Below are 55,367 nucleotides of genomic sequence, written 5' to 3'. Positions count from 1 at the left end.
TACGGCAGTCCCTGACGATGGAGTTCGTCTCCAACGAGGTGGCGCTGGACCCGGCGGACGGTCCGGTGGAGGTCCTGGGGCGGATCCAGGGGCTGACGGCCGCGAAGGGCGAGTGACGGCGGGCCCGGTCCGGGAGGTGCGGGACGCGCGGTCGCGGGGTCAGTGCCGCAGGGGCCAGGCGGCTTCGGCGGGGCCGGTGTGCTCGCCGGCGTACCGGGCGCAGGCGTCCGTGAGGTACTCCAGCAGGCTGAGCGGGTCGGGGAGCGGATGCTCGGGGCCGCGTACCCAGTGCACCGACGGGTCGTCGTCGCCGGGCAGGCGGGCCGGCGGCACCAGGACGTAGGAGCCGCGGCAGTGCCAGCGCAGTCCGGGATGCTCGTCCATGGTCTCCGGGTGGCAGTCCAGCTCGCAGGGCCACCACTCGTCCTCGTCCTCGGGGGTACCGCGGGTGAGGGTGAAGAACAGCATGCGGCCGTCGTCGCTCTCGGCGACCGGGCCGACCTCGACCCCGGCCTCCACCAGCCGGCCGAGGGCCTCGCGGCCCGCGTCGAGGGGGACGTCCAGGACGTCGTGCACCATGCCGGTGGCGGTGATGAAGTTGGCCTGCGGCTGGTGGCGGGCCCAGCGCTCGATCTGGCCGCGGTCGGTGGTGGACTGCGTCTGCCAGGCGAACGACACCGGGTGCCGGGCGGGGGTGGGACAGCCCACGCGGTCGCAGGAACAGCGGTATCCGGAAGGGTGCGCGGCGGGCGCGAGCGGCAGTCCCGCCTCGGCGGCGGCGAGCAGCAGGGCCTCACGGTCACCGTCGGCCGGGACCTGCTTCGGGCGGCGTCCGCGCAGCCACTGGGAGAGTTTGCCCTGCCGGCCGCTCCGGCCGCCGAACTCCGCGCTCATCTATCTCCTCGCCTCGCCGTCGTGCGCTCCAGCATGCCCCATGGTCCCACGTTCCTGCGCATCGGGGGGCCGGAGCCCACAATCGGCGCAGGTGGGACGAGGGTGACCCGTCGGGGCGAGAGATGACCGGTGGGGCGAACAGGACATGCGCGCGCCGGGACGAACCGGGCACCCGGGCGGCCGGACGGACGGGGTGTCATTGCACGCTCTGCCGGGACCGGTGCACCTACCGTGGCGGCATGGTCACGTGGATCGCGTCGACGGCACCGGCCGCGCTGGTGTCCCTGGTGTCCCTGGCCGCGCTGACGCTCACGGGGCACGGCGGTCCGCCCCCGCTGGAGTGGGGCGAGGGCCCGCTCACGGTGGACTCGCTGCCCCGGGTGACGTACGTCGCCCACCGGGGCGGGGCGCGGGGGGTACCGGAGAACAGCATGTCGGGGCTGATGGCGGCGTACCGGCGCGGTACGGCGCAGGTGCTGGACTTCGACACCCGGGTGCTGCGGGACGGCACCCCGGTGGTCTTCCACGACGAGACGCTGAACCGCACCACCTTCCTGGGTGGCGAGGTGCGCGGGCTGGATGCCGAGGAGTGGAAGGGCGTACGGCTGCGTCCGCGCGACCGGCTGCCGGGGAGCTGGCGGCCGGAGCGGCCGCCGACGGTCGAGGAGGTGCTGGACCGGCTGGGCGGGCGGATCGTGCTGATGCTGGAGCTGAAGGACCCGGGCGGGCTCGACCGGGTGGCGGGGATGCTCCGGGCGCGCGGTCTGACCCGCTCGGTGTTCGTCAACACCAACGACCCGGCGGTCGCGGAGCGGGTGCACCGCGCGGGTCTGCTGACGCAGCTGTGGCGCTCGGCCGACCAGATGCGCGGCGACCGCCCCGAGCGCTGGCGCTCCTGGGTCGACCTGCTCGACGTCGACATCCGGGCGCGGGACGACGACCTGCGGCGCGCGGTGCGCTCGGGCGTCCCGCGGGTGTGGGCGCACACCGTCGTCACCCCGGCCCAGCGCGACCGGGCCCTGGCCCTCGGCTGCGACGGCGTCCTCACGGACGCGCCGGGACGGCTGGCCCGGTACCGGGGGCGGGTGCCGGGACCGGTGAGCGCGGTGACGGGGCGCTGAGGCGAGCCGGGCTCTTCCATGAGCCGGATCAGCGTTCCCGGAGCCGGATCAGCGTTCCCGGAGCCGGATCAGCGGGGGGCGAGGCCGTTGAGGGCGTAGTCGACGAGGGTGTCGGAGTAGTGGTGGCTGATCGGGCCGGTGTGCTGCAGCCAGCGCTGGGCGAGGGGCGAGACGAAGAGTTCGAGCGCGATGCGCGGGTCGACGTCGGCGCGGACGTCCCCGGCGTCCTGGGCGGCCCGTAGCCGGTCGACGTAGAGCTGGAGCTGCGGTTCGAGCAGCTTGGCGACGAAGCGCCGGCCGAGTTCCTCGTTGACGAGGCCCTCGGCGGCCAGGGCGCGGGAGGGGGCCTCGAAGGCGGGGTCGCGCAGCTCGTCGACGGTGGCCCGCAAAACGTTCTTGAGGTCGGCGGCGAGGTCGCCGGTGTCCGGGATGGCGTACGGCGCCTGCCCGGCAGCCTCGGCGGCCTGGTCGCTCAGGTCCAGGAACGCCTCGAGCAGCACGTCCGCCTTCGACGGCCACCAGCGGTAGATGGTCTGCTTGCCGACACCGGCGCGGGAGGCGATGCCCTCGATGGTGGTCTTCGGGTATCCCACCTCGGCGACGAGGGCGAGGGCGGCGTCGTAGATCGCGCGCCGGGAGCGCTCGCTGCGGCGCGTGGTGTCGGGGGCGGACTGGTTCTGGGCCATGACGCGAATTTATCAGCCTGACAAGACGCCACGTCTCGCCGGAGGGGGCGGCGTCGGCTGGTCCTGGGCGGACGGTGACGGCGCCGGGGGCCAGGGGTCGCCCCAGTCGGTGTCGCGGGCCGCCCGGTAGAGGTCGCCGTGGCGTTTGGTGACCGTGGTGCGGCGCAGGGACGGGTCCGTCTCGCACAGGTCGAGGAGGACCTGGCCCTTGCGGATCTGCGGCTTGCGGACGACGCGGGAGAGGGCCGGGGCGACCGGGTCCCGGGTCGCCGCGACGTAGCTGAACTTCTCGTCCTCGTAAGGGAGGGTGCCGCCCTTGATCTGGCGGTGCAGCGAGGAGCGGCTGACCCGGGCCGAGAAGTGGCACCAGTCGGTGCCGGGCACGATGGGGCAGGCGGCGCTGTGCGGGCAGGGCGCGGCCACGTGGAACCCGGCGGCGACCAGGCGGTCGCGGGCCTCGATCATCCGGCCGTAGCCGTCCGGGGTGCCGGGCTCGACGATCACCACGGCCCGCGCGGCAGCGGCGGCGGCGTCGACCAGGGCGGCCCGGTCGGGCGCGGTGAGCTCGTTGAGCACGTAGGAGACGGTCACGAGGTCGGTCGGCCCGAGGGTGAGCGCCGGTCCGATCCGGGCGCGCTCCCAGCGGGCGCCGTGCAGGGTGCGGTGTCCCGCGGCCAGTTCACGGCCGAGGTCGAGCGCGGGCCCGGCCCAGTCGAGCACGGTCACGGGGCGCTCCCCGTCCCAGGTCGCCCCCACCGCCCAGGCGGCCGCGCCGGTGCCGCCGCCGATGTCGACGTGGTCCCCGGGCGTCCACCCGGGCACGGCGGCGGCGAACGCGCGCAGCGCCGACCGCACGGCCTCGAAGGTGGCGGGCATGCGGTAGGCGGCGTAGGCGGCCACGTCGGCGCGGTCGCGCAGGATGGGGGTGTCGGTGGGGGTGGCGCCCCGGTAGTGGGCGATCAGCCGCTCGACGGCCTGCGCGGCCTGCCGCGCCGGAATCCCGTCCAGCAGCCCGGCGAGGGCGGCACGCAGGGAGTCGGCGGTCTGCAGCGGTGCGGGGGCGTTCACCCGGCGATTCTACGAGGACGGGCGGGGGCGGAACACCTCGCTCCGTCACGAGCACCCGACACCCGGCATCCACCGCCCCGGCGGCCCTCCGGCGCCCCTATTCCGCCGCGTGCCTCTCCAGGGCGAGGAGCACGTGGCCCACGTCGTGCGGCATCACGGCGATCTCGACGACGCCCACGGAGGACTCGCACACGACGATCATGGCCCGAGGGTTCACCCTCAGCACCCCTTCGCGCCACGTCGGCCCCCGCGTACCGACCTGCCGCAGCGCGGTCGGCGGGTCCAGCCTGGCGCCGGCCCGCGTGCGGGATGTCCACGCGAGCGTGGACGGGCCGACCGCCATCCGCCCTCGCAGCCAGCGCCGTGCTCGGGCGGGGTGCCGCAGCATGCACGGCACCTCGATCACCTCGCCCCGGGCGGCACGCCCGTCGCGGCGCCGTATCGTCCCCCGCACCACCCAGGCCGTCAGAGCACCGGCCACCAGGACGCACACGAATCCGATCACCGGGGCATTCAAACAGCACACGGCCTGGACGCCCGGTCCCCGGCCGCCCCCTCACCTCCCCCGCAGTGCCCGCGCGACCCTGGTCGCCGCGGCTGCGCGGGGGGTGCTGTCGGGTGGGGTCGGGCGGCGGGGGTGGACCGTGTTGGCGAGGAGGACCACGAAGGTGTCCGTGGCGCGGTCCAGGACCAGGGAGGTGCCGGTGAAGCCGGAGTGCCCCGCCGCGCCGCGTCCCGCGAGGGCGCCCATGAACCAGGGCTCGTCCACGGCGAAGCCGAGGCCGGGGGCCCGGAGCATCAGGTCCACGTGGTCGGGGCCGAGGATCCGGGCGGGCCCGTAGGCCCCGCCCGCCAAAAGGGTGCGGCAGAAGACCGCCAAATCGCCCGCGGTGGAGAAGAGTCCGGCGTGACCGGCGACCCCGCCCAGCGCCCAGGCGTTCTCGTCGTGCACCTCGCCCCGCAGCATCCCCCGGTCCGCCTTGGCCCAGGGCCGGCGCTGGTCCTCGGTCGCCGCCGCGGACGGACACGGGCCGAAGCCGGTCGCGTTCATGCCGAGAGGCCGGGTGATGCCCTCGCGCACCAGGACGTCGAGGGTGCGGCCGGTGATCCGTTCCAGGACGTGCTGGAGCAGCAGCATGTTGAGGTCGGAGTAGAGGTACGTGCCGGGCACGCCGACCGGCCGCTCCGCGCGCAGCAGCGCCAGGCGTTCCGCGTCGTCGGCGCAGTCGTACAGGGGGAGTTCGGGGCGCAGCCCGGAGGTGTGGGTGAGCAGCTGGCGCACGGTGATGCCGTGCCGTGCCGCCGCCGTGAAGTCCGGCAGGTACGTGCCGACGCGGGCGTCCAGGCCCAGCGCCCCCCGCTCGATCTGCTGCACGGCGACCACCGAGGTGAACAGCTTGGTGACCGAGGCCAGGTCGAACGGGGTGTCCACGGTCATCGCCACCCGCTGCTCCGGCGGCAGCTCGACGGGCGCGCCCGCCCTCCCGTCGTAACCGGCGTGGCGCACCGCCCAGCCGGCCGCCTCCTCGACGGCGATCACCGGGCCGCGGCCGACGACCACCACCGCGCCCGCCGCCCAGGGCCGCGCACCGTCGGTGCGGGCGCGGACCTCCTGGACCAGACGCCGCAGCTCCCCGGCGTCGAGCCCGGCCCGCTGCGGGCTGCCCCGGCGCAGTCGCGGCGCGCTCAGACGCCCCCGCCCTTCTCGCTCGTCCCGTTCTTCCACGGACGGCACATTCCCAGGAAGCAGGCCGTCGCCACCAGGGCGGAGGCCAGCTGGACGACGGCCATCGGGACGGCCGTGTCCTCACCGGCGATCCCGACCAGCGGGGAGGCCATCGCGCCGATGAGGAAGGACGTCGTGCCGAGCAGCGCGGACGCGGAGCCGGCCGCCTGCCGGGCCCGCATCAGCGGCAGCGTCTGGGTGTTGGGCATGACGATGCCCATGGACGACATCAGCACGAACAGCGCCGCGGCGACCGGCACCAGGCCCACCTCGCCGAACACGCCCAGCGACATCAGCAGCAGCGCGGTGGCGGCGGCGATCACGACGGCGAGTCCGATGCCGAGCACCTTGTCCAGCCGGACCCGGCCGACCAGGATCTTCCCGTTGACCTGGCCCATGATCATCAGGCCGATCGAGTTGAGCCCGAACAGCAGGCTGAAGGCCTGCGGGGAGGCGCCGTAGATCTCCTGCATGACGAACGGCGAGGCGGAGACGTACGCGAAGAGGGACGCGAAGGCGAAGCCGCCGGCGAGCATGTAGCCGGTGAAGGCCCGGTCGGCGAGGAGCCGGCGCATCGCGCCGAGGGTCTCGCCGAAGCCGCCGCCGTGCCGGTCGGAGGGAGCCAGCGTCTCGGGCAGCCTGGTCCAGACGAGAACCGTCAGGAGCACCCCCGCGACGGTGAGGACGACGAACACGCCCCGCCAGTCCGTGAACCGCAGGACCTGGCCGCCGATGAGCGGCGCCATGATCGGGGCCATCCCGGAGATCAGCATCAGGGTCGAGAAGAAGCGGGCCAGGGCCACCCCGTCGTACAGGTCCCGGGCGACCGCCCGCGCGATGACGATGCCGGCCGCTCCCGCGAGCCCTTGGGCCAGCCGGCAGGCGACGAGGAGTTCGACGGTCGGCGCGAAGGCGCACAGCGCGGTGGCCACGACGTAGAGGGCGAGCCCGACGAGCAGGGGCCGGCGGCGGCCCCAGCGGTCGCTCATCGGCCCGACCACGAGCTGCCCCAGCGCCATGCCGGCCAGGCAGGCGGTGAGGGTGAGCTGGACGGTCGCGGCGGGTGCGTGCAGGGACCGGGTGACCTCCGGCAGAGCGGGGAGGTACATGTCCATCGCCAACGGCGTCACGGCGGTCAGGCCGCCGAGGATGAACGTGACCAGCAAGCCGGTACGCGGCACCGCGACCGCGTCGCGCCGTTCCGGCGTGGCCGCCGGCGTGCCGTGGGCGCCGGCCTCCACCACCGGGCCCCCCGATGCCCCGCTTTCGGTCGATTCGGATATGGACGCCCCACCCTCGGGCATGTGACCCCTCCCTTTCCCTGCCATCGGCTACCTATGCTCTCAGCTCGTACGCAGTGCTCGGCGTCGACGACGATGCCATGGGAGCGCTTCCACGCCACAGCCCCAGGGCGAAGCGTTGAGGGAACACACGAACAGGGTGGGACGAATGACAGAGCAGAAGGTGCGCTGGGGGATCCTGGCGACCGGCGGCATGGCGGCGACGTTCGCGGCGGACCTGGTGGACATGCCCGACGCCGAGGTCGCGGCGGTGGCGTCCCGCTCGACGGAGTCGGCCGAGGCGTTCGCCGAACGGTTCGGCATACCGCGCGCGTACGGCGACTGGGACACGCTCGCGGCCGACGACGAGCTGGACGTCGTGTACGTCGCCACGCCCCACTCCGCGCACCGCGCGGCGGCCGGGCTGATGCTGGAGGCCGGGCATCACGTGCTGTGCGAGAAGCCGTTCACGCTGAACGCCACGGAGGCCGCCGAACTGGTCGCGCTGGCGCGGGACGGCGGGCGCTTCCTGATGGAGGCCATGTGGATGTACTGCCATCCCATGGTGCGGCGCCTCAAGGCGTTGGTGGACGACGGCGCGATCGGCGAAGTGCGCCACGTGCAGGCGGACTTCGGCCTGGCGGGCCCCTTCCCGGCCACCCACCGGCTGCGCGACCCGGCGCTCGGCGGCGGCGCGCTGCTGGACCTCGGGGTGTACCCGGTGTCGTTCGCCCAGCTGCTGCTCGGGGAGCCGTCGGACCTCACGGCGCGCGCGATGCTCTCAAAGGAGGGGGTGGACCTCCAGACGGGGGCGCTGCTCTCCTGGGAGAACGGCGCCCTCGCCTCGGTGCACTGCTCCATCGTGGGCGGTACGGCCACCTCCGCGTCGATCACCGGGTCGAAGGGGCGGATCGACATCCCGGACGGCTTCTTCTTCCCGGAGCGGTTCGTGCTGCACCGGGAGGGACAGGACGCCGAGGAGTTCACGGCCGACCCGCTCCACGGCCCCCGCGCCAGCCTCAAGCACGAGGCCGCGGAGGTGATGCGGGCGCTGCGGGCCGGCGAGACGGAGTCGCCGGTGGTCCCGCTGGACGGCACCCTCGCCGTGATGCGGACGCTCGACGCGATCCGGGACCGCGTCGGCGTCCGCTACCCGGGCGAGGCGGCCGACGGCACGGTGCCCGACGGAGTGGTGCCGGCCGACGGAGTGGTGGCCGGCGGCGCGGCGGTCACGCCGGCTTGAGCCCCGGCTCCCCCGCCTCCGTGACGAAGGAGGCGGCGGTGGTGAGCGGCGCGCCCTGCGTGGTGACGTGGGAGACCGTCTTGAAGTCGGCGCGCGCCCGCTCCCGGCCGAGGGTGACGGTCGTGTAGCCGCGCAGGCCGTTGTAGAAGCGCATGTGCGGGTTGGCGGCCGTCATGGTCTCCCAGTTGGCGGGCTTCGCCGAACCGTTGCCACCGCTGGTGACCGAGGAGGTGACGATCTCGGTACCCACGGTCTTCGAGCCGGGATCGGCGAAGTCCCGCTTGATGTCGAAGCCGTAGTGGACGTGCACGTCGCCGGTGAGGACCATCAGGTTCTCGACGCCGGCGGCCCGCGCGCCGGCCAGGACGCGCTCGCGGGAGGCCGGGTAGCCGTCCCAGGAGTCCATGGAGACCTTGGCCGGCGGGGTGGGGGTGTCCAGCCGCTGGGCGAAGGTGACCTGCTGCGGTACGACGTTCCACACCGCGTCGGACCGGCGCCAGCCGTCGATCAGCCAGCGCTCCTGGGCGGCGCCGGTCAGGGTGCGCGAGGGGTCCTCGGACTCGGGCCCGGGGAACTGCCAGCCGTCGCCGTACGCCTGGTTGGAGCGGTACTGGCGGGTGTCGAGCACGTCGAACTGGGCGAGCCGGCCCCAGTGCAGCCGGCGGTACAGCTTCAGGTCGGGGCCGTCGGGGAGCTGGGGCCGGCGCAGCGGCATGTTCTCCCAGTAGGCCCGGTAGGCGGCGGCCCGGCGCAGCAGGAACTCCTCCGGCGGGACGCTGTTCTCGGGGGTGTCGTCGGCGTAGTTGTTCTCGGTCTCGTGGTCGTCCCAGGTGACGACGAAGGGGTGCGCGGCGTGCGCGGCCCTGAGGTCGGGGTCGGACTTGTAGAGGGCGTACCGCAGCCGGTAGTCCTCCAGCGTGACGGTCTCCCGGTTGAACAGGCCGGAGGGCAGGGTGCCGGCCGGGTAGGCGCGGGAGCCGCCGGCGTCGTTCACGGCGTACTCGTAGAGGTAGTCGCCGAGGTGGAAGACGACGTCCACGTCCTCTTGGGCGAGGTGCCGGTAGGCGGTGTAGTAGCCCTGGTCGTAGCGCTGGCAGGAGACGATGCCGAAGGTGAGCCCGTCGGCGCGGCTGCGGGGGGCGGGCGCGGTGCGGGTGCGGCCCGCGGGGCTGACGAAGCGGCCGGCGCGGAAGCGGTAGTGGTAGACGCGGCCGGGGGCGAGCCCGCCCACCTCGACGTGCACGGTGTGGTGGAACTCCGGGTGGGCGTCGGCCTTGCCGCGTCTGACGACGCTGCGGAAGCGGGCGTCGAGGGCGAGCTCCCACTCGACGGTGACGCGGCGCGCGGGCAGCCCGCCGTCCGCCTGGTACGGCGCGGGCGCGAGGCGGGTCCACAGCAGCACCGAGTCGGGGTGCGGGTCGCCGGAGGCGACGCCGAGCGTGAAGGGATCGTCGGTGATCCGCGCGGTGTCCAGTTCGGCGGCGGCCGCGGTGCCCGCGCCGGGCACGCCGACGGCGAAGGCCAGCGCGGCGGCGGCGCCGGTGACGGTCAGGAAGCGGCGGCGGCCGATGTGGCGTGCGGCGGCGCGGAGTTCCGGCGCGTGGGGCGGGCGGGCCTCGGGTGCCGTCGGTCCTTGTGTCATCGGTTCCTGCGTCATCGGTTCCTCCCCTGGCGGGCCTGTGGGTGCGGAAGGAATTGCAGTGGCCGGGGACGACGCGGCGTTGTCGCGTACACAGCATCCGGATGACGGTCGCATGAGGTCCGTATGGCGAACCCTCGCCTACGCTGCGGTGCCATGAACGCCAAGGAAACGGACGGACGGGCCGGGGTCGCGGTGGTCACCGGGGCCGGATCCGGCATCGGGCGCGCGGTGACGCGTGAACTGCTGGGCGCGGGCTGGTCGGTGGCGCTGGCGGGGCGCCGCGCGGAGGCACTTCAGGAGACGGCGGGGGCGTCGTCGGGCCGGGACGGCGGGCGGGCTCTGGTGGTCCCGGCGGACGTGTCACGACCCGGGGACGTGGAGGCGCTGTTCGCCGCCACGGTGGACCGGTTCGGCCGGGTGGACCTGCTGTTCAACAACGCCGGGACGTTCGGCCCGGGCGGGGTGCCGGTGGAGGAGCTGCCGTACGAGGCGTGGCGGCACGTGGTGGACACCAACCTCAACGGGGCGTTCCTGTGCGCGCAGGCGGCGTACCGGCAGATGAAGGAGCAGGCGCCGCAGGGCGGCCGGATCATCAACAACGGCTCGGTCTCGGCGCACGTCCCGCGCCCGCGGTCGGTCGCCTACACGGCCACCAAACACGCGTTGACCGGTCTGACCAAGTCCCTGTCGCTGGACGGGCGTCCGTACCGGATCGCGGTGGGCCAGATCGACATCGGCAACGCGGCGACGGACATGACGGAGCACATGGAGACGGGTGCGTTGCAGGCGAACGGGGAGGTCGCGCCGGAGCCGGTGATGGATGTGGCGGACGTGGCGCGGACGATGCGGCACATGGCGGAGCTGCCGCTGGAGGCGAACGTGCAGTTCGCGACGGTGCTGGCGACGGCGATGCCGTACGTGGGGCGGGGGTGAGCCGCTCCGCGCGGCCGGCGTGCGCTGATCCCCACAACCGGAATTAACGCATCCGCCCCATTGCGGCCGGTGGAGAACCTATGCTCAACTTCTCTGCACCAAAGCTTCACAGTTGAGGCAGCGTTCTTCCGTCAGACCACATCCAGGGGGGAGGCGGCAGCCGTTCCACACCGCCGGCTGGGGGTGGGCCCGCGCGGGACCGCGGGTGCACACCGGCGGGTGGAACGGCTGCCGCACGTCTTACGCGGCCCCTTCCGCTTGTCGTTGGAGGACGCGCTCCACCTCCGCCATCTGCTGCTCGCTCAGCGGCCCCTTGGCGAGCGCACCGGCGTTCTCCTCGGCCTGGGCGACCGACCGGAAGCCAGGGATGGGCACGGTGCGCGCGCTGCGCGCCCACAGCCAGGCCAGGGCGCCCTGGGCGAGGGTGCGGCCACCGCTGGTGAGGATCTCCCTCACCGCGTCGACGCGGGCCAGCCACTGCGGGTCGGCGCCGCTGCCGTCGCCGAAGCCGGGCAGCCAGGCGGGCGGACGGCTGCGGATGTCCCCGGCCTCCAGCGGCCGGCCGCTCCTGTGCTTGCCGGTCAGCAGACCCATGGCGAGGGGGCTGCGATTGACGGACGCGAGGTCGGTCTTCTCGCACAGCCGCAGCATCTCGGGGGCGTCCTGGAGGACGTTGAGCGCGTGCTGCACGGCGGCACAGTGCGGCCCCTCGGCGAACACCGCGGCCCGCGCGGGGTCGTCGGTGCTCCAGGCGTACGCCCGGATCAGCCCCTCCCCCACCAACTCCTCGCACGCGTCACGCAGTCGGACGGCGCGCTCGGGGTCGGCGTCGGCGATGTGCAGCTGGTAGAGGTCGACGTGGTCGGTGCCGAGCCGGCGCAGGGAGGCGGTCAGGGCCCGGCGCAGGTGTTCCGGGGAGTCGTCGGTGCCGGAGGTGGTGCGGGTGTCGGGGTCGAAGAGGTTGCCCCACTTCGTGGCGACGACGACGTCGTCCCGCCGCGAGCCGAGCGCCCGCCCGAGTACGCGCTCGCTGTGCCCGGTCCCGTAGACGTCGGCGGTGTCGAAGAAGGTGACGCCCAGGTCGAGGGCGCGGTGGATCGCCCGCACCGACTCCTCGTCGTCGACCTTCCCCCACCCGAGTGGCTGCCCGGCACCGTCCCCCCACTCTCCGCCGATGGCCCAGCACCCGAACCCGAGCGCACTCACCTCGATACCGCTACGTCCCAGTGTGCGTGTGAACTCCATACCGGGGACGGTAGGAGTTGGAGTGCGCGCGAGGGCAAGGGGGTCGTCGGGAGTGAGGGCCTCCCGGCCTTCTCACGGAGCGCGAACGTGGCGGGGCCCCGGCCATCAGACGGCAACCACGTGCACGTGCTTCGGCGCGAGGACCGCCAGGCGGGCCCGGATGTGATGCGGGTCCGTCGTGAAGATCACCGCGCTGCCGTGCCGGGCCGCCGTCAGCGCGACCCAGGCGTGCGTGCCCCGGCCGACGGCCCTGCCGGTCCCGGCCCTGGACGAGTGCCAGGCCTCCTCGACCTCCCGCCGCTCCTGCTCGGTCAGGTCCGCGGCGGCTTCGGCATCGCCTTCAGCGGTGGGAAGTCCGTCCGCTGCCTGCTCCGCCCGTGCGACGAGTGCGTCCACCTCGGCGAACAGTCCCTCGTCGGGCGGGCCCGGCGGTGGCAGGCGGCGAGCGTCGGCAGGGGCGATTTTCGGACGGTTCAGTGTTCAAGCAGATCCGGTCAACGGGCGGTCTGTCGCTGCTGACAGATGATCAATAACCTTGTGCAGTACACGAAATACGATCGCAGGGAGCCCCATGTCCACCGCCCAGCAGGTGCCCGACATCCTCTCGCCCGAGTTCGCCGCCGACCCCTACCCCGCCTACCGCGCGATGCGGGAGACCGCCCCCCTCCTCTGGCACGAGGCGACCAAGAGCTACATCGTCTCGCGGTACGAGGACGTCGAGCGGGTCTTCAAGGACAAGGCCGGTGAGTTCACCACCGACAACTACGCCTGGCAGCTCGAGCCCGTGCACGGCAAGACGATCCTGCAGCTCAGCGGCCGTGAGCACGCCGTCCGCCGGGCACTGGTCGCGCCCGCCTTCCGCGGCAGCGACCTGGAGCAGAAGTTCCTGCCGGTCATCGAGCGCAACTCCCGTGAGCTGATCGACGCCTTCCGCCACAAGGGCTCCGCCGACCTGGTCGACGACTACGCCACCCGTTTCCCGGTCAACGTCATCGCCGACATGCTGGGCCTCGACAAGGCCGACCACCCCCGCTTCCACCGCTGGTACACCGCCGTCATAGCCTTCCTCGGCAACCTGTCGGGCGACGCCGAGGTCACGGCGGCCGGCGAGCGGACCCGGGTGGAGTTCGCCGAGTACATGCTGCCGATCATCCGTGAGCGCCGGGAGAAGCCGGGCGACGACCTGTTGTCCGTGCTGTGCAGCGCCGAGGTCGACGGCGTGCGGATGAGCGACGAGGACATCAAGGCGTTCTGCAGCCTGCTGCTCGCCGCCGGCGGCGAGACCACCGACAAGGCCATCGCCGGCATCTTCGCGAACCTGCTCGCCCACCCCGACCAGCTCGCCGCCGTCCGCGCCGACCACTCGCTGATACCGCGCGCCTTCGCCGAGACCCTGCGGTTCACCCCGCCCGTGCACATGATCATGCGGCAGTCCGCGACGGAGGTGACGCTCAGCGGCGGCACCGTGCCCGCCGGCGCCACCGTCACCTGCCTGATAGGCGCGGCCAACCGCGACGAGCGCCGTTACGCCGACCCCGACCGGTTCGACATCTTCCGCGACGACCTGACCACCACCAAGGCGTTCTCGGCCGCCGCCGACCATCTGGCCTTCGCGCTCGGCCGGCACTTCTGCGTCGGCGCGCTGCTGGCGAAGGCGGAGGTGGAGATCGGCGTCGGCCAGCTCCTCGACGCCATGCCGGACGTACGGCTCGCCGAGGGGTTCCAGCCGGCCGAGCAGGGTGTGTTCACCCGCGGGCCGCAGAGCCTCCCGGTCCGGTTCACGCCGGTGGCCGGCTGACCGGTACCGGCCACGTCGTCACTGCCGTACGCGCCACCTCGCCCCGACCGGCTCCCGCACCGGCCGGGCCCGTCCAGGCCGGATCCCGTACGGGCCGAGTTCCTCTCGGCCGGGCCCACCCCGGCCGAGACCGGCCGCAACGGGCCGTCCCGACCAAGCTCCGCCGCAGCAGGCCGTCCCGGCCGAGCACCGCACCGGCTGGCCCCGTACCGGACCCGTCCGCCCCGGCCGGATCCCGCCGTACCAGGGCGTCCCGGCACAGTTCCCCCGCACCGGGTCGCCCCGGCCAGAGCCCGTACCGACCGGGTCCGCCCCGGCCGGATCCCGCGGCTCCGGGCCACCCGCGGGGCAGCGCCCCGCCGGTGTCCGCCCGCGGGGGCGGGGCAGCGCCCCCGGCTCCCGAACCCGCCCGCCGGCGGAGCCCTACTGCACCACCGGTGTGAACCGCACCGGCAGGTCCAGCAGTCCCCGCATCCAGATCGACGGCCGCCACACCAGTTCCTCCGGTTCGACGGCCAGGACCAGGTCCGGCAGGCGTTCCAGCAGCGTCTCGACCGCCGTGCGCGCCATGACGTCCGCGAGCAGCGGGGCCGGGTACGGGCAGCGGTGTTCGCCGTTGCTGAAGGACAGGTGCGCCGCGTTCTCCGCGCCCACGTGTCCCTCGGGCCAGATCTGCGGGTCGGTGTTGGCCGCCGCGAGCCCCAGCACCAGGCAGTCGCCGGCCCTTATCTGCCGCCCGCCCAGCTGGACGTCCCGTACCGCCCAGCGCCCGATGAAGTTCTGCGTCGGGGTGTCCAGCCACAGCACCTCGTTGAGCGCCTCGCCGACGCTGAGCCGGCCGCCCGAGACGTTCACGGCGAAGCGTTCGTCCGTGAGCAGCAGCCGCAGGGTGTTGCAGATCCAGTTGGCCGTCGGCTGCTGGGCCGCAGCGATCACGGAGATCAGGTCCTGGACGACCTCCTCGTCCGTCAGGCCCGCCGGGTGCGTCAGCATCCGCGAGGTGACGTCGGCGCCGGGAACGGCCCGCTTCTCCTTCACCAGCTGCCGCAGCCGTTCACCCACGCGCGCGTACGCCGCGACCGGGTCGTCGCCCTCCCCCGCGTCCAGAGAGATCCGCAGGTCGTCGACGAGCCGGCGGGTGTCCTCACCGGTGGCCGGCATCCCGCACATCTGCACGACCGTGCGCATCGGCAGGGCGTGCACGTAGTCGGCCATCAGCTCCGCCTGGCCGCTGCCCGCGAACCGGGCGATGAGGTCGTCGGCGATCAGCAGGCACTCGTGGGACAGCTCGAACTGGTCGATCCCCTCCAGCGCCTCGGTGATCACCCCGGCCCGCCGCCGGTGCTCCTCGCCCTCGGTGAACAGCACCGACGGCTGGTAGCCGACGAAGGGCAGCAGCGGCCAGTCCTGCGGGATGTGCGCCCACTGGTTCCAGCGCCGCGAGTCCCGCGCGAACAGCTCGTCGTGGCTGGTCACGTAGGTGACCTCGGTGTAGCCCAGCACCAGCCAGGCCGGGATGCCGCCGTCGAGCAGCACCGGTGCGACGGGCCCGTGTTCCCGGCGCAGGGCGCGGTACAGCTCCGACGGCGACTGCTGGTACTCCAGCCCCGCGAGCGGCACCGCGCCGGCGTGCTGCCCCGTCGGCAGCGCCGCGCCGGCGTGCGCGGGGCAGCCCGGCGGCGGCTCCTCACCGGGGCGGGCCGGGTGCGCGAAGGGATCGGCCTGATCGGTCACGGTGTCGCCTCCTTGGCGGTGGCCAGGTCGTGGAGGTGGTTCACGAGGGTGATCAGCACGTCCTTGCCGGAGGCCCGGACCCGGGCGTCGCAGTCGACCATCGGCACGTGCGCGGGGAGGGCGAGCGCCTGGCGTATCTCGTCCAGGGAGTACCGGGCGTCGTCGTCGAACCGGTTGACGGCCACCACGAACGGCGTGCCGTGGTGCTCCAGCCGGTCGATGGCGTACCAGGAGTCGTCCATCCGGCGCGTGTCCACGAGGACCACGGCGCCCAGGGTGCCGGAGAACAGCCGGTCCCACAGGAACCAGAAGCGTTCCTGCCCGGGCGCGCCGAACAGGTACAGCACCATGCGGTCGTTGAGGCTGATCCGCCCGAAGTCGAAGGCGACCGTGGTGGTGGTCTTCGCGGCCACCCCGTCGGTCTCGTCGACGCCCACACCGGCCTGCGTCATCACCTCCTCGGTGTTGAGCGGCCGGATCTCGCTCACCGAGCGGACCAGGGTCGTCTTGCCCACGCCGAACCCGCCCACGACGACGATCTTCAGACCCGTCTCCGCCGTGTCTCTCAGCGGTGTGCGGTGGGTGGGCAGCTCAGAGGTTGCGGAGTCCATGGAGAACCTCTTGGAGTAGGGCGGAATCGGGCAGGGAGGCGACGGACGCCGCCGCGCGCGGGTGACGGGCGGTGATGCGCCCGGTGTCCAGCAGGTCGCCGAGCAGGATGCGAACGACCGTGATCGGCAGCCCGAGTTCCGCGGCGATCTCGACGACGGCGACCGGGTGGGCGCACAGCTCCAGGATCCGGGCGTGCTCGGACTGCATCCCGGGCGTCGGCGCGCTCTCGCTGACGATCAGGGTGACCAGGTCGAAGGACTCGTCGGCGCGGCTGCGTCCGCCGGTGACGGTGTAGAGACGGTCCGGGTCGCCCGTGTCGACGGGTTTGCGTGGGGTCACGAGGTGCCGCTCCCCGCGGATCCGGTTCGCGGTTCGGCGCGCAGGTGCTCGCCGATCTGCTCGACCAGTTCCGTCATCTGGTGGCCGACCACGCCGGGGTCGGCGTCCTCCCCGGCGACGACGGCGAGGTGCGCCCCCTCGCCGGCCTCCACGATGAACAGCAGGCCGCCGTGGAACTCCGTCATCGACTGCCGTACGCCGCCGGTGCCGTCGCCGAACTCCATGGAGGCGCCCTGGGCGAGGGCCTGGATGCCGGAGCAGATCGCCGAGAGGTGGTCGGCCAGGTCGAGGGTCAGGTGCTCGCTCCAGCAGAGCTTGAGGCCGTCCCGGGACAGGACCAGGGCGTGGCGTGCGCCGGGGGTCCGCTCCAGGAGACCCTGCAGGAGCCAGTTGAGGCTGTTGTCGGTGGTCGTGGTCTGCATGGTGGGTGTTGGGACGGTGGTGTCCGGATGACCGGTCACCGGCCCGTTCCTCCTATCTCACGTGCTCGAGCGGGAAGGGGCGCCGTCGCCCCGGACGCCGTGCGGGGCCGGGGGCGGCGCCGTACGGGAGGGGTGGACTAGGGGGCCGTGGGCGGGCGGGATCCGGGTCGGGGGTCGATGCCGGGCGTGCCGGTCGTCCCGGGGGCACCGTCTCCGGGCGAACCTGCGGTCCCGTCGGCGGACACGCCGGTGATCCCGTCGGCGGACGCGCCGGTGATCCCGTTGCCGGACGTACCGGTGATCCCGTCGGCGGACACGCCGGTGATGCCCTTGCCGGACGTGTCGGTGCTCCCGTTCCCGGACTGACGTGCGCGGTGGAAGGCGCCGAACCGGGTGCCCGCGTCGCGCGCCCCGCGCCGCACCGACGCCGTGTCACCGGCCTGGGCGGCCGTCGACTGCCGCTGCTCCCGCTCGCGTTCGGCCTCGGCCATGGTGCGGCCGGGCGCGCGGACCGGGAGGCCGTTCGGCGTGGTGCCCTCGGGCTGCCGGTGCCGTCCCTGGCCGGGGACGGCGGTCAGGTCGGGCCGCTCGGTGCGGGCGCCGGGGCGCTCCGGGGCGGCGGGCGGCGCGGCGGCCGCCGGGCGGACGTCGGCATCGTTGTCGGCACGGGTGCCGCCAGCGGTGCCGACGGGCAGCGCGGCCGGGGCGGACGCGTCGGACGCGGCCACGGCACGCGGGGCCGGGACGGGCACGCCGCGGGCGGTGACACCCCGGGCGGGGGTCGCCTCGGTACGGCCGGCCGTCTCGTGCGGGGCCGGTTCGCGCTGCTGGGCGAGCAGGTGCAGGGGCAGCAGGACGACGACGCCGGTGCCGCCGCGGGAGGACGGCCGGTAGTTGACGCTGATGCCGTACTTGGAGGCCAGCCGGCCCACCACCGCGAGGCCGAGCCGGGTGCCCTGCAGCGAGGCGAGGTCGGTGACGCGGCCGGTCACGGCCTCCTCGGCGCGGCGCATGGCCGCGTCGGCCATCTTCAGGCCGCTGTCCTCGATGGTGACGACGATGCCGGCGCTGCGGTCCTCGACGTAGACGTGCACCTCGTCGATGGGCGGGGAGAAGTTCGCGGCGTTGTCCATCAGTTCGGCGAGCAGGTGCATGACGCCCTCGGCCGCGAAGCCGGCGACGGCGGTGCGGGTGGAGCAGTGCAGGCGCACCCGCTGGTAGGCCGCGATGCGGCCGGCGGCGCCGCGCAGGATGCTCTCCATCACGATCGGCTTGTTCCAGGCGCGGCTGGACCGGCCGCCCATGAGCAGCGCGAGGCGGTCGGTCATCAGGCCGAGCTGGGAGGTGCCGTGGTCCAGCTTCAGCAGGTCGCCGAAGACCTCCTCGCCGTGCCGTTCCTGCATCTCGCGCAGGTCGGCGAGCATCTGTACGGCCTTGGCCTGGACGCGGCTGAGCGCCTTGGCGGACGCGGCCTGGGCGGCGGCGGCGCGGCGCTCGCTGTGGGCGAGTTCACGGATGAACGATTCCGCCGGGCCGCGCAGGGCGGGGTGCTCCGGCAGATCGGTCTCGGCCAGCACGGTCTGGGCGGAACGGCCCTCGCGGAGCCGGGCGATCGCGGCGGGCATCGTCTCCCGTACGAACCGGTCGTGCTCGGCCGTGGTCCGGTCGAGTTCGCCGCGGATGGCGCGGTACTCGTCCTCCAGGGTGACCACCCGCCGTACGTCCTCCTCGACGGTGGCGGCGAAGGCGTGGGTGACGCGGGCGAGTTGCGGGTCGGACGGCGGGGGCACGCTGCCCAGTACGTCGGCGGCGCTCGCGCCGTCCCGCAGCCGCTCGGCCACGGCGGGCAGCGTCACCCCGGCCAGGTGGGAGATCTCCGCCGAGCGCCGGGCGGCCTCGGCCCTGAGGCGGCTGTTCTCCGACTCCCGCTCGGTGGCGGTGCCGCGGGCGCGCAGGACGAGGCGGTGGTCGACGAGGAGGGTGACGGCCACGCACACCCAGCCGGTCGCCACGACGGCGAGGGCCCACGTGGTGGCGCCGGACGGCGCCAGGGCGACGGCCGCACCACCGGCGGCGGCGCTCGCCACCAGCACGGCCACCCGTGCGGCGAACGAGGTGCGCGGCGCCCCCGCCGGTGGGTGCTGGCTGGGAGAAGCAGGCACTGGCATGGAGCGGTCCCTCGGTCGGTGAGAGCAGGGGAAGGGGGCGGCCGCACGACGGCGACCGCGGGCCGGGAAACGGATCAGCCAACAGGAGGGCGATCTTCCGACCACGTACGGCTCATGCTAATCACCCTGATGCGCGCGGGAGTCCCGCTTACTGAACAGCGCGTCAGCAAAATGAGTTCGTCGTGAACCCATCGCTCGTACGTTCCGCTGTGCTAGTCAGGCCGAGGCCGGACACCCCCGGCCGGAGTGCGACAACGCACCTGCCACTCGACCTGACGGAACGTCACATTCGTACCGCAGCAGGCCTCCCACCGCTCCCGTCACTCACGCGAGGCAACGATTTTCGGCCAACTGTGCTTATGCCAAAGGCTTTTGACCCTCGGCTGTCGTAATGACGGGGACATGAAGGTGAAGGAATCCCGCCACTCGTGAAGCTCCGGTGACGACGGCCCGCGCCGGTTTGCGTGAGCGAGGGCGCGCAGGGCTCCGGCGGAGGGCGACGGCGGCTCTTCCGGAGAAGAAGGGGAGCGGCAGACGAGTCGGGCTGTACGCCGGGTTCTGTTCCGGCGGGTCCTCGCGGTCCCGCCGGCGACGGCCATCCATCTAGGGCCGGTGTTGCCACCGGCCTCGTGCGGTCTACCCGCGGACTCGGGCGAGCAGCCCTCGGTCGTCCGCGCAGAAGCACCGAGGTGCTTCCTCTTGACCTTGCTCCGGGTGGGGTTTACCTAGCCGCCTGAGTCACCCCAGGCGCTGGTGGTCTCTTACACCACCGTTTCACCCTTACCCGGCGCCGAAGCGCCGGGCGGTCTGTTTTCTGTGGCACTGTCCCGCGGGTCACCCCGGGTGGCCGTTAGCCACCACCCTGCCCTGTGGAGCCCGGACGTTCCTCGGGAAGCCCCCTAAGGGGACTCCACGCGGCCGCCCGCCCGGCTCGTCTGCCGTGTCGACCATGGTACCCGCCGGCCGGCGGGCTTCCGCTCCCCCGCGTTGGCCAGCACCGATCCGGTGAGGATCAGGACGAAGGCGGCCAGCACCGTCGCGGTCAGGGCCTCGTCCAGGAACAGCGCGCCGGCCGCGACCGCGATCGCCGGATTGACGTACGTGATCACCGAGGCGCGGATCGGTCCGGCCTCCCTGATCAGCTCCATGAAGGCGACGAACGCCACCGCCGTGCAGACGACCCCGAGGGCGGCCAGCGCGGCGAGGGTCTCCGGGGTGGGGAGGGCCGCGGGGCGGCTCGCGACCGCTGCGGGGGCGTAGATCAAGGCCGCCAGGGCCAGGCAGGGCGTGATCAGGTGCAGCGTCGGCACGGCCTTGAGGTGGCGGTCGGCGATCAGCGGGGCCGTCGCGTAGCCGACGACCGTGACCAGGACCTCCGCGAGGGAGAAGGCGTTGCCGCCGGTCAGATGGGGCACGGTGAGGACGCCCACGCCGCCGAGACCGAGCGCGAGGCCCGTGATCCGGCGGGCGTCCAGCGACTCCGCCCGGCCGAAGGAGCGGGACAGCAGGACACCGACGATCGGCACGCCCGCGATGAGCAGCCCCGCCGTGGAGCTGGAGAGGTGGCGCTCGGCGTCGGTCAGCGTGTACCAGGGGCCGACGATCTCGATCACCGCGAACGCCAGCATCGGCTTCCAGTGCGTCCGCACGTTCCGGACGAGGCCGGCCTGGCGCAGGGCGAAGGGGAGCAGCAGCAGCGCGCCGACGGCGCAGCGGGCGAAGACCACCCCGGAGGGGGACACCTCGTCCACCGCCACTTTGATCATCAGGTAGGGAATGCCCCAGACCACTCCCATCAGGGAGAACAGGAACCAGCCGCGTGCAGTCATGCGAGGAGTGTCCGCCGGGTCAGCACTCCGCGTCTTGAACGCTGTTGCGGTACGCCGCCGGGGTCACCCCCAGCACCCGGCGGAACCACCGGGTGAGGTGCGCCTGGTCCGCGAAGCCGACGAGCGCGGCCGTCTCCGCGGGCCGCAGCCCGGCGTCCAGCAGGGCGCGGGCCCGGGCCACCCGGTACTGCGCGAGCCACGCGTACGGCGGCACGCCCATCGTCGTACGGAACGCCCGGAGCAGCTGGTAGCGGGACAGGCCCAGGTCGGCGGCGAGGTCGGCCAGGGAGGGCGGGGCGAGGAGCTCGTCGGCGAGGCGGTCGCGGACGCTGAGGGCGACGGACCGGGCGCCGGGGACGGTGCCGTCGGCGGCGCGTGAGGTGGAGTGGCGGCGGGCGAGCGCGGCGAGCAGCCAGGGCAGGCGCGACTCCGCCTCCAGCGGGTCGGGGTGCGCGCTGAGATCGGTGTGGGTGCGGCGCAGGGCCGCGGCCAGGTCCGGGTCGTGGAGAACCGGTTCGGGGAAGTACGGGCGTCCGGTGCCCACGGTGCCGTCGCCCAGCAGGGCGGGGGCGGCGTAGAGGGCGCGGTACGAGTAGCCCTCGGGGGCGGCGGGACCTCCGGTGTGCATCTCACCGGGTTCCAGGACGACGATCGAGCCGGGGCCGGACACGATGCGCCCGCCGCGGTAGGCGATCACCTCGAGGCCGCCCACGGTGACCCCGACCGTGTACTCCTCGTGCGCGTGGGGGGGCGTACTCGTGCCGGTCGAAGCGGGCGGTGAGCAGGTCCAGCGCGGGCCCGCACCGCCCCAGCCGCGCCCTGGTCCAGCGCGCCTGTTCCCGTTCGCTCCGCGCCACGTCGCACCCCCGGTCACCAGGGGATCAGAGGAAGTCGGCGGTGTCCAGGTCGAAGGCGAAGGGTTCGGGGAGGGTGAGGGGTTTGCCGAGGGGACGGGTGCGGCGGTCCCGGTACTCGTCGTCCTCCGGGTCGCCGAACAGAGTGATCGAGGAGGTCTCACGGTCGACCAGGAGGTACAGGGGGATGCCGCCCCGCGCGTAGCACCGGCGCTTGGCCTCGCGGTCCGCCTCCGGCTTCGAGGAGGTCACCTCCACGACCATGGCCACGCCCTCGCACGGCATCCACGGGTCCGCGCCGCGGTAGAGGCGCAGCTCCGTGGGCGCGAAGGTGCCGTCCGGAATGACGTGGTTCTTCGGGCAGGCACCGCCGCTCCTCAGCTTCAGCCCTTTGTTCCCGGAGAACTGCATGTCGGTACGGGATCGTCTGATCACCTGCGTCACGATCAGCCCGATGTAGTCCTCGTGGTCCCCGTCCGGTGGCGGCGTCACGACGATCTCCCCCTCGATCAGCTCCGCCCGGAAACCCTCCGGGGTGTCCAGGGCGAGGAACCCCTCCAGCAGGACGTCCGCCTGCGTGAGCGGTTCATGGGCCATGGCCGTCATGTCACGCCCCTCCTTCGGTCGCTCGCCAGACTGAGGCATCGGCTGATCACCTGTCCGTGGGATGGGGAACCGTTCCCTCGATCGTGGCACAGGAGCACGGCCCCCGCCGGGAGCCGCGGTGTTCGCTTGACCCTGCCGCGACGTCAACGTTTCTACTGAGGGCATGCGGATCGGAGAGCTCGCCACGGCCGTCGGGGTCACCACCCGGGCGGTGCGGCACTACCACCATCTGGGGCTGCTGCCCGAGCCCGAGCGGCTCGGCAACGGCTACCGGGACTACACCCTGCGGCACGCCGTCGTGCTCGCCCGGATCAGGCGGCTGACCGAGCTGGGGCTGGGGCTCGCCGAGGTGCGGGACGTGCTCGCGGACGAGGCCGGCAAGGACCTCGCCGAGGTGCTCGCGGAGCTGGACGCGGACCTGGCGCGGCAGGAGGCGGCGATCCGGGAGCGGCGGGAGCGGCTGCGGGCGTTGCGGGAGTCGGAGGGCGGGACGGCCGCCGAGGGTCCGGTTTCCCCGGAGCTGGCCGCGCTGTTCCGGAGCACCGCCGGGCTGTCCGACTCCCCCATGGCCGCCAAGGACCGCGAGATCCTCGCGCTGATCGAGACGTCCGCCCCGCCGGAGGAGCGGCAGCGGCTGATGGGCCTGATGAGCGGGGCGGTCGGGGCGCCTGGCGGGCGCAAGCGGGCCGCGACCGTGTACCGCCTGCTCGACGAGCTCGCCGACGCCGGCCCGGACGATCCGCAGGTCGAGGAGGCCGCCCGCGCGCTCGCGGAGTGCGTGCCCGCGGAACTGCTGCCCGAGGACGTGGTCCTCGACGGGAGCAACAGCTTCCTGACCGCCCTCTACGCGGACTTCGCACCCGCCCAGGCGGAGGCGTTCCGGCGGGCGCTGCGGATCGTGACGGAGGGGCGGGGATGAGCCGGCGGACGGAGGGAGAGGGAGCGGTGGGAGCGGCGGTGCGCGTCGGGTGGGCGCTGGTGCGGCACGAGGCGCGGCTGATGGCGAGCCTGGTGCTGTGGCTGGCACGGCGGACGCACGGGGCGGGCGCAGGCACGGCGTTCGGGTACGCCCGCGGCGAGGCGGCCATGATGTTCGGGTTCGCGTTCGTGTGCGTGGTGGAGACGGTCGCGATGTCCGTGCTGCTGGCCGACTGGCCGACGGTGCACGCGGTGGTGCTCTTCCTGGACGTCTACACCGTCGTCTTCGTGATCGCCCTGTACGCCGCCTCCGTCGTACGCCCGCACGTCGTCGGCCCCGACGGGCTGCGGGTGCGCCGGGCCGTCCACGTCGACCTGCGAATACCGCGCGAGCGGATCGCGTCCGTGCGGCGCGAGCTGCGGATGACACACGAGCCGGCGGACGGCGAGCTGAACCTCGCCGTCGGCTCGCAGACAACGGTGACGGTGGAGCTCGCGGAGCCGGTCGCGCACCGGTCGTTCTTCGGGCGGACCCGGGACGTGCGCGTGGTCCGCTTCCACGCCGACGACGCCGACGGCCTGGTCCGGGCCCTCACCGCCGCCGCTCCGGGGCCCACGGACCACGCCGTACCCTGACAGGCGAGCTCGATCGAAGGAGTACGTGTGCTTGTCCTGCTGCCGCCGTCCGAAGGCAAGGCCGCTTCCGGCCGCGGTGCCCCGCTGCGGACGGAGTCCTTGTCGCTGCCGGGACTGACCGCTGCGCGGGAGGAGGTCCTCACCGAGCTGGTCGACCTCTGCTCCGGCGACGAGGACAAGGCACGCGAGGTGCTCGGGCTGAGCGAGGGGCTGCGCGGCGAGGTCGCGAAGAACCGGGAGCTGCGCACCACCGGGGCCCGTCCCGCCGGGGAGATCTACACCGGGGTGTTGTACGACGCCCTGGACCTGGCCGCGCTCGACACGGCGGCGAAGCGGCGGGCGGCGACGTCCCTGCTGGTCTTCTCGGGGCTGTGGGGCGCGGTCCGCGTCACGGACCGTATCCCCTCCTACCGCTGCTCGATGGGGGTCAAGCTGCCCGGGCCCGGCGCGCTGGGCGCGTACTGGCGGGCGCCGATGGCCGAGGTGCTGCCGGAGGTGGCGGGGCAGGGGCTGGTCCTGGACCTGCGCTCGGCGGCGTACGCGACGGCGTGGAAGCCCAAGGGCGAGGTGGCCGGGCGGACGGCGACGGTCCGCGTGCTGCACGCGCCGACCCGCAAGGTGGTCAGCCACTTCAACAAGGCCACCAAGGGCCGGATCGTGCGGAGCCTGCTGACTGCCGGGGCGGCGCCGAAGGATCCGGCGGAGCTGGTGGAGGCGCTGCGCGACCTCGGCTACGTGGTGGAGGGCTCCGCCCCGGCCCGGGCGGGGACGGCGTGGGCGCTGGACGTGCTGGTGGACGAGGTGCACTGAGCCCTCTCCGTACAGGCCCTTCCCGTACAGGCCCTCCCCGGACGCGCCCCCCGGACGGGCCCCTGTACGGCCCCCCTACGGGCCCTCCCAGGACGGGCTTCCCGGACGGGATTGCAACATGCGCAACGGCCTTTGCGCAGGGTGCGCGCCGACGGCAGGATGACCGACATGAACGCCTCCCTGCCGTCGCCCGCCGCGCCCGAACCAGCCGCCGCCCCTTCCGCCTCGGTGCTCGGGCTGGCGCCCGTGGTGCCGGTGGTCGTGATCGAGGACGCCGCCGACGCCGTACCGGTGGCGCGTGCGCTGGTGGCGGGCGGGCTGCCCGCGATCGAGGTGACGCTGCGGACCCCGGCCGCGCCGGACGCGATCCGGGCGATCGCCGGCGAGGTCCCGGGGGCCGTGGTCGGCGCCGGGACGGTGATCACGCCGGAGCAGGTGACCGGGGCGGTGGCGGCCGGGGCGCGGTTCCTGGTCAGCCCGGGGTGGACGGACGCACTGCTGACGGCCATGCGGGCGTCCGGGGTGCCGTTCCTGCCGGGGGTGTCCACGGCGTCCGAGGTGATGGCGCTGCTGGAGCGCGGGGTGCGGGAGATGAAGTTCTTCCCGGCGCGGGCGGCGGGCGGGACGGCGTTCCTGAAGTCGCTGGCGGGGCCGCTTCCGCAGGCACGCTTCTGCCCCACCGGGGGGATCGGCCCGGACACCGCCCCGGAGTATCTCGCCCTGCCCAACGTGGGCTGTGTGGGTGGCAGTTGGATGCTGCCCGGGGACGCGGTGGCCGCGCGGGACTGGGACCGCGTCGAACGGCTGGCCCGGGAGGCGGCGGGGCTGCGGCGAGTCGATCGCGGTGAGGCGGCGGCGCCGCGGTGAGGCGGGCGGGGCCCGCCCGGGTCTACCGCAGGTGTGACGTGTCGTTGAACAGGCGGACGCTGGCGTTGTCGTCGGCGTAGTACGCGACGGCGGACAGCGAGGCCGCGGACAGTTCCATGCGGTACAGCGCCTCGGGCGGGGCGCCGAGCGCGAGCCGGATCAGGGTCTTGATCGGCGTGACGTGCGTGACCAGCAGGACCGTACGGCCCCGGTACGCCGCGAGCAGCTTGTCGCGGGCCTGGGCGACCCGGGCGGCGGTGGCCGCGAAGCTCTCCCCGCCGCCGGTGGGTTCGACGTCCGGCGAGGCCAGCCAGGCGTTCAGGTCCTCGGGGTGGCGTTCACGCACCTCGCCGAAGGTGAGGCCCTCCCAGGCGCCGAAGTCGGTCTCGCGCAGCCCCTCCTCCACGGCCATGTCCAGGCCGAGGCGGGCGGCGACGATCCCGGCCGTCTCGCGGGTCCGGGCGAGGGGCGAGGCGACGACCGCCTGGACGGTGCCGCGCCGGGCGAGCGCGGCGGCGACCTTCGCGGCCTGCTCACGGCCGATGTCCGAGAGGGAGGGGTCGCTGCCGCCGCTGCCCGAGAAACGCTTCTGCGGGGTGAGAGGGGTCTCGCCGTGCCGCAGCAGCACGAAGGTGGCGGGCGTGCCCATGTCGGCGGGCGCCCACCCGGAGGAGGGCGTGGCCACGGCCTGCGCGGCCCGCCGGTCGGCATCGGCGGACGTGCCCCTCACGGGCATGTCCCGCGCCGGTGCCGGCGCCCCGGATGCGGGAGCGTCCGTCGCCGGTGCCGGCTTCCCGGAGGCGGGGGTGTCCGTCGCCGGACGGTACGCGGCGGACGAGTCCGGGCCGTCGGTCCGGGCATCGGCCGCGGCTCGCTCGACGGAGGCGCCCGCGTCACGGCCCGCGGTGGCCCGGTCCGTCGACGCCGTACCGTCGGCATCACCCGGAGCGGAACGTCCGCCGACGGCCTCCGTCGAACGCCCCTCCGTCGCCGAAGTCATCGCCGCGCGGACGCGGGCCGCTCCCGCCGTCGCGTCCCCGGGTGGGCCCTCGGGGGCCGGGCGGGCCGGGGGCGTGTCCAGGTCGGCGCGGCTCGCGGCGGGCGACCACTGCTCACCCCGCTTGCCGGCGTCCATCGCCTCGTTGGCCAGACGGTCCGCGTGGGTGTTGCGTTCGCGCGGGATCCACTCGTAGGTGACCCGCCCCGGCGGGAAGACCGTCGCCGCCTCCGCCGCGAGCGGCTTCATCGCCGGGTGCTTGATCTTCCAGCGGCCCGACATCTGCTCGATGACGAGCTTGGAGTCCATCCGGACGTGGACCGTGGCCTCCGGGTCCAGGTCGCGGGCGGCGCGCAGGCCGGCCAGCAGCCCCCGGTACTCGGCGACGTTGTTCGTGGCGACACCGATGTACTCGGCCGCCTCGGCCAGCGTCTCCCCCGTCGCCGCGTCGCTCACCACGGCGCCGTACCCGGCGGGCCCGGGGTTGCCCCGTGACCCGCCGTCCGCCTCGACGACGAACTCCCGCATCGAACTCGATTCCCCTGGAGAAGTTCCGGCAGGCTTGCTTACAGTCCCGACTCCGCCGTGCGGACCAGGATGCGGCGGCAGTTCTCGCAGCGCACCACGGTGTCCGGGGCGGCGGCCCGGATCTCGTTCATCTCGGTGATGGCGAGCTCCTGCCGGCATCCCTGACAGGTGCGCGCGGACAGCTTGGCCGCGCCGACGCCGCCCTGCTGCTCGCGCAGCTTGTCGTACAGGCTGAGCAGCGGGGCCGGTACGGAGGTGGCGACGACCTCGCGCTCCTTGGTGACGGAGGCGGTCTCGCCGTCGATCTCCTCCAGGGCGGCGTCCCGGCGGGCGGTGGCGTCGTCGATCTTGCCCTGCACGGAGCCGACCCGCTCGGTCAGTTCGGCGACCCGCTCCTGGGCGGACTCGCGGCGCTCCATGACCTCGAGGACGACGTCCTCCAGGTCGCCCTGCCGCTTGGCGAGGGAGGCGATCTCGCGCTGGAGGTTCTCCAGGTCCTTGGGCGAGGAGACGGCACCGGAGTCGAGGCGCTTCTGGTCGCGGGTGGCACGCTGGCGCACCTGGTCCACGTCCTGCTCGGCCTTGGTCTGCTCGCGGGCGCAGTCGCTCTCCTCGGTCTGCGCGGCGACGAGCAGGTCGCGCAGCTGGGCGAGGTCGCGGTTCAGCGACTCGATCTCGGCGTGCTCGGGGAGCGACCTCCGCCGGTGCGCGAGCTGCTGGAGGCGGACGTCGAGGTCCTGGACGTCGAGAAGACGGATCTGGTCGGCGGGCTCGGCGTTCAGTTGGGGGCTCCAGATGTGTCAGTGATGGCGCTGGACGACGCCGCGTGGGCGGTCCAGGGGTCGGTGACCGTGCGCGACACGTGGACCCTCAGGTCCCAGCCGTGCCGGTCGGAGATCTCGTCGAGCTGGGCGGCGGCCAGCTCGCACCAGGGCCACTCGGTGGCCCAGTGCGCCGCGTCGAGCAGCGCGAGAGGGCTGGGGGTGTTCACCGCGGTGAACTCGGACACCGGGTGGTGGCGCAGGTCCGCGGTGAGGAAGGCGTCCACGCCGGCGGCCCGGACGTGGTCGAAGAGGCTGTCGCCGGAGCCGCCGCTGACGGCGACGGTCCGCACGGTCGCGTCCGGGTCGCCGGCGACGCGGATGCCCTGCGCGGTGGCGGGCAGCCGCTCGGCGGCGCGGGCGGCGAACTCACGCACCGTGACCGGGTGGTCGAGCTCGCAGACGCGGCCCAGTCCCCGGCGGCCCTCGGGGTCGGAGGGGTCCGGCACCAGGGGGCGTACGACCCGGAGGTCCAGCGCGCCGGCGAGGGCGTCGGAGACTCCCGGGTCGGCGGTGTCGGCGTTGGTGTGGGCGACATGCAGCGCGATGTCGTTCTTGATGAGCGTGTGCACCACGCGGCCCTTGAACGTGGAGGCCGCGACCGTGGTCGTCCCGCGCAGGTAGAGCGGGTGGTGGGTGACCAGCAGGTCGGCGTCGAGCTTCACCGCCTCGTCGACGACGTCCTGGACCGGGTCGACGGCGAACAGGACCCGCCGGACCTCCTGGCCGGGCTCGCCCACGACGGTGCCGACCGCGTCCCAGGACTCGGCCCGCTCGGCGGGCCACAGGTTCTCCAGCGCGGCGATGACTTCTGACAGACGGGGCACGCCGCCAAGGCTACCTGGCCCTTTCGCACGGCAGTACCGGCTCCGTTCCCTCGGGACCGGGGCCCGTGCCGCCGCGGGGACGGAGCGGTCGCCGCCGTACGGCCCGCGGGAGTGCCGGCCCCGTGGAGCACACTCCCTCACCCTTCCTCAGCAGAATCGTTCCTGGAGCACCCTTACGTGTGAAGCGGGGCCCGCCGCTCCGCCACCTCCGCCCGCGAAAACTACGTTCGTCACCGGAGGTGACCGACAGATGACGGTCTGTGCCATCGAACCTACGGCGGGACACGGGACGGGAGCGGGACGAGCGGGCTGCACCATCACCGCGGACGGCGGGTACGCCGCACGCCTGGCCCTCGCCGGCGACTCCCTGTTCCCGGAGCGCTGGACCCTGGACGGCCCGGAGCCGTACGCGGTGCCGCTGCCCGGCAACCAGCCCGAGGAGCCCGGCACCGAGGTGCAGCCCCTGAGCGACGGCCGGGTCCTCGTCCGGCGCCTGCTGGACGGGCGGCACTCCTTCTCCCTGCTGTACCCGACCGGCCCCGGCACCGGCGAACTGCCGCTGGGCACCGTCGAGTGCCCGGACGAGGAGACCCGGCTGCGGCTGCTGCCGCCGGCCCCCGGTGGACGCCGGGCGTACGCCCTCGCGGCGGGCCGGCACGCGGCGGTGGTGTGGCTGGTCACGGGCGGCGCGAACGGCCCGGAGCGGGTCGCGGAGGTTCCGGGCGGCTGCTCGGGCGGGGTGTGGCTGGACCGCGCGGGACGGATGCTGGCCCTGGACCGGGAGACGGGCGGGCGCACCAAGTCGGTCGTGGTGGACCTGGAACGCGGCGGCGAGATGTCCCCGCTGCTCCAGATCACCCCCGACAGCGACGACCGGGTCCTGCTCGCCGACCCGGACAGCGGCCTGCTGCTGATCCGCTCGGACGCGCCCTCCCCCGGCCGGGAGCGGCTGGGCTGGGGGGTGCTGGGCAGCACCCTGCCGGTGCGGTTCCCCGAGTGTCTGCGGCTGCCGGACCGCGCGGTGACGCCGTTCGCGATCCAGCCGGGGCAGATGCTGACCCCGGAGGCCTGCGCGGTGGCGCTGCGCGTCGACGGCGCGAGCGGCAGCTGGGTCGGCCTGTGGCGGCCGGCGGAGCGGCAGGTGCACCATCTCGCGGCCCCGTCGGGGTGGCTGACCGGCACAGGCAGGTGGACGGCGGACGGCGTGCTGCGCCTCCCCTGCTCGACCCGCGCCGACCCGTGCGGGATCGCCACGCTGACGATGCCGGGGGACGAACGCCGGTCGTCCGAGCCGGGGTTGGAAGGAGGTCCCACGGAACGGGACGAGCGGCAGACAGCACACGGCGAGCTGCCACCGCTCGACGATTCGGCGTACGACCGTCAACTGGCGTCCACAGACACGCATATGGCTGAACGGCACGCCCAACTGCCGTCGGATCACGCCCCGGACGCCCCATCGACCACCCGCCCCGTGCCCCTGCAACAGGCACCTTTGGGGCGGCTTGTAACGAACTAGTGGCGGTTGGCGTGGCCGCCTGGATTCGGGGTGTGGTGTGCCGGTTAGACTCGCTCGGCTGTAGGAAAGATCATGTTTACGGGGTGAATTCCTTCCGATGAGCGACGTCATCACGCACGAGCCGCAGCCCGTCGAGTACGGGCAGGTTGCCGGGGGTCACGGCAAGCACCGGGGACCGGTCTCCACGCAGGAGTCCGAGACGTCCCCGCGTGGCCGTCACCGCAGGCCCACGCAGGAGCACGAACACGCGGAGTCGGCCGCCTGACGCACGTCAGATGGCCGTTCACCTTCCGCGGGTGGAGCGAAGCACGGCCCCGACCGTCGTCCGACGGTCGGGGCCGTTCCCGTGTCCGGCGCGGCCCGCCGTCAGTCATCCGGCGCCACCCGCCGTCAGTCGCCCGCGGCGGCTCGCCCTCCGTCCACCGCGAGGTGCACCGTCGCGTCCGTGAGCACCGGGGCGTCCCCGCGTTCCACCGCGCTCACGTCCACCCGAGCGGTGCCGGCCCCGCGCCACATCCGGACGCGCAGCGTCTCGCCCGGGTACACCACGTCGGTGAACCGGGCCGTGAAGGAGCGGACACGGGTGACGTCACCGTCGAGGAGGGTGTCGACGACCGCCTTCAGGGTCATGCCGTAGGTGCACAGGCCGTGCAGCACGGGGCGGTCGTACCCGGCGCGGCGTGCGAACTCCGGGTCGGCGTGCAGGGGGTTGAGGTCGCCGGTGAGGCGGTGGAGCAGCGCCTGGTCCTCCCGTACGGGGCGCTCCACGACACGGTCCGGGGCGCCCGGCTCCTCCCGCGCGTCCGCCGACGGCCCCCGTTCGCCTCCCCAGCCGCCCTCGCCGCGTACGAACACCCGCGCCTCGGTCGTCCACAGCGGGCCGTCGGCGTCGGCGGCATCGCTGCGCAGCACCAGGAGGGCCGCCTTGCCCTTGTCGTACACGGCGGCGATCCGGTCGGTGCGGGTGGCGGTGGCGCGGACGGGCAGGGGGCGGTGCACGGTGAGTGACTGGCCGCCGTGCAGGACGCGGGCGAGGTCGACGTCGACGCCGGGCATGGACAGGGCCGCGATCACCCCGGGCGGTCCGCCGCCGGCGACGGTGGCGAAGCTGGGCAGGACGTGCAGCCGGGACTCCAGCGTGTAGCGCAGCTCGCGGGGGTCGGTGGCGGGCACGCCCGCGCCGATGGCGAGGTGGTAGAGCTGGACGTCCCCGGGGGCCCAGGAGATCTCGGTGGTGCGGGGCCCGGCGGCGAGCGCCCGGGCTGCGTCGACGGGCATGCGGCTCCTGATCGCCGGGGTGTGGTCCGGGACCCTGTATAGCCCACGACGACGGCCACCACCCGCGCCGGCCCCCGCCGCCCACGGTCCCGGCGCGGCGCCGGAAGCAGCCCGCGCCGTCGTCAGGCGGGCGGCTTCGCCGGGGTGCGGGGCAGCCAGGCCCACATCAGGACCGCACCGACCGCCAGGACCGCCGTCCCCGTGGTGAAGACCAGGGCGTAGCCCTCCGTGAGGGCCTCGGGGGTGTCGCGGCCGTCCGTGCGGGCCGCCGCGAGGGTGGCCATGACCGCGAGGCCCAGGGAACCGCCCATCGTGCGGGAGGTGTTGACCAGGCCGGAGACCAGGCCGGCCTCCTCGGGAGCCGCGCCGGACGTGGCGAGGGAGGCCAGCGGGGTGCCGGCGAGACCCGCGCCCAGCATCATCAGGACGCCGGGGATCATGATCGCGGTGAGGTAGGCGCCGTCCGCCGTCATCGTCGACTGCCAGGCGAACCCGGCCAGTGCGATCAGCGTGCCGAGCACGGCCACGGCGCGTGGTCCCGTCGCCCGCATCAGGCGCGGTGCGGCCTTGGAGCCGAGGATCACGGCGACGGAGCTGGGCACCAGGGCGAGTCCGGCCTCCAGCGGGGTGTAGCCGAGGACGTTCTGCGCGTACAGGGTCATGAAGAACCACATGCAGAACATCGCGGAGCCGCTGAGGAACATGGCGACGTTCGCGGAGGCCACCGACCGCAGCTTCAGCAGACCGAGCGGCATCAGCGGGGCCTTGGCGCGGGCCTCGACGAGCAGGAACAGGGCGACGAGGGCGAGCCCCGCGGCCAGCGGCAGCAGGGTGGCCGTGGCCGTCCAGCCCTCGGCCTCGGTCTGGGAGACGCCGTAGGCAAGGGTGGCGAGGCCCGCCGTGACCAGGACGGCTCCGGGCAGGTCGAGGCGCCGGCCGTCCCCGGCGCGGCTCTCCGTGATCCAGCGGGCGGCGGCGACCAGCACGACCGCCCCGACGGGCACGTTGATCAGCAGCACCCAGCGCCACGACAGCGCCTCGACGAGCACCCCGCCGACGAAGCCGCCGGCCGCGCCGCCGCCCGCCCCGACCGCGGTCCAGGTGGCGATGGCGCGGGCGCGGGCCGCGCCCTCCGGCACCGCCGAGGTGACGAGGGTGAGCGTGGACGGCGCCAGCACGGCCGCCCCGAGCCCCTGCACGGCCCGCGCCACCAGCAGCTGCCAGCCCTCCTGGGCCAGCCCGCCGGCCAGCGACGCGAGGGTGAACAGCCCGAGACCGACCAGGAACATCCGCTTGCGGCCGTAGAGGTCGCCGGCCCGGCCGCCGAGCAGCATGAAGCCCGCGAAGGCGATGGAGTAGGCGTTGACCACCCACTGCAGGCCCTGTTCGTCCAGCGCGAGGCCGGTGCGCAGGGACGGCAGCGCGACGTTGACCACGGAGATGTCGAGGACGACGAGGAACTGGCCGGCGCAGGCCAGCGCCACCACCAGCCACACGGGAGGTGCGGTGCGGGCGGGGGCGTGGGTGGTGTCGGGGGCTTCGAGCATGAGGGTCATGCTCTCAACCGCCGCGAGCCGCCCGCATCGGCATTTCGCCCGATTCCCGTCTCCGCCCTCCGGCCGGGCGCGGTCGCCCTGGCGCCTACGACCGGTGGACGGAACGCTCAAGTCCGGGCGTGCGACGGGGGGGACGGGCCCGCGCGGTCGCGCGGAGGACCGGTGCGCGGACGCCCAAGGAACGGTCAAGAAATCGTTAGCGGGCCGAAACAACGGAATAGTTGCCTGGGCAGACAGGGTTCAGCATCCACGTAACAGCCGTTCGGTCGCCTGGAGGCACCCTTCATGACACAGACGACGTCCGTCCGTCCCCCCGGCAGAGCGGGCGGCGCGGTGGTCCCCGTCCTCGCCTTCGCGGGCATCGTCGTCGCGGTGATGCAGACCCTGCTGGTCCCGGTGATCAAGGATCTGCCGCAGCTGCTGCACACCGCTCCGTCGGACGCCACCTGGGTCCTGACCTCGACCCTGCTGTCCGGCGCCGTCGCCACCCCGATCATGGGCCGCCTCGGCGACCTCTTCGGCAAGCGCCGCATGCTGGTCGTCAGCCTCGCGGTGATGGTGGTGGGCGCGCTGGTCAGCGCGTTCACCAACGATCTGCTGGTGATGATCGCCGGCCGCACCCTGCAGGGCTTCGCGATGGGCGCGATACCCCTCGGCATCGGCCTGATGCGGGACATGCTGCCGCGCGAACGGCTGGGCTCCGCGATGGCGCTGATGAGCTCCTCCATCGGCGTCGGCGGCGGCCTGGCGCTGCCCGCCGCCGCCCTGGTCGCCCAGCACGCCGACTGGCACGCCCTCTACCTCGGCGCCGCCGCGCTCGGTGTGCTCGCCATCGGCCTGACGCTGGCCGTCGTGCCCGAGTCGCCGGTGCGCGCCAAGGGCACCTTCGACCTGCCGGGCGCGCTGGGTCTGTCCGCCGGGCTGGTGCTGTTCCTGCTGCCGGTGTCCAAGGGCAGCGACTGGGGCTGGACCTCCGGCACCACGCTGGGCCTGTTCGGCGCGGCGGCGGTGGTGCTGCTGCTGTGGGGGCTGATGGAACTGCGGGTGAGCGCGCCGCTGGTGGACCTGCGCACCACGGCCCGCCGCGAGGTGCTGCTGACCAACCTGGCCTCCATCATGGTCGGCGTCTCCTTCTTCGTCGTCTCCCTGGTCCTCCCCCAGCTGCTCCAGCTGCCGACCGCGTCGGACGGGCTCGGGCAGTCGATGGTGGTCGCGGGCCTGTGCGTGGCCCCGCTGGGCCTGACGATGATGTTCACCGCGCCGGTGTACGCCCGGCTCTCCGCCCGGTACGGCCCCAAGGTCACCCTGATCGTCGGCCTGCTGGTCATCGCGGCCGGTTACGGAGGCGGCCTCGGGCTGATGAGCGCCGCCTGGCAGACCGTGCTCACCTCGGTGGTCCTCGGCGCGGGCATCGGCCTCGCCTACTCCTCGCTGCCCGCGCTGATCATCGGCGCGGTCCCGGCCTCGGAGACCGGGGCGGCGAACGGTCTGAACACGCTGATGCGCTCCATCGGCACGTCGGTGTCCAGCGCCGTGATCGGCATGGTGCTGGCGAACACCTCGCACGTGGCGGGCGGGGTGGCGGTGCCGACCCTGCACGGGTTCCGCCTGTCGTTCGGCATCGCCACGGCGGCGGTGGCCGTCGGCCTGCTGCTGGCCCTGTTCCTGCCCGGCCGGCGCCCGTCGGCCCACCCGCAACTGCGGGCGAGCAGCGAGGAGGAGGCCAACCTGGAGCGCGCGGAGGAGGCGCTGCGCGGCTTCCGCGGGCGGGTGCTGGACGCGTCCGGCGCGCCGGTCGCCCGCGCACGGGTCACGCTCATCGACCGGCACGGCCGCAAGGCCGGCGCCACGGTCTCCGCGACGGACGGCAGCTACGCCCTGGCCGTCCCGGCGCGGGGCCCGTACGTCCTCGCCGCGCGCGCCCCCGGCCACGGCCCGCTGGCGTCCCCCGCGACCCACCCGGGCGACACCCACAGCGTCGCCCTGGACCTCTCCCTCCCGGGCGAGACGATCCCCGCCTGACCGGCTCCGGTACCGGCGCCCCGCGGACGGTCACGGGGCGCCGGTCGCCGGGTCGCCGGCCGCCCGGCACGCTGCTCCGGGCCGGACTCCCCCGGTCACCTCCCGGTACCCCCTTCACCGCCCTCGCGGGGGCTACGGCAGCATGGCTCCGTGGAGACTTCCAGGACCTGCGGAGAGGCGGACCTCATGGTGAAGGCGCCGGAGGCGGCCGTACTCGCCGCGTTCGAGGCGGCGAAGGGGTTCATGCCGCTGGACGAGGGCCTCGCCCTGTACGCGGCGGCCGTCGAGGCGGGGCGGCTGGGGCTGCCGCTGCTGGAGATCGGCACGTACTGCGGGCGCTCCACGATCCTGCTCGCCGACGCGGCCCGCGCGGCCGGCGTCACCGCCCTCACCGTGGACCACCACCGCGGCAGCGAGGAGCAGCAGCCCGGCTGGGAGTACCACGACCCGGACACCGTCGACCCCGAACTGGGCGTGATGGACACCCTCCCCACCTTCCGCCGCACCCTGCGCCGCGCGGGTCTGGAGGAGCACGTGGTGGCGCTGGTGGGCCGCTCCCCGCAGATCGCCGCCCTGTGGGGCCGTCCGCTCGGTCTGGTCTTCATCGACGGCGGCCACACCGACGAGCACGCGGGCGCCGACTACGAGGGCTGGGCGCCGCACGTCGCCGAGGGCGGCCTGCTGGTCATCCACGACGTCTTCCCGGACCCGGTGGACGAGTTCACCGGGCAGGCCCCGTACCGGGTGCACCAGCGGGCCCTGGCGTCCGGCGCGTTCACGGAGATCTCCGCCACCGGTTCCCTGCGCGTCCTGCGCCGTACGGGTGCGGCCGCCGGACCCCGTTAGGGTGGCTGCGTGTCGTACACCGGTCCCGACTTCGATCCGCCCCGGAACCCCCGGTCCCGCCGCCGGCCGCTGACCGTGGCCGTCGCCGCGCTCGTCTGCGGCGGCCTGCTCGGGTGGGGCGTGTACGCGGCCACGGGCGGAACGGACGACGACGGGGCGGGCGCGGAGGCCAAGGGCTCCCCGTCGGCTGCCTCCCGTACGCCGTCGCAGCCCGCCTCGCCCTCCGCCGGGGACACCGGGAGCGCCGAGGGCGGCGGGGGCGAGGAGTCCCCCGCCTCGCGGCGGCCCTCCGCCTCCGCTCCCGCCGCGGCCGGCCCGCTCAAGGGCAAGGTGGTCGTCATCGACCCGGGGCACAACCCGGCGAACTTCCGGCACACCGCCGAGATCAACCGCCAGGTGGACGTCGGCACCCACCGCAAGGAGTGCGACACCACCGGCACCTCCACCAACGACGGTTACGCGGAGGCGGAGTTCACCCTGGACGTCGCCCACCGGATGCGCGCGGTCCTCCAGAAGCAGGGCGCCACGGTGAAGCTGACGCAGGACCGCGACCGCCCGTACGGGCCGTGCGTGGACGAGCGGGCCCGGATCGGCAACGAGGCGAAGGCCGACGCCGTGGTCTCGGTCCACGCCGACGGCTCCGGCGCCGGCAACCGCGGCTTTCATGTGATTTTGCCGGGCTCGGTGAACGACGGCGAGGCGGACACCCGCGCCATCGTCGGACCTTCGCGCGAACTCGGGGAGCGCGTCGCGGGCTCGTTCGTCCGCGTCACCGGCACCGCTCCGTCCAACTACATCGGCGGCGGTACCGGACTCGTCACGCGGGAGGACCTCGGCGGTCTCAATCTGTCAACGGTTCCGAAGGTGTTCATCGAGTGCGGGAACATGCGTGACAGCAAGGACGCGGCGCTGCTGACCAGCGGCGCGTGGCGGCAGAAAGCAGCGCAAGGGATCTCCGAGGGAATCGTGAGCTTCCTGCGCGGGTAGGGATCGGCCCACTGATCCGGGCGGACAGCCCGATCCGGCGGACGATAGTGTCGTCCGTACGATCAGGGGCCACCCCCGCGCTTCGCACCAGCACCCTCCGGGCGACATGGTGACAGCGACGCCTCTTCCGACGACGAGACGACCTACGAAGGACCTGAAGTGAATATCCGCTCCCTCACTCGAGGCGACGGCGTGGTGATCGGAGCAGCGGTATTGCTGTTCATCGCGTCGTTCCTCGATCTGTACTCGATCGACGGCGCCCCGGACAGCGTGGACATCCCCAGCCTGTGGGCCAGCGGTCCGGTGCTGCTGGGCGTCGTGCTGGCGGGCATCATCGGCGCGGCCCTCATCGTGGTCGCCCGGGGCCTGCCGCAGCCGCCGAAGGTCGCGGGTCTCGAACTGGCGCCGTTCGGCGTGGCCTTCGCGGTGTTCGCCGCCTGGACCGCGCTGGGCAACGTCTTCGACCCGGCCGGCGGTGCCGACAACTTCGGGGGTTCGAGCGACGGCCCCGACGCGGGCATCGGTCTGATCCTCGCGCTCGTCGCCACCCTGGTGATGGCCGCCGCCGCCGTGGCCACGCCGCTGGTGCCGGCGCTCAAGGGCGCGCTGCTCCCGGCCGCCCGTCCCGCCGTCGCCCCGCAGCAGCCGTACGGCGGGCAGCCGCCCGGCGGTTACGGCTACCCGGGCGCGCAGCAGCAGGCGCCCTTCGGCGGCGGTCAGCAGCCGGGGCAGCCGGGGCAGCCGTTCGGTGGTCAGCAGCCCCCGCAGGGTCAGCCGGCCGCGGCGCCCGCCCCCGAATTCTCCCCGTTCTGGTTCGCCGTGCCGGTGCCGCGCCCGCTGTTCCCGGAGGACGGCTCGCCCACCCCGATCGCCGAACTGGCGCCCGGTACCTGGTACCTGGCGGTGGAGCAGCGCGGTCAGGCGCTGGTCGCGCAGACGCAGGACGGCCGCCGCGGCGTGCTGCAGGACACCTCGGGCATCCAGCGCGGCTGAGCCCCGGTTCCGTCGTCACGGCCCCTCGCCCTCGCGGGCGGGGGGCCGTTCGCGTGCCGAGGCCGCGAACGGGGCTGGTTTCAAGCGGTCGTTCGGGGCCAGACGGACAGCATGTCCCCTCGATATCGCTCTGGTTCCACCTCCGCGGGGACGGTCATCGCGGTGATCGCGGACGTCATGGCCGTCATCCTCGGACTGTGGATTCTGATGTATCTGCTGGACGCCAACCGGGCCAACGACCTGGTCCGGTTCGTCCATGACGCGGCCAACTGGCTGGCTGCCTGGTCGCGTGACCTGTTCACCTTCGACGAGGAGTGGGCCCGGGTGGTCTTCGGCTACGGACTCGCCGCCGTCGTCTACCTGTTCATCGGCCACGCCATCGCCGGCCGCCTCCGCCGCCACTGACCCGGTCGGCAACCCGCCCCGGACACGCCCGCCCACGGCCCAGCCGCGTGACCCGGGGGTCCGGGGCCACCCCCCGGGAGAACACAGCACCTTCGACGAGGAATGGGCCCGGGTGGTCTTCGGCTACGGACTCGCCGCCGTCGTCCACCTGTTCATCGGCCACGCCATCGCCGGCCGCCTCCGCCGCCACTGACCCGGTCGGCGCTGCCTCGGGTCCGGCCGGCCCGCTGGTTCACGGGCCGGTACGCCGTCAGGCGTCCGGGCAGCAGTCCGGGTCCATGCCCTTCGGCAGCTGTTCCCCGCCGAAGACCGCACAGGTCGGCTCGTGACCGCCGAGGGCGGCGACGGCCAGCAGTAGTGAGCCGGCCGTCCAGGTGGTCAGCTCGCGCGGCCATATGGCGTCGTCGTCGAAGACGTACCCCGTCCAGTACAGGCCGCTCCCCGGGTCGCGCAGGTGCTGGATGGACTGGAGCACCTCCAGCGCGCGGTCGGACTCGCCCGTCGCCCAGAGCGCCAGGGCGAGTTCGGCCGACTCGCCGCCGGTGACCCACGGGTTGGGGACCACGCAGCGCACACCGAATCCGGGCACGACGAAGCGTTCCCAGCCCTCCTCGATGCGGTCCCTGGCCTCGGCACCGGTGAGCGCCCCGCCGAGCACCGGGTAGTACCAGTCCATCGAGTAGCGGTCCTTGTCCAGGAACCGCTCCGGGTGGCGTCGGATGGCGTGCCGCAGCGCGCCCACCGCCAGCTCCCAGTCGGGCTGTGGCTCCTCGCGCTGCTCGGCGATCGCGAGCGCGCACCGCAGCGCGTGGTGGACGGAGGAGGAGCCGGTGAGCAGCGCGTCCGTGGTGGGCGTGCCGTCGTCGTCGCGCCGCCAGCCGATCTGCCCGCCGGGCTGCTGGAGCTTCAGCACGAACTCCACGGCCGCGCACACGGCGGGCCACATGCGGTCCAGGAAGGTGTCGTCGCCCGTGGACAGGTAGTGGTGCCACACTCCGACGGCGATGTAGGCGACGAAGTTGGTCTCCCGGCCCCGGTCGGTGACGGCGTCCGGGTCGCCGTCGGCGTACGCCGCGTACCAGGAGCCGTCCTCCAGCTGGTGCCGGGCCAGCCACAGGTAGGCCCGCTCGGCGGCCTCGTGCTCGCCCGCCGTGTCCAGCGCCATCGCCGCCTCGACGTGGTCCCACGGGTCGAGGTGGTGGCCCCGGAACCACGGGATGGCGCCGTCCTCCCGCTGCACCGCGAGGATCCCGGCGACGGTCCGCGCCGCCTGCTCGGCCGTCAGCACGCCGTCGAGGACGAGGTGTTCGGACTGCGGGGTGCGGCGGTCGCCGGCCGGGCGGGAGGTCGTCACGTGGCGTCCGCCTCGGCGCGCGGCAGGTGCGGCTTGGTCGCGTAGGCCACGAAGCTCTTGCCGATGACCGGGTTCAGCGCCCGCTCGGCGACCCGGGTGGCCAGCGGCTTCTTCATGATGTCCCAGACCAGCAGCTTGTGGTACGCCCGCACCGGCAGCGCCTTGTCGTTGTCCACGCCGAAGGCGCACTTCAGCCACCAGTACGGCGAGTGCAGCGCGTGGGCGTGGTGGGTGCCGTAGGGGCGCAGGCCGGCCTCGCGGATCTTGCCCAGCAGTTCGTCCGCCCGGTAGATGCGGATGTGGCCGCCCTCGACCTCGTGGTAGGCGTCGGACAGGGTCCAGCAGACCTTCTCCGGGCCGTAGCGCGGGACGGTGACGGCGATGCGTCCGCCGGGCTTGAGCACCCGGACCATCTCGGCGAGCACGCCCTTGTCGTCGGGGATGTGCTCCATCACCTCGGAGATGATGACGACGTCGAAGGACTCGTCGGGGAAGGGCAGAGCGAGGGCGTCGCCCTCCATGGCGGTGGCGGTGGCCCCGGCGGGCGCCTCGCCGGCCTCCTTCATCGCCGCGAACCACTTGGCGACCTCGCGGATCTCCTCGCCGTTCTGGTCCAGCGCGACGACCTGGGCGCCGCGCCGGTAGCACTCGAAGGCGTGCCGTCCGGCGCCGCATCCGAGGTCCAGGACACGGTCGCCCGGGGCGAGCGGGAACCGGGAGAAGTCGACGGTCAGCACGTGGCCCTGCTTTCACGGTCGGAGGTGTCGGCCGCGGTCACGGGTACGCCGCCCGTGTCCGCGAGAGCGTCGGGGACGAGGTCGAGGTCCTCGGGCGCCGGGGCCTTGGGGGCCGGTGCCGCGGCGCGCGGGGCCCCGCCCCGGCCGGCGCGGGCGGTCTCGATGGCCTCGCGGTAGCGGGCGACGGTGCCCTCGGCGGCGCGCGCCCAGGTGAAGTTGGCCAGGACGCGCTCACGTCCGGCGGCGCCGAGGCGGGCGCGCAGCTCGCTGTCGCCGAGCAGGCGGGTCAGCGCGGCGGCCAGCGCGCCGGCGTCACCGGGCGGCACGGCCAGGCAGGTCTCCCCGTCGCGGCCGGCGACCTCGGGGATGGCACCGCCGGTGGTGGCGACGAGCGGGGTGCCGGTCGCCATGGCCTCGGCGGCCGGGAGGGAGAAGCCCTCGTAGAGCGACGGCACGCAGGCGACCTGCGCCGAGCGCACCAGGTCGACGAGTTCGGCGTCGGAGATGCCCTTGACGAACTCGACGGCGCCTTCGAGGCCGTAGTGCTCCATCGCCTGGGCGACGGGGCCCTCGGCGGGGCGCTTGCCGACCACGACGAGGTGGGCGTCGGGCTGTTCGGCGCGCACCTTGGCGAGCGCCTCGACGAGGAAGACCAGGCCCTTCAGCGGCACGTCGGCGCTGGAGGTGGTGACGATCCGGCCCGGGACGACCGCGACGGACGGGTCGGGGGAGAACAGGTCGGTGTCGGCGCCGATGTGGACGACGTGGATGCGGTCCTGCCGTACGCCGAGGTCCTCGACGATCTCCGCGCGGGAGCTGCCGGAGACGGTGAGCACGGACGGCAGCCGGCGGGCGACGCGCTTCTGCATGCGGGTGAACGCGTACCAGCGGCGCACCGACATGCGGCGCTTGAAGTTCTCGGCGGCGTCCAGTTCGAGGCGGCGGTCGACGGTGATGGGGTGGTGGATCGTGGTCACCAGGGGCGCGCCGATGTCGCCGAGCAGGCCGTAGCCGAGGGTCTGGTTGTCGTGGACGACGTCGAAGTCGCCGCGGCGGGCGCGCAGATGACGGCGGGCGCGCAGCGAGAAGGTCAGCGGCTCGGGGAAGCCGCCGGTCCACATGGTGCCGACCTCGAGGGCGTCGACCCAGTCGCGGTACTCGTCGCGCTTGGGGGTGCGGAAGGGGTCCGGCTGGCGGTAGAGGTCGAGGCTGGGCAGCTCGGTGAGGCTCAGCCCGTCGTGGCCCTCGTCGAGCACCGGGTAGGGCTGGGATCCGATGACCTCGACGCGGTGCCCGAGCCGGGCCAGTTCGCGGGAGAGGTGGCGTACGTAGACGCCCTGGCCACCGCAGAACGGGTTTCCCTTGTAGGTGAGGAGCGCGATGCGGAGCGGTCGCGAGCCGTCGGATGCGGGGCCCGCCGAGGGCCCGGCCTGACTGGCCTCAGCGGTCACTGCGGGACCCCCTTCTGCCTGCGCTGTCCCGCGACAGTACGACGGGACGCCGATCTAGAACAAGTTTCAGAGTTGATCGTTCGGAGGATCCGAATCTACCGGCAGGTAAGAAGGCTGGCAGCGGTGGATCAGGTGATTCACGCCACGACGGACGCCGTGCCATGCTGTCCGATCATCGATCCTCACCGACTGTCACGGACGGGACCCATGCCCGCGGAAGCCCACAGGACCAAGGCGGCGCCGGACGCCGGGCGCACCGACCCGGCCTCCCCGCTCACGGAGCGGCAGGAGGCCCGGCGGCGGCGCATCCTCGACGTGTGCGCGCGGCTGGCGTCCCGGGGCGGTTTCGACGCGGTGCAGATGCGGGAGGTGGCGGAGTCCTCGCAGGTGGCGCTGGGCACCCTGTACCGCTACTTCCCGTCCAAGGTGCACCTGTTGGTGGCCACGATGCAGGACCAGCTGGAGCATCTGCACGCGACGCTGCGGAAGAGGCCGCCGGCCGGGGACACGGCGGCGGAGCGGGTCGCGGAGACGCTGATGCGGGCCTTCCGGGCGCTCCAGCGCGAGCCGCACCTGGCGGACGCGATGGTGCGGGCGCTGACCTTCGCGGACCGCAGTGTGAGCGCGGAGGTGGAGCAGGTCTTCCGGCGGACGACGGCGATCATCCTGGACGCCACCGACCTCACCGACCCGACACCCGAGCAGCTCTCGGCCGTGCGGGTCATCGGGCACACCTGGCACTCGACGCTGATCACCTGGCTGTCGGGCCGTGCCTCCATCGCGCAGGTGGGCGTGGACATCGAGACGGTGTGCCGGCTGATCGACCTGACGACACCGGAACCGTCCGGGCCTCCGACTTCCCCTGACGACACCGGCGCCCCCTGACGGGCCGGCCGGCCGCGCCGCCCCCGCGTCCCCTCGTGTGCCGCCCGTCCCACCTGTGCCGTGACCTCGGTCACCGCACGCGTTGGTGTGCCTTCCGCGCGCACGCGGGCACCCCCGACCCCCGCCCCGGGGGCGGGTAGAGTGGCCGCGTCGTCCACGCCGTACGGGGGGAAGCCGGTGCAAATCCGGCGCTGACCCGCAACCGTGAGCCGTCCACGGGACGGCGAGCCGGAATGCCCCGCACGGATCGTGACCGGCTCACGTGCCCGGCAGCCCGCCGGCGCACGGGCACCGTCGAGGTATACGGAGCCGAGCCGCCGGGGTGTCCCGCGCTGCCCGGCCCTCTTCAGGGAGAGGCCCCGCCCACCATGAACGTCCGCCGCAGCGCCGCGGTGCTGGCCGCCGTCGCCGTCATAGGCGCCGCCGCACCGGCCGCAGCCGACTCGTCCCCCTCGCCCTCGCGGCCGGCCCTGCCGTCCGCGCTGTACGGCGACACCGACCCGCAGTACGACGGGGTGTGGCGCCAGTCGCTCGCCCTGCTCGCCCAGCACGCGGCCGACGCCGAGCCGCCGAAGGCCGCCGTCGACTGGCTGAAGGGCCAGCAGTGCGCCGACGGTTCGTTCGCGCCGTTCCGGGCCGATCCGGCCGCCGCGTGCGACGCGAAGACCATGGTCGACACCAACCAGACCGCCGCCGCCGTCCAGGCGCTCGCCGCGCTCGGCGGCCACGACGCCGTCACGGACAAGGCCGTCGGCTGGCTGAAGTCCGTCCAGAACGAGGACGGCGGCTGGGGCTACACCAAGGGCGGCGCGAGCGACACCAACTCCACCTCCGTCGTCGTCGGCGCGCTCGCCGCGGCCGGTGAGAAGCCCGGCGAGGTGAGGAAGGGCGGCAAGTCCCCCTACGACGCGCTGCTCGGCCTTGAACTCCCCTGCACGGGCAAGGGCGCGGGCGCCTTCGCCTTCCAGCCGGAGAAGGACGGCGGCCTGACCGCCAACCTGGACGCGACGGCGGCGGGCGTGCTCGGCTCGCTGGGGCAGGGCCTGCTCGTCGAGCCCGGCACGGGCGACGGCGCCGCGGCCACCGGCTGCGAGAGGGCCACCACCCCGGAGCGGGCCGCCGCGAACGGTGCGGCGCACCTCGCCGGCGCCCTCGCCGCGAAGGGGCACCTCCTCGCCGTCACGCCCGGCGCCGAGGACCAGCCCGACTTCGGCAACACCGCCGACGCGGTGGTCGCGCTCGCCGCGCAGGGCGACGCGGCGCAGGCGAAGAAGTCCTACGCCTGGCTGGAGGCGAACGCCGCCGACTGGGCCGCGCAGAGCGGACCCGCCGGTTACGCGCAGCTGATCCTGGCCGCCCACGCGACGGGCGCGGATCCGCGCGACTTCGGCGGCACGGACCTGGTGAAGCAGCTGACCGCGACCGGCCCGGCCGCCGCGCCGGGGAAGACCGCGAAGACGGGCGAGGAGACCAAGGACGAGGAGGACTCGGACTCCCCGTTCGGCGTCTGGTGGTTCGTCGGCGTCTGCCTCGTCGCGGGCATCGGCATCGGCTTCCTGATCAGCAACCGCGGCAAGAGGCAGCAGCCGTGATCCGCCGGGTCGCCCTGCTGTTCCTGGCCGCGCTGCTGCCCCTGCTGGCGGGCGCCGGCCAGGCTCAGGCCGCCGGCTACCGCTACTGGTCCTTCTGGGAGCGGGACGGCGGCGCGTGGACGTACGCCACCGTGGGCCCGTCGCTCGTCCGGCCCGCGGACGGCTCCGTGCAGGGCTTCCGCTTCTCCGTCAGCGAGGACTCCGGCGACGCGGCCAAGCCGCGCGGCACGGCCTCGTTCGACGAGATCTGCGCGAAGACGCCCCAGCAGGACGGCGCGAAGCGGGTGGCGCTGGTCGTCGACTTCGGCACACCCGCGGACGCCCCGTCCGGGGAGAAGCCGCCGGCCGTCCGCACGGCGTGCGCCCAGGTGCCCGAGGACGCCTCGACGGCGGAGGCCCTCGCCTCGGTCGCCAAGCCCCTGCGCTACGACAGCAAAGCCATGCTGTGCGCGATCGAGGGCTACCCGGTGAAGGGCTGCGGCGAGCAGGTCGCCCTGGACAAGGAAGGCGCCTCCTCCGGCGCGCGGGACGACACCCCCGGGCAGGACTCCGCGCAGGAGGCGGACGGCTCCGGGCCCTCGGTGGGACTGATCGCCGGTGCGGCGGTGGTGGTCCTGCTGGGCGCCGCGGCCGTCTGGCAGGTCCGCCGCCGTGCGTGAGTCACGCGGCTCCGGGCGCCCGGGCCTTGCCCGGTCCCGCCCGGAGCGGGAGGCGCCGGCCGCCGGCGCCCCCGTCCCGCGCTCGCGCCGCGCGGGGCTGCACCCCGGCGCGTGGTGGCTGTGGGCCCTCGCGCTGGGCACCGCGGCCACCCGCACCACCAACCCGCTGCTGCTCGCCCTGCTGATCACCGTCTCGGGTTACGTCGTGGCCGTCCGGCGCCCGCACACACCGTGGGCCCGTTCCTACGGCGCCTTCGTCAAGCTCGCCGTCGCCGTGCTGGTGCTGCGGCTGGCCTTCGCGGTAGTCCTCGGCTCCCCCATCCCCGGCACGCACACCCTGTTCACCCTGCCCGAAGTGCCCCTGCCCGGCTGGGCGCAGGGCATCCGGCTGGGCGGCCGGGTCACCGCCGAGGGCCTCACGTTCGCCCTGTACGACGCGCTGCGGCTGGCCGCGCTGCTCATCTGCGTGGGCGCCGCGAACGCCCTGGCCAGCCCCTCCCGCCTGCTGAAGTCCCTGCCCGGCGCGCTGTACGAGCTGGGCGTGGCCGTGGTGGTGGCGCTGACCTTCGCCCCGAACCTGATCGCCGACGTGCGCAGGCTGCGCGCCGCACGCCGGCTGCGGGGCCGCCCCGACAAGGGGGTGCGCGGTCTGCTCCAGGTGGGGCTGCCGGTCCTGGAGGGCGCGCTGGAACGCTCGGTGTCCCTGGCCGCCGCGATGGACGCGCGCGGCTACGGCCGTACCGCCGAGGTGCCGCCCGCCGTGCGGCGCACCACGGCCGCGCTCACGCTCGGCGGTCTGCTCGGCGTCTGCGCGGGCACGTACGGGATCCTCACCGCCGAGGGCGGCAGCTACGGGCTGCCCGTGCTGCTCGCCGGTCTGGCCGCCGCGCTGGCGGGCCTCTGGCTGGGCGGGCGGCGCACCCTGCGCACCCGCTACCGCCCGGACCCGTGGGACGCCCGCGCCTGGCTGGTCACCGCGTCCGGCGCGGTGGTGGCGGCGCTCCTCGTGCTGGCCGGCGCCCGCGCCCCCGGGGGCCTCAACCCCGGTGTGGTCCCGCTGGTGGCGCCCACCCTGCCCCTGTGGCCGGCGGCGGCCGTGCTGATCGGCCTGCTGCCCGCCTTCGTCACCCCCGCCCCCGAGGCGGTCCGCGACACCCGCAAGGAGCCGACGCCGTGATCCGCTTCGAGAACGTGTCGGTGACCTACGACGGCGCGGCCGGACCCGCCGTGCGGGACGTCGACTTCGAGGTCCCGGAGGGCGAACTGGTCCTGCTGGTGGGCCCGTCCGGCGTCGGCAAGTCGACGGTGCTGGGCGCGGTCAGCGGGCTGGTCCCGCACTTCACCGGCGGCACCCTGCACGGCAGGGTCACGGTCGCGGGCCGCGACACCCGCACCCACAAGCCGCGCGAACTCGCCGACGTGGTCGGCACGGTGGGCCAGGACCCGCTGTCGCACTTCGTCACGGACACGGTGGAGGACGAACTCGCCTACGGAATGGAGTCGTTGGGTCTGCCGCCCGAGGTGATGCGCCGCCGGGTGGAGGAGACCCTGGACCTGCTGGGCCTCGCCGACCTGCGGGACCGTCCGATCTCCACGCTGTCCGGCGGCCAGCAGCAGCGGGTGGCGATCGGCTCGGTGCTCACCCCGCACCCGAAGGTGCTGGTCCTGGACGAGCCGACGTCCGCCCTGGACCCCGGTGCCGCCGAGGAGGTCCTGGCGGTTCTGCAGCGTCTGGTCCACGACCTCGGCACGACGGTCCTGATGGCCGAGCACCGCCTGGAGCGGGTCGTCCAGTACGCCGACCAGGTGGCGCTGCTGCCCGGTCCCGGCGAGCGCCCCTGGCTGGGCGCTCCGGCGGAGGTCATGGCGGTCTCGCCGGTGTGCCCGCCGGTGGTCGAGCTGGGCCGGCTGGCCGGCTGGTCCCCGCTGCCCCTGACGGTCCGCGACGCCCGCCGCAGGGCGGCCCCGCTGCGGGAACGCCTGGAGGGCAGGCGCCCCGGGCGGGAGACCGCTGCTCCCGTGACCGCTCCCCCGGTGAAGCGTCTCTTCGGGCGCGGGAAGAGGGGGGCCGCCGACGCCCCCGAGCCGGTGGCCGAGGTGCGCTCCCTCGCCGTCCGCCGGGACCGCGTGCGGGCGCTGACCCACGTGGACCTCACCGTCTCCGCCGGGGAGACGATCGCGCTCATGGGCCGCAACGGCGCGGGCAAGTCGACGCTGCTCGGCGCGCTGGTCGGGCTGATCGCCCCGTCCTCCGGGTCGGTCCGCACCGGCGGCGCGGTCCCGCACCGCACCTGCCCCCGCGACCTGGTCCGCAAGGTCGGCCTGGTCCCGCAGGAACCCCGGGACCTGCTGTACGCGGACACGGTGGCGGCGGAGTGCGCGGCCGCCGACCGGGACGCGGGGGCCGAGCCGGGCACCTGCCGTGCGCTGCTCACCGAGCTGCTGCCGTCGGTGGCCGACGACGTCCACCCCCGGGATCTGTCCGAGGGCCAGCGGCTGACCCTCGCCCTCGCGGTGGTCCTGACCGCGCGGCCGCCCCTGCTGCTGCTCGACGAGCCGACCCGCGGCCTGGACTACGCGGCGAAGGCCCGGCTGACGGCGATCCTGCGCGGGCTGGCCGCCGAGGGCCACGCGATCGTCATGGCGACGCACGACGTGGAGCTGGCGGCGGAGCTGGCGCACCGGGTGGTGCTGCTCGCCGAGGGCGAGGTCATCGCGGACGGCCCGGCGGCGGAGGTGGTCGTGGCGTCCCCGGCGTTCGCCCCGCAGGTGGCGAAGATCCTGGCGCCGCAGCCGTGGCTCACGGTCCCGCAGGTCGAGGAGGCGCTGGAGCGATGAACGAACCGATGCCCGTGCGGCGGACCGACCGCCAGGCCCGCGCGCTGCGGCTGGGGGCGCGCTCCTGGCTGGCGCTGGCCCTGGTGAGCGCGGTGGGCGTGGCCGGGTTCGGCTGGCCGTTCCTCGCCCCGCCCGAGTCGGCGGTGAACGCGCACGCAGCGGACGCGCCGTGGCTGTTCGCCGGGCTCCTCGTCCTGCTGGTGGCCGTGGTGGCGGCGGCCCTCTCGGAGTCCGGCCTGGGGCCGAAGGCGGTGGCGATGCTCGGCGTCCTCGCGGCGGCGGGCGCGGCCCTGCGGCCCATCGGCGCGGGGACGGCCGGCCTCGAGCCCATGTTCTTCCTGATGGTGCTCAGCGGCCGGGTCCTCGGTCCGGGTTTCGGCTTCGCCCTGGGCTCGGTCACGATGTTCGCGTCGGCGCTGCTCACCGGCGGTGTCGGTCCCTGGATGCCGTTCCAGATGCTGGCGATGGGCTGGTTCACCATGGGCGCCGGCTTCCTGCCGGGCCCCGACCGGCTGCGTGGCCGCGCGGAGGTCTGGATGCTCGCCGGGTACGGCTTCTTGGCCGCCTTCGCCTACGGCACGGTGATGAACATGGCGGGCTGGCCCTTCATGTCGGCGCTGGCGTCGAACATCGCCTTCTCCGCCGACGCCCCGCTCGCCACCAACCTGGCCCGCTTCGTCGCGTACTGCCTGGCCACCTCCCTGGGCTGGGACCTGGGGCGGGCCGTGATCACGGTGGTGCTCACCCTCACCGTCGGCGCGACGGTGCTGCGGGCACTGCGCCGCGCCACGAGAAGGGCCGCTTTCGAGGCGCCCGTCACATTCGGCGACGCCCCTCGGTAAGGGTTCGGACGCGTACCGTAGGCGAGTTGGTGAAGCACCCCACATGACTGGCGTCACATACGAACGGGCACCGTAGACCGACCGCGTACCCCTTTGGGGCGATTCCATCCTGAAACGGATGTTGCGAACGCAAGGACACCGCCCCCTCCGACCGCCGGTAGTAAAAGGGACCTTTGCGGGCAATCCCAAGATTTGTTTCTGTGGAGCAGTCGCCAGGCGCCGACGTCCCCCACGGGTCGCGGCGCCGACGTTTTGCCCCGCCTCACGGCAGGGCGCGCGACTCCCCTGCTTCCGACCGAAAGGCCGCCTGTGTCCGCCGCTTCCTTCCTCCGCTCCGTCGCCACCCCGAAGAAGGCCATCGCCGGTGCCGCCCTCACGGCCGCCACCTGCGGCACGCTGATCGCCGCCGCGCCCGCGCAGGCCGCGCCCACGGCGGCCCCGACCGCCGCCTCGGCCCAGGCGACCGCGAAGAAGATGATCGGCAACTCGGCCGAGTTCCAGTGCTTCTCGAAGATCGTCTCGCACGAGAGCGGCTGGAACCCGCAGGCCACCAACGCCTCCAGCGGCGCCTACGGCCTGGTCCAGGCGCTCCCGGCCTCGAAGATGTCCTCGGCCGGCTCCGACTGGAAGACCAACCCGGCCACCCAGATCAAGTGGGGCCTGGACTACATGAAGGACCGCTACGGCAGCGCCTGTGACGCCTGGTCCTTCTGGCAGGCCAACAACTGGTACTGACGGACGAGCGTCACCCTGATACCGAAGGCGGCGGCCCCACGATCCCCGGGGCCGCCGCCTTCGCCTGCGTTCAGCCGAGGACCAGTGGAAGCCGCTCCCCCAGGCCGCCCAGCGCGGCGGTCTCGTCGGCGGTGGGCGTACGCCTGCCCGTCCCGATGAGCAGGGCGTCCGTGTCGGACAGCTCGCCCGGGAAGGGCGCGCCCGCGATCCTCTCCAGCGCAGTGCGGGCCGCCGTGAGGATCTCGGCCGAGGGCCTCGGCGCCGACGGCAGACGGGCGATCAGGTCGAGGTGGTGCAGGGTCCACTCGAGGACGTACGCCGAGAGGTAGTCGCCGGCGGTGAGCACCTTGCCCTTGGTGCTCACGCGGGCGGCGGGATCGGCCAGCCGGGCGGCCCGCCCGGCCGCAGCCCCCACGTCGGCCAGGTGGAACTTCAGCAGCGCGGGGTCGCCGTACGCGGCGGCCAGACGCGGGATCAGCGCGTCCAGCGGGTCGTCACCGGTCGGCGGTCCGACGAGGTCCCAGTACGTCGTCGCGTCCGCCGTGGGTGCAGTGTCGGCGGGGGTGACGAGCGTGATGAGGACGTCCTGCGCGTCGATGACGAGATGGCAGACGAGGTCCCGCACCAGCCAGCCGCGACAGCCGGAGGGCCGGTCGAAGTCCTCGTCCGGGACGTCGGCAACGGCGGCGAGCAGGGCGCTCCAGGAGCGGGAGAAGTCCGTCACCGGGGTGACTGTGCGGTCGTCGTCCAGGACAGGAAGGCCGCGAAGGCACCGGGCCGCAGGGTGAGCATCGGCCCCCGCGGGTTCTTCGAGTCCCGTACGGCGACGGTCGTGCTGTGGATCGCGGCGACCTCGACGCAGTTCCCGCCCTGGTCGCTGCTGTAGCTGGACTTACGCCAGTTGATCTCCATAGCGTTCCTCCATCACGTGCCGGATCAACTCCGCCGAATCCTTCAACGGGAGCGCGGCAGCCTGGAGATGATCGTAACGGAGCGAGCAGTTCTTCACTGTGTCCGGATTCGCGGTCGGGTGTGCGCTGCCGTAGCCCTCCGTGTAGACGATGGCCGGGTCGTGCTCGAACCGGTAGATGTCGAACGAGCCGGTCATTCCCGCGTGCGCCCCCGCACGGAACGGCAACACCTGGATGTTGACCAGCGGGTTGTGCTCGAACGACAACAGGTGGCCCAGTTGCTCCCGCATCGTGGCCGGACCCTCCATCTCCGTGTGGAGGGCCGCCTCGCAGAGAACCACCCAGTACAGCAGAGGGTCCTCCCGCACGAGGATGCGCTGCCGGTCCAGGCGCACGGCGGTCCGGTCGTCGAGGTCCGTGGTGTCCAGCGCACCGAGGACGGCGCGCGCGTACGCCCTGGTCTGGAGGAGCCCGGGCACCATGCCCAGATCGAAGCTGTAGATGGCGCCGGCCCGCGCCTGCAACTCCGCGACCTGTTGGAACCACCCCGGCAGTTGGCTCCGCATGACCAGCGCCACCAGGCGGGACAGCAGCCCGCCCGTGCCCAGCGCCGCGTCCACCCGTTCGCTGAACTCCTGTGTCGGCAGCTTCCTGGCCGTCTCGATCTGGCCGACCAGCGACCCCGTGTAGTTGACGATGTCGCCGAGCTGCCGCTGGGTCAGCCCCGCGGCCTCGCGGTGACGGCGGAGTTCGAAGCCGTAGTAGTCCAGCGGGGACGCACCCGGGTCGAGGACGTTGATGTGGCTCACGCGCAGCCCCTCTCGCGCAACGCGGCCCACGACGGGACCGGTTGTATCCGTTCCGTTGCGGAGCGTAGTCGGCCGAGGTCAGCCTGGTGGCGTGAACGAACACATTGCCCTCACCGTCCTCGCCCCGCGCTGCGACCGGTACGCGATGCGGCTCACCGTGGGTGAGCACTCGGCGCGGCATGTCCGGCGCATCGTGCGGTCGTTGCTGCGCGAGTGGGAGGCGGAGGAGCTGTCCGACGCCGTGGAGCTCGGCGTGACCGAACTGCTCGCCAACGTCGTCCGCCATGTCCCGGGCCGCCGTTGCGCCCTGCTGGTGCTGCGCCGGCCGCGGGGGGTCCGCGTGGAGGTGACGGACGGCAGCGACCAAGTGCCGTGCGTGCCGGACGACTTGGCACCCGATGCGGAACACGGACGCGGACTCGCGCTGCTGGCCGCGGTGAGCGATACGTGGGGTGTGGAGCCCTGTGGGCGGGGCGGGAAGACCGTGTGGTTCGAGTGCGCCCGGGGGCCGCACACCTGACCCGCTTGTCGGATGAACGTCACGATGGCGTATGACGTCTCCATGATCGTGGCCTCTGCCGACCTCACCCTGATCAAGCGCCCGGACACGGTCCCGGACCGGAGGCAACCCTTCCGCTCCTTCTGCCGGCGTCATCGCCTGCCGCTCCTGGCGACGTTGCCCGTGCTGCCGCTGTACGCGCTGTGGTGGGCCGTGCTGGCCACCGGCGGCGGTGACCTCGCCGCTCAGGACGCGTGGGCGGGCTTCGCCGGACGCCACGGCTCATCGGCGTACAACCTCTTCTGGTACGGCGGCATGCACACCGCCAACTACAGCCTGATATCGCCGTACCTGATGGCGGCGCTCGGGGTGCGGGCGCTCACCGTGGTGTCGGGGGTGGCCGCCACCTGGACCGCGGCGGTGCTGATCGGGCGCGTGCGGCCGTGGAAGCCGCTCGCGCCCGCGCTGCTCGCCGCGCTGGGCCTGTGGTGCAACGTGGCCTCCGGGCGCACGACGTTCGCCCTCGGGGTCGCCTTCGGACTGGCCGCGTGTCTGTACCTCACCGAGCAGAAACGTCTCGTCCTCACCGGTGCCTACGCCGCCCTCGCCACCATGGCGTCCCCGGTCGCGGGGCTGTTCCTCGCGGTCGTCGGGGCGGGTTACGTGCTGGTGCGCCGGACCGGACCCGCCGTCGCCCTGCTCCTGCCGCCCGCCGTGGTGGTCGGCGCGACCAGTCTGCTCTTCCCCTTCCACGGGGAGCAGCTGATGCCCGCGGGCCGCGTAGGGATACCCGCGGCCCTCGGCATCGCCGTCGCCGTTCTGTCCCCGCCGTCCTGGCGGGTGGTGCGGTGGAGCGGCGTCGTCTACGCGGCCGGGACCGTGCTGGTGTACCTGATCCCCTCCCCCATCGGCACGAACGTCGAGCGGTTCGCGGAGTACGCGGCCCCCGTCGCCTTCCTGGTCGCGCTGCTCGCGCAGCCGCGCATGGCCGCCGTGCGGCGCGGTCTGCTGGTGGTGGCGCTGGTGTTCTCCGTGGGGTGGACCGGCAAGAAGACCGTCGACGACCTGAAGGTGTCCACGACCGTCCCGGCCTGGGCGGCGCAGACGGACGGGGTCGTCCGGGCCCTGGAGTCGCTCGGCGCGGACCGCACCCGGGTCGAGGTGGTGCCCGCGCGCAACCACCGGGAGGCGGTCGCGCTGGCGCCGTACGTACACCTCGCCCGGGGCTGGAACCGGCAGCTCGACATGGAGCGGGCGCGGCTGTTCTACGACGGCTCGTTCTCCGAGGCGGCCTACCGGGCGTGGCTGGACCGGTGGGCGGTCGGGTTCGTGGTCCTGCACGACGGCAAGCCCGACGGGTTCGCCGAGGAGGAGGCGCGGCTGGTGCGGGCGCAGAGCCCCGACTGGCTGCTGCCGGTCTGGCAGGACGCCCACTGGCGGATCTACCGGGTCCGGGACGCCGTGCCGCTGGTCTCCGCGCCGGGGACCGTGGTGCGGACGTCCGGCGCGGAGCTGGTGCTGCGGGTGGCGCGGCCCGGGACGGTGACCGTGCGGATCGCGTACTCGCCCTGGCTGCGGGTGGACGGCGGCGGGTGTCTGAGCCGGGCGGGCGAGTTCACCCGGCTCGGCGTGTCGGCGCCCGGCGAGTACCGGATCAGCTCGGAGTACGGTCCTTCTCCGGAACCGGAGGCCCGCTGCTGACCTCCGTCCTCTCCTCCTTTTCCGCCGCCGCCGTGACCGTGCGGGCGCGCGGGCCCTGCAACAGGTAGGTCAGGCCGAAGCCGGCGCCGACGACGAGAGCGCCGCCGGCCGCGTCCAGGATCCAGTGGTTGCCGGTGGCGACGATCGCGGCGGCCGTGAACAGCGGGTGCAGCAGGCCGAGGGCCTTCATCCACACCTTGGGCGCGATGATCGCGATCACCAGACCGCACCACAGCGACCAGCCGAAGTGCAGCGACGGCATCGCCGCGTACTGGTTGGTGAGCGCGGTGAGCGTGCCGTAGTCGGGCTGGGAGAAGTCCTGCACGCCGTGGACCGTGTCGATGATGCCGAGGTCCGGCATCAGGCGCGGCGGGGCGAGCGGGTAGAGCCAGAAGCCCACCAGGGCGAGCAGCGTGGCGAAGCCGAGGGCGGAGCGCGCCCAGCGGTAGTGGACGGGGCGGCGCCAGTAGAGCAGGCCGAGGACGGTCAGCGGCACCACGAAGTGGAACGACGTGTAGTAGAAGTCGAAGAACTCCCGCAGCCAGCCGACCTTCACCACGGCGTGGTTGACGGCGTGCTCGATGTCCAGGTGGAGCACGCGCTCCAGGTCCAGGATCTGCCGGCCGTGCTCCTCGGCGCGGGCGCGGCCCGCCGAGTTGCTGCCGCCGGTCGCGGCGAGGCGCACCTTGGCGTATCCGGCGTAGGTGACGCGGATGAGCAGCAGCTCCAGCAGCAGGTTGGGGCGGATCAGCACCCGGCGCAGGAACGGCAGCAGCGGCACGAACGCGAACCGGGCCGGCACGGGCGGGGCGTACGGCGTCGGCTCGGGGTCGCGGAAGTACGGCGAGGTGCGGGCGAGGAACGGCACGGCGGTGGCGGCGGCCAGTGCGGCGAGCAGCACCACGTTGTCACGCAGCGGGTACAGGAACGCCATGTTCGGCAGCATCATCTTGGCCGGCAGTGTCATCACCAGGACGACGGCGACCGGCCACACCAGCCGGTCGCGGGCCCGCCTGCCGACCCGGCCGACGACCGTGAGCAGCACCCAGAGCAGCTGGTGCTGCCAGGCGGTCGGGGACACCGCTATGGCGGCGCACCCGGTGATGCCGACGGCGAGGAGCAGCTGGCCGTCGCGGGCGTAGCGGACGGCGCGCCGCATGCCGAGGGCCACCACGGCGGCGCCGAGCAGCAGGAACACGGCGATCTCCAGCGGGCCTCCGAGGCCGAGGCGGAGCAGGGCGCCGTGCAGGGACTGGTTGGCGAGGGCGTCGGCGGGGCCGCCGAGGCCGACACCCGCCATGTGGTGCACCCAGTAGGTGGTGGAGTCCTGGGGCATGACGGCCCAGGCGAGCGCGGTGGCCGAGGCGAAGGTGACGGCCGTCGTGGCGGCGGTCTGCCGGCGGCCGGTGAACCACAGCAGCGGCGCGAAGAGCAGCAGGGTCGGCTGGAGGGCCGCCGCGACGCCGACGAGGACGCCGCCGGCCCGCCGGCCGTGGGCGACGAAGCAGCCGAGCAGGACGAGCAGCACCGGGATGATGCTGGTCTGGCCGAGCCAGAGGGTGTTGCGCACCGGCAGGGACAGCATGAGCAGGCTGACGGCGACGGGCGCGGCGAGCAGGGCGGTGCGCCGGCCGACCGGCTGGGGCAGCGCGCGGGCGGCGATCAGCGCCAGGGCCACCACCAGCAGCAGGGTGCCGAAGGTCCAGCCCCAGCCGAGGGTCTCCTCGGCCGATCTGGTGAGCGGTTTGAGGACCAGCCCGCCGAAGGGCGTGCCGGTGAACTCGGTGGAGTCGTAGAGGGACCCGCTGACGTGCAGGACGCCCGCGGGGCCGACCCAGGTCTCCAGGTCGGTCAGCCGTTCACCGCTGGGGGTGGTGAGGACGTGGGCGACCTGGCGTACCGCGAGGGCGGCGGCGAGCAGCCACAGTCCGAGGCGTGCCGCCCGCATCCGCGCCTGGACACCGCCCACGGCCGTCGCCCCGAAGGGCTCGGCCGGTCTCCCACCGTGTTCCGCATTCGCCACGCCTCGTCGGCCTCCCGCCCCGTTTTCTCCCCGCGTGTCCCGTGCGGGGGGATTCGTCGTGCGCAGCCTATGAGGCGCGCACCCCTCGACAAGGACGCGGGACACCGCCGCTTCACCTGACGGC

Annotated in this window: 52 protein-coding genes, 1 other RNA gene, 2 pseudogenes and 1 riboswitch (1 of these 56 only partly in view); of the genes and pseudogenes, 25 read left to right on the top strand and 30 right to left on the bottom strand. The window is 73.9% G+C overall.

The window, feature by feature from the left end:
* Nucleotides 1-116, top strand: the 3' portion of a protein-coding gene (locus tag ACIF8S_RS06965; protein ID WP_399997769.1) for a hypothetical protein. 886 nt of this gene lie to the left of the window's left edge; only the last 116 of its 1,002 coding nucleotides appear in the window; the start codon falls outside the window, past its left edge; it ends in the stop codon at nt 114-116.
* Nucleotides 117-159: 43 nt separating this feature from the next.
* Here ACIF8S_RS06965 and ACIF8S_RS06960 read toward each other — a convergent pair whose 3' ends face one another.
* Nucleotides 160-894 carry a bifunctional DNA primase/polymerase gene (locus ACIF8S_RS06960; RefSeq protein ID WP_399997767.1) on the bottom strand — a complete coding sequence of 245 codons (735 nt, stop codon included), beginning with the start codon at nt 892-894 and terminating at the stop codon, nt 160-162.
* A 239-nt stretch (nt 895-1,133) separates the two neighbouring features.
* Between ACIF8S_RS06960 and ACIF8S_RS06955 the strand changes: the two genes are divergently transcribed.
* Entirely contained in the window at nt 1,134-2,015 is an 882-nt protein-coding gene (locus ACIF8S_RS06955) for a glycerophosphodiester phosphodiesterase (protein WP_399997766.1), read from the top strand.
* Nucleotides 2,016-2,083: 68 nt separating this feature from the next.
* On the opposite strand, the gene ACIF8S_RS06950 is transcribed toward ACIF8S_RS06955, so the two are convergent.
* From ACIF8S_RS06950 to ACIF8S_RS06930, 5 genes are all read right to left on the bottom strand, one after another.
* Nucleotides 2,084-2,701, bottom strand: a complete 618-nt coding sequence (locus tag ACIF8S_RS06950) for a TetR/AcrR family transcriptional regulator (protein WP_399997764.1) — start codon at nt 2,699-2,701, stop codon at nt 2,084-2,086.
* A gap of 12 nt (nt 2,702-2,713) precedes the next feature.
* The gene (locus ACIF8S_RS06945; protein WP_399997763.1) at nt 2,714-3,769 is read right to left on the bottom strand and encodes a small ribosomal subunit Rsm22 family protein; all 1,056 of its coding nucleotides are present in this window, start codon (nt 3,767-3,769) and stop codon (nt 2,714-2,716) included.
* Between the two features lie 97 nt (nt 3,770-3,866).
* Nucleotides 3,867-4,274 carry a hypothetical protein gene (locus tag ACIF8S_RS06940; RefSeq protein ID WP_399997761.1) on the bottom strand — a complete coding sequence of 136 codons (408 nt, stop codon included), beginning with the start codon at nt 4,272-4,274 and terminating at the stop codon, nt 3,867-3,869.
* 51 nt (nt 4,275-4,325) lie between these two features.
* Nucleotides 4,326-5,495 (bottom strand): serine hydrolase domain-containing protein, encoded by a 1,170-nt coding sequence (locus ACIF8S_RS06935; RefSeq protein WP_399997760.1) that lies wholly within the window; start codon nt 5,493-5,495, stop codon nt 4,326-4,328.
* Nucleotides 5,456-6,799 (bottom strand): multidrug effflux MFS transporter, encoded by a 1,344-nt coding sequence (locus tag ACIF8S_RS06930; RefSeq protein WP_399997758.1) that lies wholly within the window; start codon nt 6,797-6,799, stop codon nt 5,456-5,458. The genes ACIF8S_RS06935 and ACIF8S_RS06930 overlap by 40 nt, the downstream gene beginning before the upstream one ends.
* A gap of 145 nt (nt 6,800-6,944) precedes the next feature.
* Between ACIF8S_RS06930 and ACIF8S_RS06925 the strand changes: the two genes are divergently transcribed.
* The gene (locus ACIF8S_RS06925; protein ID WP_399997756.1) at nt 6,945-8,018 is read left to right on the top strand and encodes a Gfo/Idh/MocA family protein; all 1,074 of its coding nucleotides are present in this window, start codon (nt 6,945-6,947) and stop codon (nt 8,016-8,018) included.
* On the opposite strand, the gene ACIF8S_RS06920 is transcribed toward ACIF8S_RS06925, so the two are convergent.
* The gene (locus tag ACIF8S_RS06920) at nt 8,005-9,675 is read right to left on the bottom strand and encodes an alkaline phosphatase D family protein (RefSeq protein ID WP_399997754.1); all 1,671 of its coding nucleotides are present in this window, start codon (nt 9,673-9,675) and stop codon (nt 8,005-8,007) included. The genes ACIF8S_RS06925 and ACIF8S_RS06920 overlap by 14 nt on opposite strands.
* 138 nt (nt 9,676-9,813) lie before the next feature.
* Here ACIF8S_RS06920 and ACIF8S_RS06915 point away from each other — a divergent pair, with 138 nt between their 5' ends.
* Complete coding sequence (locus tag ACIF8S_RS06915) at nt 9,814-10,593, top strand: SDR family oxidoreductase (RefSeq protein WP_399997752.1); 780 nt, start codon at nt 9,814-9,816, stop codon at nt 10,591-10,593.
* A gap of 240 nt (nt 10,594-10,833) precedes the next feature.
* Here the strand turns inward: ACIF8S_RS06915 and ACIF8S_RS06910 are convergent, their stop codons facing one another.
* Together ACIF8S_RS06910 and ACIF8S_RS06905 are read right to left on the bottom strand one after the other, a co-directional pair.
* Nucleotides 10,834-11,838 carry an aldo/keto reductase gene (locus tag ACIF8S_RS06910; RefSeq protein WP_399997751.1) on the bottom strand — a complete coding sequence of 335 codons (1,005 nt, stop codon included), beginning with the start codon at nt 11,836-11,838 and terminating at the stop codon, nt 10,834-10,836.
* A 105-nt stretch (nt 11,839-11,943) separates the two neighbouring features.
* A complete protein-coding gene (locus ACIF8S_RS06905) occupies nt 11,944-12,234 on the bottom strand; it encodes a hypothetical protein (protein WP_399997750.1) in 291 nt (96 codons plus the stop codon).
* A gap of 175 nt (nt 12,235-12,409) precedes the next feature.
* Here ACIF8S_RS06905 and ACIF8S_RS06900 point away from each other — a divergent pair, with 175 nt between their 5' ends.
* Nucleotides 12,410-13,636, top strand: a complete 1,227-nt coding sequence (locus tag ACIF8S_RS06900; protein ID WP_399997748.1) for a cytochrome P450 — start codon at nt 12,410-12,412, stop codon at nt 13,634-13,636.
* 423 nt (nt 13,637-14,059) lie between these two features.
* Here ACIF8S_RS06900 and ACIF8S_RS06895 read toward each other — a convergent pair whose 3' ends face one another.
* From ACIF8S_RS06895 to ACIF8S_RS06855, 9 genes and pseudogenes are all read right to left on the bottom strand, one after another.
* Nucleotides 14,060-15,370 carry a cytochrome P450 gene (locus ACIF8S_RS06895; protein ID WP_399997747.1) on the bottom strand — a complete coding sequence of 437 codons (1,311 nt, stop codon included), beginning with the start codon at nt 15,368-15,370 and terminating at the stop codon, nt 14,060-14,062.
* Nucleotides 15,367-15,981: a GTP-binding protein gene (locus ACIF8S_RS06890; RefSeq protein ID WP_399997746.1), complete on the bottom strand. Its 615-nt coding sequence runs from the start codon at nt 15,979-15,981 to the stop codon at nt 15,367-15,369. The genes ACIF8S_RS06895 and ACIF8S_RS06890 overlap by 4 nt, the downstream gene beginning before the upstream one ends.
* On the bottom strand, nt 15,962-16,321 hold the full coding sequence (locus tag ACIF8S_RS06885; protein ID WP_145825458.1) for a DUF742 domain-containing protein: 360 nt from the start codon (nt 16,319-16,321) through the stop codon (nt 15,962-15,964). Before ACIF8S_RS06885 ends, ACIF8S_RS06890 begins: the two co-directional genes overlap by 20 nt.
* Nucleotides 16,318-16,743 (bottom strand): roadblock/LC7 domain-containing protein, encoded by a 426-nt coding sequence (locus ACIF8S_RS06880; RefSeq protein WP_167534603.1) that lies wholly within the window; start codon nt 16,741-16,743, stop codon nt 16,318-16,320. Before ACIF8S_RS06880 ends, ACIF8S_RS06885 begins: the two co-directional genes overlap by 4 nt.
* Before the next feature lie 137 nt (nt 16,744-16,880).
* Nucleotides 16,881-18,911, bottom strand: coding sequence for a sensor histidine kinase (locus ACIF8S_RS06875; protein ID WP_399997744.1), 2,031 nt, complete (start codon nt 18,909-18,911; stop codon nt 16,881-16,883).
* A 531-nt stretch (nt 18,912-19,442) separates the two neighbouring features.
* Nucleotides 19,443-19,845: RNase P RNA component class A (rnpB, locus tag ACIF8S_RS06870), an RNA gene on the bottom strand.
* Nucleotides 19,846-19,960: 115 nt separating this feature from the next.
* Nucleotides 19,961-20,677 (bottom strand): annotated as a pseudogene (locus ACIF8S_RS06865) (DMT family transporter); the annotation flags it as partial.
* Between the two features lie 82 nt (nt 20,678-20,759).
* A pseudogene (locus ACIF8S_RS06860) lies at nt 20,760-21,597 on the bottom strand (AraC family transcriptional regulator).
* A 24-nt stretch (nt 21,598-21,621) separates the two neighbouring features.
* The gene (locus ACIF8S_RS06855; protein WP_399997742.1) at nt 21,622-22,200 is read right to left on the bottom strand and encodes a Uma2 family endonuclease; all 579 of its coding nucleotides are present in this window, start codon (nt 22,198-22,200) and stop codon (nt 21,622-21,624) included.
* A 163-nt stretch (nt 22,201-22,363) separates the two neighbouring features.
* Between ACIF8S_RS06855 and ACIF8S_RS06850 the strand changes: the two genes are divergently transcribed.
* From ACIF8S_RS06850 to ACIF8S_RS06835, 4 genes are all read left to right on the top strand, one after another.
* Nucleotides 22,364-23,119: a MerR family transcriptional regulator gene (locus ACIF8S_RS06850; RefSeq protein ID WP_399997741.1), complete on the top strand. Its 756-nt coding sequence runs from the start codon at nt 22,364-22,366 to the stop codon at nt 23,117-23,119.
* On the top strand, nt 23,116-23,754 hold the full coding sequence (locus ACIF8S_RS06845; RefSeq protein WP_399997739.1) for a hypothetical protein: 639 nt from the start codon (nt 23,116-23,118) through the stop codon (nt 23,752-23,754). Before ACIF8S_RS06850 ends, ACIF8S_RS06845 begins: the two co-directional genes overlap by 4 nt.
* Nucleotides 23,755-23,781: 27 nt before the next feature.
* On the top strand, nt 23,782-24,564 hold the full coding sequence (gene yaaA, locus ACIF8S_RS06840; protein WP_399997738.1) for a peroxide stress protein YaaA: 783 nt from the start codon (nt 23,782-23,784) through the stop codon (nt 24,562-24,564).
* Nucleotides 24,565-24,732: 168 nt separating this feature from the next.
* Entirely contained in the window at nt 24,733-25,431 is a 699-nt protein-coding gene (locus ACIF8S_RS06835) for a bifunctional 4-hydroxy-2-oxoglutarate aldolase/2-dehydro-3-deoxy-phosphogluconate aldolase (RefSeq protein WP_399997737.1), read from the top strand.
* A gap of 22 nt (nt 25,432-25,453) precedes the next feature.
* On the opposite strand, the gene ACIF8S_RS06830 is transcribed toward ACIF8S_RS06835, so the two are convergent.
* From ACIF8S_RS06830 to ACIF8S_RS06820, 3 genes are read right to left on the bottom strand one after another with little or no spacing between them, the layout of a single operon-like run.
* Nucleotides 25,454-26,956 (bottom strand): bifunctional RNase H/acid phosphatase, encoded by a 1,503-nt coding sequence (locus tag ACIF8S_RS06830; RefSeq protein WP_399997736.1) that lies wholly within the window; start codon nt 26,954-26,956, stop codon nt 25,454-25,456.
* A gap of 38 nt (nt 26,957-26,994) precedes the next feature.
* The gene (locus tag ACIF8S_RS06825) at nt 26,995-27,738 is read right to left on the bottom strand and encodes a C4-type zinc ribbon domain-containing protein (protein WP_349793847.1); all 744 of its coding nucleotides are present in this window, start codon (nt 27,736-27,738) and stop codon (nt 26,995-26,997) included.
* On the bottom strand, nt 27,735-28,604 hold the full coding sequence (locus ACIF8S_RS06820) for a Nif3-like dinuclear metal center hexameric protein (RefSeq protein ID WP_399997734.1): 870 nt from the start codon (nt 28,602-28,604) through the stop codon (nt 27,735-27,737). The genes ACIF8S_RS06825 and ACIF8S_RS06820 overlap by 4 nt, the downstream gene beginning before the upstream one ends.
* Nucleotides 28,605-28,854: 250 nt before the next feature.
* Here ACIF8S_RS06820 and ACIF8S_RS06815 point away from each other — a divergent pair, with 250 nt between their 5' ends.
* Together ACIF8S_RS06815 and ACIF8S_RS06810 are read left to right on the top strand one after the other, a co-directional pair.
* The gene (locus tag ACIF8S_RS06815; protein ID WP_399997733.1) at nt 28,855-30,120 is read left to right on the top strand and encodes a hypothetical protein; all 1,266 of its coding nucleotides are present in this window, start codon (nt 28,855-28,857) and stop codon (nt 30,118-30,120) included.
* A 97-nt stretch (nt 30,121-30,217) separates the two neighbouring features.
* Entirely contained in the window at nt 30,218-30,385 is a 168-nt protein-coding gene (locus ACIF8S_RS06810) for a hypothetical protein (RefSeq protein WP_186567909.1), read from the top strand.
* 125 nt (nt 30,386-30,510) lie between these two features.
* On the opposite strand, the gene ACIF8S_RS06805 is transcribed toward ACIF8S_RS06810, so the two are convergent.
* Both ACIF8S_RS06805 and ACIF8S_RS06800 read right to left on the bottom strand, forming a co-directional pair.
* Nucleotides 30,511-31,398: a MaoC/PaaZ C-terminal domain-containing protein gene (locus tag ACIF8S_RS06805; protein ID WP_399997732.1), complete on the bottom strand. Its 888-nt coding sequence runs from the start codon at nt 31,396-31,398 to the stop codon at nt 30,511-30,513.
* 122 nt (nt 31,399-31,520) lie between these two features.
* On the bottom strand, nt 31,521-32,954 hold the full coding sequence (locus tag ACIF8S_RS06800; protein ID WP_399997731.1) for an MFS transporter: 1,434 nt from the start codon (nt 32,952-32,954) through the stop codon (nt 31,521-31,523).
* 270 nt (nt 32,955-33,224) lie between these two features.
* Between ACIF8S_RS06800 and ACIF8S_RS06795 the strand changes: the two genes are divergently transcribed.
* From ACIF8S_RS06795 to ACIF8S_RS06775, 5 genes are all read left to right on the top strand, one after another.
* Complete coding sequence (locus tag ACIF8S_RS06795) at nt 33,225-34,976, top strand: MFS transporter (RefSeq protein WP_399997807.1); 1,752 nt, start codon at nt 33,225-33,227, stop codon at nt 34,974-34,976.
* Nucleotides 34,977-35,162: 186 nt separating this feature from the next.
* Complete coding sequence (locus tag ACIF8S_RS06790) at nt 35,163-35,822, top strand: class I SAM-dependent methyltransferase (RefSeq protein ID WP_399997805.1); 660 nt, start codon at nt 35,163-35,165, stop codon at nt 35,820-35,822.
* A gap of 9 nt (nt 35,823-35,831) precedes the next feature.
* Complete coding sequence (locus ACIF8S_RS06785) at nt 35,832-36,809, top strand: N-acetylmuramoyl-L-alanine amidase (RefSeq protein WP_399997730.1); 978 nt, start codon at nt 35,832-35,834, stop codon at nt 36,807-36,809.
* Between the two features lie 159 nt (nt 36,810-36,968).
* Nucleotides 36,969-37,802 (top strand): hypothetical protein, encoded by an 834-nt coding sequence (locus ACIF8S_RS06780; protein ID WP_399997729.1) that lies wholly within the window; start codon nt 36,969-36,971, stop codon nt 37,800-37,802.
* 111 nt (nt 37,803-37,913) lie between these two features.
* Nucleotides 37,914-38,207 (top strand): hypothetical protein, encoded by a 294-nt coding sequence (locus ACIF8S_RS06775; RefSeq protein WP_048457677.1) that lies wholly within the window; start codon nt 37,914-37,916, stop codon nt 38,205-38,207.
* Nucleotides 38,208-38,457: 250 nt separating this feature from the next.
* Here ACIF8S_RS06775 and ACIF8S_RS06770 read toward each other — a convergent pair whose 3' ends face one another.
* The 3 genes from ACIF8S_RS06770 to ACIF8S_RS06760 are packed head-to-tail and all read right to left on the bottom strand — an operon-like array spanning nt 38,458 to nt 41,749.
* On the bottom strand, nt 38,458-39,561 hold the full coding sequence (locus tag ACIF8S_RS06770; RefSeq protein WP_399997727.1) for a prenyltransferase: 1,104 nt from the start codon (nt 39,559-39,561) through the stop codon (nt 38,458-38,460).
* Entirely contained in the window at nt 39,558-40,298 is a 741-nt protein-coding gene (locus ACIF8S_RS06765) for a class I SAM-dependent methyltransferase (RefSeq protein WP_349793279.1), read from the bottom strand. Before ACIF8S_RS06765 ends, ACIF8S_RS06770 begins: the two co-directional genes overlap by 4 nt.
* Entirely contained in the window at nt 40,292-41,749 is a 1,458-nt protein-coding gene (locus tag ACIF8S_RS06760) for a glycosyltransferase family 4 protein (RefSeq protein ID WP_399997725.1), read from the bottom strand. The genes ACIF8S_RS06765 and ACIF8S_RS06760 overlap by 7 nt, the downstream gene beginning before the upstream one ends.
* A gap of 207 nt (nt 41,750-41,956) precedes the next feature.
* Here ACIF8S_RS06760 and ACIF8S_RS06755 point away from each other — a divergent pair, with 207 nt between their 5' ends.
* The 7 genes from ACIF8S_RS06755 to ACIF8S_RS06725 all read left to right on the top strand — a co-directional run bounded on the left by ACIF8S_RS06755 (nt 41,957) and on the right by ACIF8S_RS06725 (nt 49,300).
* On the top strand, nt 41,957-42,634 hold the full coding sequence (locus ACIF8S_RS06755) for a TetR family transcriptional regulator (protein WP_399997724.1): 678 nt from the start codon (nt 41,957-41,959) through the stop codon (nt 42,632-42,634).
* Nucleotides 42,635-42,801: 167 nt separating this feature from the next.
* Nucleotides 42,802-42,873, top strand: a riboswitch (cobalamin riboswitch).
* 129 nt (nt 42,874-43,002) lie between these two features.
* Nucleotides 43,003-44,226 (top strand): prenyltransferase/squalene oxidase repeat-containing protein, encoded by a 1,224-nt coding sequence (locus ACIF8S_RS06750; RefSeq protein WP_399997723.1) that lies wholly within the window; start codon nt 43,003-43,005, stop codon nt 44,224-44,226.
* On the top strand, nt 44,223-44,885 hold the full coding sequence (locus ACIF8S_RS06745; RefSeq protein ID WP_399997722.1) for an SCO2322 family protein: 663 nt from the start codon (nt 44,223-44,225) through the stop codon (nt 44,883-44,885). Before ACIF8S_RS06750 ends, ACIF8S_RS06745 begins: the two co-directional genes overlap by 4 nt.
* A complete protein-coding gene (locus tag ACIF8S_RS06740; RefSeq protein ID WP_399997721.1) occupies nt 44,878-46,062 on the top strand; it encodes an energy-coupling factor transporter transmembrane component T in 1,185 nt (394 codons plus the stop codon). The genes ACIF8S_RS06745 and ACIF8S_RS06740 overlap by 8 nt, the downstream gene beginning before the upstream one ends.
* The gene (locus ACIF8S_RS06735) at nt 46,059-47,723 is read left to right on the top strand and encodes an ABC transporter ATP-binding protein (protein ID WP_399997719.1); all 1,665 of its coding nucleotides are present in this window, start codon (nt 46,059-46,061) and stop codon (nt 47,721-47,723) included. Before ACIF8S_RS06740 ends, ACIF8S_RS06735 begins: the two co-directional genes overlap by 4 nt.
* Nucleotides 47,720-48,565 (top strand): ECF transporter S component, encoded by an 846-nt coding sequence (locus tag ACIF8S_RS06730; RefSeq protein ID WP_399997718.1) that lies wholly within the window; start codon nt 47,720-47,722, stop codon nt 48,563-48,565. Before ACIF8S_RS06735 ends, ACIF8S_RS06730 begins: the two co-directional genes overlap by 4 nt.
* A 309-nt stretch (nt 48,566-48,874) precedes the next feature.
* Complete coding sequence (locus ACIF8S_RS06725; RefSeq protein ID WP_145825482.1) at nt 48,875-49,300, top strand: transglycosylase SLT domain-containing protein; 426 nt, start codon at nt 48,875-48,877, stop codon at nt 49,298-49,300.
* A gap of 70 nt (nt 49,301-49,370) precedes the next feature.
* Here the strand turns inward: ACIF8S_RS06725 and ACIF8S_RS06720 are convergent, their stop codons facing one another.
* From ACIF8S_RS06720 to ACIF8S_RS06710, 3 genes are read right to left on the bottom strand one after another with little or no spacing between them, the layout of a single operon-like run.
* Nucleotides 49,371-50,024 (bottom strand): maleylpyruvate isomerase N-terminal domain-containing protein, encoded by a 654-nt coding sequence (locus ACIF8S_RS06720; RefSeq protein ID WP_399997717.1) that lies wholly within the window; start codon nt 50,022-50,024, stop codon nt 49,371-49,373.
* The gene (locus ACIF8S_RS06715; protein WP_399997716.1) at nt 50,021-50,212 is read right to left on the bottom strand and encodes a DUF397 domain-containing protein; all 192 of its coding nucleotides are present in this window, start codon (nt 50,210-50,212) and stop codon (nt 50,021-50,023) included. The genes ACIF8S_RS06720 and ACIF8S_RS06715 overlap by 4 nt, the downstream gene beginning before the upstream one ends.
* A complete protein-coding gene (locus ACIF8S_RS06710; protein WP_399997714.1) occupies nt 50,193-51,020 on the bottom strand; it encodes a helix-turn-helix domain-containing protein in 828 nt (275 codons plus the stop codon). The genes ACIF8S_RS06715 and ACIF8S_RS06710 overlap by 20 nt, the downstream gene beginning before the upstream one ends.
* A gap of 91 nt (nt 51,021-51,111) precedes the next feature.
* On the opposite strand from ACIF8S_RS06710, the gene ACIF8S_RS06705 reads away from it, so the two are divergent.
* Together ACIF8S_RS06705 and ACIF8S_RS06700 are read left to right on the top strand one after the other, a co-directional pair.
* Nucleotides 51,112-51,540: an ATP-binding protein gene (locus ACIF8S_RS06705; RefSeq protein ID WP_399997712.1), complete on the top strand. Its 429-nt coding sequence runs from the start codon at nt 51,112-51,114 to the stop codon at nt 51,538-51,540.
* 12 nt (nt 51,541-51,552) lie between these two features.
* A complete protein-coding gene (locus ACIF8S_RS06700) occupies nt 51,553-53,220 on the top strand; it encodes a hypothetical protein (RefSeq protein WP_399997711.1) in 1,668 nt (555 codons plus the stop codon).
* Here ACIF8S_RS06700 and ACIF8S_RS06695 read toward each other — a convergent pair.
* Nucleotides 53,174-55,243, bottom strand: coding sequence for a bifunctional glycosyltransferase 87/phosphatase PAP2 family protein (locus tag ACIF8S_RS06695; RefSeq protein ID WP_399997709.1), 2,070 nt, complete (start codon nt 55,241-55,243; stop codon nt 53,174-53,176). The genes ACIF8S_RS06700 and ACIF8S_RS06695 overlap by 47 nt on opposite strands.
* Nucleotides 55,244-55,367 lie beyond the last annotated feature (124 nt).

Origin of the sequence: Streptomyces sp. NPDC085937 (genome assembly GCF_044540535.1) — a bacterium.
In the GTDB taxonomy this organism is placed as follows: Bacteria; Actinomycetota; Actinomycetes; order Streptomycetales; family Streptomycetaceae; genus Streptomyces.
Note: the sequence above shows the minus strand (reverse complement) of the source record. Positions and strands in the feature narration are given on the sequence as shown.

What these genes read in the sequence shown, in the direction of transcription:
- ACIF8S_RS06845 (WP_399997739.1), top strand. Translation starts at nt 23,116, where the DNA reads ATGAGCCGGCGGACGGAGGGAGAGGGAGCGGTGGGAGCGGCGGTGCGC.
- ACIF8S_RS06900 (WP_399997748.1), top strand. Translation starts at nt 12,410, where the DNA reads ATGTCCACCGCCCAGCAGGTGCCCGACATCCTCTCGCCCGAGTTCGCC.
- ACIF8S_RS06915 (WP_399997752.1), top strand. Translation starts at nt 9,814, where the DNA reads ATGAACGCCAAGGAAACGGACGGACGGGCCGGGGTCGCGGTGGTCACC.
- ACIF8S_RS06775 (WP_048457677.1), top strand. Translation starts at nt 37,914, where the DNA reads ATGTCCCCTCGATATCGCTCTGGTTCCACCTCCGCGGGGACGGTCATC.
- ACIF8S_RS06955 (WP_399997766.1), top strand. Translation starts at nt 1,134, where the DNA reads ATGGTCACGTGGATCGCGTCGACGGCACCGGCCGCGCTGGTGTCCCTG.
- ACIF8S_RS06930 (WP_399997758.1), bottom strand. Translation starts at nt 6,799, where the DNA reads ATGCCCGAGGGTGGGGCGTCCATATCCGAATCGACCGAAAGCGGGGCA.
- ACIF8S_RS06875 (WP_399997744.1), bottom strand. Translation starts at nt 18,911, where the DNA reads ATGCCAGTGCCTGCTTCTCCCAGCCAGCACCCACCGGCGGGGGCGCCG.
- ACIF8S_RS06910 (WP_399997751.1), bottom strand. Translation starts at nt 11,838, where the DNA reads ATGGAGTTCACACGCACACTGGGACGTAGCGGTATCGAGGTGAGTGCG.
- ACIF8S_RS06700 (WP_399997711.1), top strand. Translation starts at nt 51,553, where the DNA reads ATGAACGTCACGATGGCGTATGACGTCTCCATGATCGTGGCCTCTGCC.
- ACIF8S_RS06835 (WP_399997737.1), top strand. Translation starts at nt 24,733, where the DNA reads ATGAACGCCTCCCTGCCGTCGCCCGCCGCGCCCGAACCAGCCGCCGCC.
- ACIF8S_RS06890 (WP_399997746.1), bottom strand. Translation starts at nt 15,981, where the DNA reads ATGGACTCCGCAACCTCTGAGCTGCCCACCCACCGCACACCGCTGAGA.
- ACIF8S_RS06925 (WP_399997756.1), top strand. Translation starts at nt 6,945, where the DNA reads ATGACAGAGCAGAAGGTGCGCTGGGGGATCCTGGCGACCGGCGGCATG.
- ACIF8S_RS06750 (WP_399997723.1), top strand. Translation starts at nt 43,003, where the DNA reads ATGAACGTCCGCCGCAGCGCCGCGGTGCTGGCCGCCGTCGCCGTCATA.
- ACIF8S_RS06855 (WP_399997742.1), bottom strand. Translation starts at nt 22,200, where the DNA reads ATGACGGCCATGGCCCATGAACCGCTCACGCAGGCGGACGTCCTGCTG.
- ACIF8S_RS06815 (WP_399997733.1), top strand. Translation starts at nt 28,855, where the DNA reads ATGACGGTCTGTGCCATCGAACCTACGGCGGGACACGGGACGGGAGCG.
- ACIF8S_RS06800 (WP_399997731.1), bottom strand. Translation starts at nt 32,954, where the DNA reads ATGACCCTCATGCTCGAAGCCCCCGACACCACCCACGCCCCCGCCCGC.
- ACIF8S_RS06920 (WP_399997754.1), bottom strand. Translation starts at nt 9,675, where the DNA reads ATGACGCAGGAACCGATGACACAAGGACCGACGGCACCCGAGGCCCGC.
- ACIF8S_RS06810 (WP_186567909.1), top strand. Translation starts at nt 30,218, where the DNA reads ATGAGCGACGTCATCACGCACGAGCCGCAGCCCGTCGAGTACGGGCAG.
- ACIF8S_RS06715 (WP_399997716.1), bottom strand. Translation starts at nt 50,212, where the DNA reads ATGGAGATCAACTGGCGTAAGTCCAGCTACAGCAGCGACCAGGGCGGG.
- ACIF8S_RS06790 (WP_399997805.1), top strand. Translation starts at nt 35,163, where the DNA reads ATGGTGAAGGCGCCGGAGGCGGCCGTACTCGCCGCGTTCGAGGCGGCG.
- ACIF8S_RS06880 (WP_167534603.1), bottom strand. Translation starts at nt 16,743, where the DNA reads ATGCAGACCACGACCACCGACAACAGCCTCAACTGGCTCCTGCAGGGT.
- ACIF8S_RS06850 (WP_399997741.1), top strand. Translation starts at nt 22,364, where the DNA reads ATGCGGATCGGAGAGCTCGCCACGGCCGTCGGGGTCACCACCCGGGCG.
- ACIF8S_RS06830 (WP_399997736.1), bottom strand. Translation starts at nt 26,956, where the DNA reads ATGCGGGAGTTCGTCGTCGAGGCGGACGGCGGGTCACGGGGCAACCCC.
- ACIF8S_RS06950 (WP_399997764.1), bottom strand. Translation starts at nt 2,701, where the DNA reads ATGGCCCAGAACCAGTCCGCCCCCGACACCACGCGCCGCAGCGAGCGC.
- ACIF8S_RS06730 (WP_399997718.1), top strand. Translation starts at nt 47,720, where the DNA reads ATGAACGAACCGATGCCCGTGCGGCGGACCGACCGCCAGGCCCGCGCG.
- ACIF8S_RS06755 (WP_399997724.1), top strand. Translation starts at nt 41,957, where the DNA reads ATGCCCGCGGAAGCCCACAGGACCAAGGCGGCGCCGGACGCCGGGCGC.
- ACIF8S_RS06960 (WP_399997767.1), bottom strand. Translation starts at nt 894, where the DNA reads ATGAGCGCGGAGTTCGGCGGCCGGAGCGGCCGGCAGGGCAAACTCTCC.
- ACIF8S_RS06805 (WP_399997732.1), bottom strand. Translation starts at nt 31,398, where the DNA reads ATGCCCGTCGACGCAGCCCGGGCGCTCGCCGCCGGGCCCCGCACCACC.